This is a genomic window from Actinopolyspora mortivallis (assembly GCF_003001495.1).
Taxonomy (GTDB): Bacteria; Actinomycetota; Actinomycetes; order Mycobacteriales; family Pseudonocardiaceae; genus Actinopolyspora; species Actinopolyspora mortivallis_A.
Genome location: NZ_PVSR01000002.1, coordinates 230687 through 288357, shown reverse-complemented (window position 1 = coordinate 288357; position 57671 = coordinate 230687). Strand labels below are relative to the sequence as shown.

The following is a 57671-nucleotide window of genomic DNA, read 5'->3' as shown; positions in this document are numbered from 1 at the left end:
TGGTTGGGACACCCACCATCCCGACCGCACCAGTTCCCCGAGCAGTGAGGACGGCTTCCACCCGCCCCGAGACGGCGAGGACCCCGGCGGAAGGCCGGAGGACGCCGAGGCGAGGGGTGAGAACAAGTACTCGCACATAACTCCTCCTCCTGGATACCGGGTTCACAGCGTCAACGAAGAGGGAGTCATTACGTACGCGAGAATCGATGACGACAGTCTCCCCATGTTGAAGGAAAAGCCCAACGGTGAGGTTTTTGAACCGAGCGATTCCTTCGAAAGGAAGTGGGTGCAGGAAAAATATGACCCGATCGACATATCGGATCGGGATAATTTTGAATCGATCGAGCGGCATCTTGATCGGAACGCGCGCCCTTATGTCGAGAATATTCAAACGCCACGGACTTCCGAGAGCGACCCGGAGCCTTTCATCGGGGAGGATGAGTCGATCGGGCTTCGACATCGCTCTAAGATCAACGAACACGCCGAATTTGTGCGAGAAAAGTACCACACTGAGATAGAAAACAATCAGGGGGACAAGTCGAAGGTTTCTGATGAAGTCCGTTCCGAAATGAGTGATTGGGGTACGGCCCGTTCGAAATATGGCGAGCACTTCGGTGAAGCGGTGGCCGAGATTGTTTCGCGGGATTTCATATCGGAAAAGTTTCCTGGTGAGGACATAACTCTCAGGCCGGTGGTCGAGGCTCAGGCGAGCATGACCGGAAACGGGAATGATCGCTTCGATTTGCCGTACGAGTTGATCGATGCGTCCGGGAACAGCAAGGGATTCCTGATGGTGGAAGCGAAATCGCCCGGGGCGGATTTCACATCGCGTTGGCACAGTTCTGGTGAATACAAGGTGCAACAAGGACACCCGGGATACTTCGATACGATCGTCAACTGTATGGAGGATGACGGCCTCGATGATCTCGCGGACCGGATCCGGGCGGCTCGTGCTGAAGGCAATGTACACTACATTGGTGTGCAAGCGAGACTGAGCGAGGAGGACGGTGAGCTGCTCGTAGGGGCTCAAGTCACGGAGTTCGAACTCCCCACGGAAGAACGTGACCGATACAGGAGGGACAATAGTTGATCAGCCGTCATCCGGTGGATCGAGTGAAAGCCGAGAACCGAACCGTTCGGATTTCCGAAAGTATATCCAAGGACCTGGAACGCGCTAAGACGAACCCGATCGGTCTCAACGATGCGTTCGGCCACGCCCGAAAACTACTCGGCTTCCAGTGTGTGGTCGATCCTACGGCGCAGGAACCAGTCACATGGGAGCGGACGATACTCGTCAACCACATAGCCACTGCCGTGTTCCAAGCGGCAAAAAGTACTACAGAAAACTTTGAATGCCGTATTGGTCGGGAAGAGTATACTTTTCCCGCTTCGGGAGCGACTTACTACAGTAGTTGCTCGAATTGGCAGGTGGCTCTTTGGTGTGCCATGATCTGCCATGACAAACAGCGGATCGAGACGCTCGTCGAGATACCGAACTCGGTGTTGATGACGGAAGAAGTCGACGATTACGTGCCTTACTGGATCAACTCCCTCAAGTCGTACTGGACCACAGGGAGATCCGGTCAGTTTCCGAGGTATTTGAACGAAGCGGCACAGCGTGCCGATCCCGATCAGATCTCGCAGTCCCACCCCGATTACGTGAACTTCATTCTCGTTCCGACCATGCGTCTCATGGCCCGACTCGGAAGCGGAAACGTGGACGCTTTCAACGAAGCTCTCGAATCCGCGATAAGTATGCACAAGGAGTTCTGGTCGCACCCTGACAACATGAACAATCCGCTGGGGTTTATCGCACTGGGCCCCCTGGCCGTAGCCGCAGTCGCGCATACTGTCGGTTTTACGATTTCCGTCGAGTCGGATTACCTTCCGAAATATCTGGTCAAGGGCACCTGGATCGACTAAAATTTCTTCGTGTGGGAAGCCTTTTCGTCAACGGTCCGGAACAGTTTGTTGTCGTTTTAGCCACGTTGGGGATCGCCGATGAGGGATGTATTTTTTGTTTGCCGCACAGCGGCGGAAATGTTCCTGTTTAGCGCCGTTCGGTAATTGATTCAAGGGGTGAAATTTCTGAGGGGTGCGAGTTTTTTGGTTGGATTTGTGTCGAGTGTCCCTCGGGGTGAGATTGTTCTTTGGAGGGGCGAACAACAAAGAAGGATGTATTTCTGCTGCGTGAGGTGTGGAGCAGCGCCCTGTTCGCACGACGGTTCGTAGCGGCCCATGGTGGTTTGGGCGATGTGGACGCTGGGAGCGTCAGTCGGTACACCGAGGTGACAAGCTGATCCGAAGTGGCGGGAGACAGCGGCCGTCACAGTGAGTTCGTCCGGCTCCACGTGGTATGTCACCATCTCCGACCTCGCGACGGTGCCCCTTCCGGGATCGCCCGCCCTCTCCCGGGCGATCGTGTGGCTCCGGGCACGTCGTCACTCGACCGGTTCAACAACCGCCGCCGCGCTGTTAGGCTGTCCGCGCCAGTCAACCCGTAACGGGCCAGGGAATCCGGTGGGAATCCGGAGCTGACGCGCAGCGGTGTGAGGGACGGGCGGAGCAACGGCCACTGGGTACGTCCCGGGAAGGCGCTTCTCGCCCGGAGGATCTCGAGCCCGAAAACCTGCTGGCACCCGCCGAGACGGCGGTGGTGAACGCCCGCGAGGCTCCGCGCCCGAGCCTTCCGACGGAGAGGATCTTATGCGAAGACCGTTCCGGTCGCTGTCCCTGTGCTGTCTCACGCTGCTCACGGCCGGTCTGCTGACCGCCTGTGGCGGCGAGTCCTCCACCTCCTCGGCCGAGGACGCCGCCGCCGGATACCCGCGGACCGTCGAGAACTGCGGCAGGGAGATCACCGTCGACTCCCCACCGGAGCGAGTGGTCTCGCTCACCCAGGGAACCACCGAGATCCTGCTGTCCCTGGGGCTGGCCGACCGCATGGTGGGCACGGCCACCTGGACCGATCCGGTGCTGGAACACCTGGAGGAGGCCAACTCCCGAGTTCCGCGTCTCGCCGACCACATCCCCTCCTACGAGAGGGTGCTGGCCGAGCAGCCCGACTTCGTCACCTCCTCCTTCGAGAGCGTCATGCAGCGGGTGTCCTCGCGCGAGAAGTTCGCACGGCTGGGCGTGCCCACCTACATCTCCCCCTCCGACTGCGCCAAGAACAACGAGGGCGACGGCGACGGTGTCCGGGACGAGCCGCTGACCATGGACCTCGTCTACGAGGAGATCCGTCAGCTGGCCGAGATCTTCGACGTGGAACAACGCGGACAGCGGTTGGTGGAGGAGCTGCGCGGCAGGATCGCCGAGGCCACCGAGGGCGTCGACGCCTCCGGCGTGAGCCTGCTGTACTGGTTCGCCAACAAGGAGTCGCCCTACATGGCGGGCTGTTGCGGAGCGCCGGGCGTCATCACCGACCGGGTGGGGGCGCGCAACGTCTTCGACGACACGCACAAGGAGTGGCCCCAGATCAACTGGGAGACGGTGGCGGCCCGCGATCCGGACGTGCTCGTGCTCGGTGACCTCATCCGGGAGCAGCAGACCGCGGAGGAAGCCGCGCAGAAGATCGACTTCCTGGAGTCGAACCCGGTGACCAAGCACATGGAGGCCGTGCGCGAGGGACGCTACGTCCGGCTCAGTGGCGCGGCGATGAATCCGTCGATCCGCACCGTCGACGGGATCGAGAAGGTGACCGCCAAGCTGCGTGAGTTCGGGCTGCTCGAATGAGCGTGTCCCGAACCCGCTCCGGCGGGGTGGGCACCACGTTGCTCTGGGTGTGTGGGCTGGTGCTGCTCACCCTGTCCGTGGCGTTCACCATCACGATCGGGCCCGCCGAGATCGCGGTGGGCAACGTCTGGGCGGTGGTGGGTGAACACCTCGGTCTCGGCGACTCCGGGCTCTCCCTGATCCGAGAGGGGATCATCTGGAACCTGCGGCTGCCGCGCACGGTGCTGGCCGCCGTGTGCGGGGCCGGGCTCGGCCTGTGCGGAGTGGTGATGCAGGCCCTGCTGCGCAACCCGCTGGCCGATCCCTACGTGCTCGGGATCTCCTCCGGGGCCTCCACCGGTGCGGTGGCGGTGGTGGTGCTGGGCGTGGGCAGCGGGGTGGCCACCCTCTCGCTGGGAGCCTTCCTCGGTTCGCTGTGCTCGTTCGTCCTCGTGCTGGTGTTCGGCCACCTGGTGGGCAGCACCCCGGACCGGATGATCCTGGCCGGGGTGGCCGCCATGCAGCTGTTCTCGGCGTTGACCTCCTTCATCGTGATGTCGGCCGCCGACGCGGAGCAGACCCGCAGTGTGCTGTTCTGGTTGCTCGGTTCGCTCGGCGGAACCGGCTGGGAGGAGGTGTGGCCCTGTCTGGGCGTGCTGCTGGTGGTGCTGGCGGTGTGCCTGCTCAAGGCCCCCGCGCTGGACGCGTTCACCTTCGGGCACGACGCGGCCGCCGCGCTGGGGGTGTCGGTGACCAGGACCAGGACGTCGCTGCTGATCGCCACGGCGCTGCTCACGGCGACCCTGGTGAGTGCGGCCGGGGCCATCGGTTTCGTGGGGCTGGTGCTGCCGCACGCGGCCCGGATGCTGGTGGGACCGGGCCACCGCAGGCTGTTGCCGACCACGGTGCTGGTGGGGGCGATCTTCCTGGTGTGGATCGACACCGTCGCCCGCACGATGCTCGATCCGCAGGAGATACCGGTGGGAGTGATGACCTCGTTGATCGGTGTTCCCGCCTTCGCGGTCGTCCTCTACCGCAGCCGCAAGACACGTCGATCCTGACAGGAGCGCCAACGTGGGACTGCGTGCCGAACGGGTCAGCTGGCAGGTGGGCGGTGAGCTCATCGTCGACGGGGTCAGTCTGGAGCCGGCACAGGGCGAGACCGTGGGGTTGCTCGGGCCGAACGGCTCGGGCAAGTCCACCCTGCTGCGCCTGTTGTCCGGGGTCCGCCCCGTCTCGGCCGGGGTGGTCTCCCTCGACGACGTCCCCATCCAGCGGGTGGGGCGCAGGAACGTCGCCCGCCGGATCGGGGTCGTCGAGCAGCAGGCCGACACCGAGGTGGACATGACGGTGTTCGAGGTGGTCGGCCTCGGACGGGTCCCGCACCGGCGCCCCTGGGCGGGGGAGACGGCCGAGGACGAACGCGCGGTGCGTTCCGCGCTGGAGAGCACCGGCCTGGCGGACAAGGCGGGTCGTTGCTGGCACACCCTCTCCGGAGGGGAGCGTCAGCGGGTCCAGATCGCGCGGGCGCTGGCCCAGCAGCCCCGGGAGCTGCTGCTCGACGAGCCGACCAACCATCTGGACATCCGTCACCAGCTGGAGCTGCTGGGGCTGGTGGTCCGGCTTCCGGTCACCAGCGTGCTCGCCCTGCACGACCTGAACCTGGCCGCCATGTTCTGCGACAGGCTGCTGGTGCTGCGGCAGGGGCGCGCCGTGGTGGCGGGAACCCCGGGCGAGGTGCTCACCCCCGACCTGGTCGCCGAGGTCTACGGCGTGCGGGCCGAGGTGACCGCCGACGGCCCCGAGGGACGTCCCTCGGTCCGTTTCCTGCCGGGGGAGCCGGTGGAGCAGGGCACTGCTTCCAGGGGGTGAACGTCCCCGTGGGCTCGTTCGCACCGGGGCCGCGCTGTGGCAGCATCCGCCGCATGGACGATTCCGGCGGGGACGGTGCTTCCCGGCGCGGCGAGCTCACGGTGGGACAGCTGGCCGCCCGGAGCGGGGTGAGTGTGTCCGCGCTGCACTTCTACGAGCGGCAGAACCTGATCACCAGCAGGCGCACCCCGGGAAACCAGCGGAGGTACGCGCGGGACACGCTGCGCAGGGTGGCCATGATCCGGATCGCGCAGCGGGTGGGGATCCCGTTGGCCGAGGTCCGTTCCGTGCTGGCGTTGTTGCCCGAGGAACGCACCCCGACCAGACAGGACTGGGAGCGGATCTCGCAGTGCTGGAGGGACGAGCTGGACGGGCGGATCCACCGGCTGCGTCAGTTGCGGGACGAGTTCACCGACTGCATAGGGTGCGGCTGTCTGTCCCTGGACCGGTGCCGGATGGCGAATCCGGGCGACGAACTCGGTTCAGAGGGGGCCGGGCCGCGCAGGTTGCTCGACTCCTGAGGGGCGGCGGACCCGGCCCCGGATGCGCGGGGCCGGTGTTCGTTCGCTCAGGCGGGGTAGGGGCGTCGTTGCTTGGCCTCGGCGAGTGCCAGCGCCCACCAGTTGAGGTCCTCGAGCATCGTCTTGGCCGCCGTGGCGCTGCCCGCCTCGTCGACCGGCCTGCCGGTCTCGTCGAAGGTCTGGCCCGCACCGTGGAAGCTGACCGTGTCCCGCACGGTCGTCGCGCGCACCTCGGCGAAGACCTGACGCAGGTTCTCCACGGCGTGCAGACCGCCCGCGACGCCTCCGTAGGAGACCAGCCCGACCGGTTTGGCGTACCACTCGCTCTTGTGGTGGTCGATGGCGTTCTTCAGGGCAGCGGGGAAGCTGCGGTTGTACTCGGCGGTGACCACCACGAAGGCGTCGGCGTTGCCGAGTCGCTGCCGCAGCTCGTTGCCGGAGGCCTCGGCGGCGGGAGTCGCCCCGCCGCCCATGTCCAGCGGAAGCTCGAACTCGGCGAGGTCGATCAGGTCGACGTCGAAGTGCCCGGACTTCGCGGCCTCGCCCGCGATCCAGCGTCCGACGGTGGGGCCGAACCTGCCCTGTCGAACGCTTCCGATGATCACGGCGAGGCGCAGCGGATTCGCGGTCATGGTGCTCCTTGTCGGGGTCGCGGGCTCCTGGCCCGGCCGGTGTGTCGTGATCGACACTAGAACCTCAACCAATGTTGAGGTCAACTCCGCGAAGAGAGAAACCTCGTTCTCCTCCCGGCCGGTGTGGTGGTCCCGGGGCGCGTTCGTGCCGCCGCCCGCCCGTCGTGATCGGATGCGGCCGTGGGACCCTGGCAGGCTGAGCCCTGTGGACGGGGGACGGTTGTGCAGGTGAGGCCCGGGAGCGCGCCGGGCGACTACCAGGAGTGAACGAGTGGCGGACTTCTTCGGCTTCATCCTCTACCCGGTGTCGATCATCCTGTGGTTCTGGCACGCGGTCTTCGGCACGCTGTTCGGGAAGGACCAGGGCATCAGCTGGGTGCTCGCCGTCTTCTTCCTGGTGTTCACGCTTCGTGTTCTGCTGCTCAAGCCGGCGCTGAGCCAGATCCGGGCGGGGCGCAAGATGCAGAAGTTCGCCCCGCAGATGCAGAAGATCCGCGAGAAGTACAAGAACGACCGCCAGAAGATGATGCAGGAGATGCAGAAGCTGCAGTCCGAGCAGGGGGTGAACCCCCTCGGCGGCTGCCTTCCGGCACTCGTGCAGATCCCGGTCTTCCTGAGCCTGTTCCACGTGCTGCGGAGCTTCAGCCCCGACTCGGACAGCAACTTCTTCTTCGACAAGGAGGGCGTCCAGTCCTTCATCAACGCCGACATCTTCGGGGCCAAGCTGTCCAACACGATCATCCAGCCCGAGAGCGTGCTGGAACGGTTCGGCACCACCCGGCCGGACATGATCGCGGTCGGCATCCCGCTGATGATCGTCGCCTCGGTGGCCACCTTCTTCACCATGCGGATGTCGCTCAAGCGGCAGTCCGACGCGGCCATGGCCAACCCCCAGAGCGCGATGATGGGCAAGGTCATGATGTACCTCGCCCCGATCGGCGCGCTGATCTCCGGATGGTTCCTGCCGATCGCGGTGCTGTTCTACTGGCTGGCCAACAACGTCTGGACGCTGGGCCAGCAGCACTTCCTCACCAACAAGGTGGACCGGGAGGAACAGCGTCAGAAGGAACGTGAACTCGCGGCGAAGAAGGAGACCCCCCGTCCCAAACCGGGACAGAAGCCGGACCGCTCCGGCAGGGCCGCGTCCGGTTCGGGTGCGGGTGAGGACACCGGCGGGCAGACCGCGAACGGCGCAGAGACCTCCGCGGAACAGGGAGGTCGGTCCGAGTCCTCCGGGGCGAAGTCCGCCCCCGACGGAAAGGCCAACGGCAAGACCTCCGGAGGCGGTGGCAACAAACCCGCCGGAGGTTCCTCCAGGAGGAAACGTCCACAGCAGAAGAAGCGCTCCGGCAAGCAGGTGGCGGGCCAGCGCAGTCAGAAGAAACGCCGTTGACTCCTGTGACGTTCGGCACTTTCGCGTCGATCGGGTGAGACTGTGGGATCCTGTGGTCGAACGAGAGTAAAGTGCTTTTTACGTGAGTCGGGAACCGATCACGGATCCCGATCGTTGTAACGGGTGACGGCGTAGGCACGCCCGGGAGGATGAGTTGCGCACAAGCAGTAATCCCGCGTTCAAGAACCTGCCCAAGGGCGGGTACGCGGACTTCAACTACGGCCAGCCCGCCGGGGGCGCGTTCGGTGGTGCCCAGGCGCCCACAACCCCCAAGCAGGCCGGACGTCCGCTGACCATCGACGATGTCGTGACCAAGACGGCCATCACGCTGGCGATCACGATCGGCACGGCCGCGGCCACCTACATCATCGGCGGTCCGCAGTCCATGGCGCTGGTGCTGCCCGCGGCGATCGTCGGGTTCGTGCTGGCGCTGGTCAACGTCTTCAAGAAGAAGGTCAGCCCCGCGCTGGTCATCGCCTACGCGGCCGTCGAGGGCGTCTTCCTCGGCGGGATCAGCTACATGTTCGCCGCGTTGGTGGGTGGCTCGGGCATCATCATGCAGGCCATCGCCGGCACCATGGGCGTGTTCGCCGCGATGCTGGTGGTCTACAAGACCGGGGCCATCCGGGTGACCCCCAAGCTGACCAAGTGGGTCATCGGAGCTGCGGCGGGCGCCTTCACGCTGATGCTGGTCAACCTCGTCGCCGGTTTCTTCGTCGAGGGCGGCCTCGGCCTCCGCAGCAGCGACGGCGGCCTGCTGGCCATCGGTTTCAGCCTGCTGTGCATCGGCATCGCCGCCTTCGTCTTCCTGCTGGACTTCGACGAGGCCGACCGGGCCATCAAGAGCGGGGTGGACGCCCGGGTCTCCTGGTACATCGCCTTCAGCCTGATGGTGACGCTGATCTGGCTCTACCTGGAGATCCTGCGACTGCTGTCCTACCTGCAGAACGACTGAACGGGGCCCGCCGTGGCCGTCGGGCGGTCGCCCCGGAGGGGTGCCCCGCGACGACCGGCTCCCGGCGGGAACCTCCCGGACGGACGAGAACGGCGCCTGTCGACGTGTGAGACGTCGGCAGGCGCCGTCGTGTGTCACGACTCCGCGTGCGGGCTCAGCCGAGGCGCTCCAGGACCATGGCCATGCCCTGGCCGCCGCCGACGCACATCGTCTCCAGACCGAACCGCTTGTCGTGGAAGCTCAGCGAGTTCAGCAGGGTGGTGGTGATCCGGGCGCCGGTCATCCCGAAGGGATGCCCCACGGCGATGGCTCCACCGTTGACGTTGAGTTTCTCCAGCGGGATCCCCAGTTCCCGATAGGAGGGGATCACCTGCGCGGCGAAGGCCTCGTTGATCTCCACCAGGTCGATGTCGTCGATGCCCATGCCCGCGCGGTGCAGGGCCTGCCGGGAGGCGTCCACGGGCCCGAGTCCCATGATCTCCGGGGACAGCGCCGAGACTCCGGTGGAGACGATGCGTGCCAGCGGGGTGAGCCCGAGCTGTTCAGCCTTGCGGTCGCTCATGATGACCAGGGCGGCGGCACCGTCGTTGAGCGGACAGGCGTTCGCCGCGGTCACCCTGCCGTCCGGGCGGAACACCGGCTTGAGCCCGGCCACCGACTCCTTGGTCACACCGGCGCGCGGGCCGTCGTCGGCGCTGACGACCGTGCCCGAGGGAGTGGTCACCGGGGTGATCTCCCGCTCCCAGAAGCCGTTGGCGATGGCCTTCTCCGCCAGGTTCTGCGAACGCACCCCGAACTCGTCCATCTCCTCCCTGCTGATCCCCTTGGCCCGGGCCAGGTTCTCGGCGGTCTGCCCCATGGGGATGTAGACGTCCGGGAGTTTGTCGAACTCGCGGGGGTCGGTCCAGTGGTCGGCGCCCTGTTCCCCGGTTTCCCTGGTGCGCTGCTGGGCCTCGTCGAACAGCGGGTTGGTGGTCTCCGGCAGGGAGTCGGAGCTGCCCTTCTCGAACCGGGAGACCGTCTCCACGCCGGCGCTGACGAACACGTCACCCTCGCCGGCTCGGATGGCGTGCAGGGCCATCCTGGTGGTCTGCAGGCTGGAGGAGCAGTAGCGGGTGACCGTGGTCCCGGGCAGGTGGTCGTAGCCGAGCAGCACCGCGACCACCCGTGCCATGTTGAATCCCTGTTCCCCGCCAGGAAGCCCGCAGCCGAGCATCAGGTCGTCGATCTCGGCGGGGTCCAGTTCGGGCACCTTGTCCAGTGCGGCCCGCACCATCCGGGCGGTCAGGTCGTCCGGACGCATGTCCACCAGGGAGCCCTTGCCCGCGCGGCCGATGGGGGAACGCGCGGTCGCGACGATGACTGCTTCGGGCATGTGGGGTGACTCCTTCGCGTCGTGTTCGTGCTCTGGTGTGTCGTGTGGGCGAAAGGGTGGGGCCCACCCGGACGCTCGGAGGGCAGAGCGGCCACGGCGAGCACCGTGCGGTTCCCACACACACGGGGATGTGCTCACCCTAGGCGGTGATCCGCCGTTGTCACGGTGACCGCACTCACCCTACCCCCGTTGACCGACCGGATGGTACGCCAGCTCAAAGGTGCTTCGGTGGATCGTTCAGGAATCACCCGATTCCGTGCGCGACCCCCAGCGCAGGTTCAGCCGGGCCACGAGGCGACGGGTCGGACGACGAGCCTCGACCGCCTCCGACCGGCGGGGGGCACTGGGCACCGGCGCTCCCTGCCAGGCCCCGATCGCGTCGCACAGGGTGGGCAGCAACAGTTCGGTGGCCATCTCGTATCCGGCCGCGGAGGGGTGGAACCGATCGGGGCCGAACAGCTCCACCGGACGCGTGAGGAACTCGGGGGAGAGCAGGTCGGCGAGGGGAACGGCGTGTCCTCCGGCGCGCTCCACCGCCCGGCGTTGTTCCCTGGCCAGCAGAAGGCTGTAACGACGCGCCACGGAACGCAGCGGCTGGGGGATGGGGCGGATGGCCCCCAGGTCGGGACACGTGCCCACCACCACGGCCGTGCCCGCCCGCGTCATCTCGGCCACGGCCTCCTCCAGCAGGCGAACACTGGTGCCGATCGGCACCCTGGTGGTGACGTCGTTGACCCCGATCAGCACCAACGCCAGCCGGGGCGGCTCCCGCAGCACCGTCTCCACCTGGCGCGCCAGTTCCCTGCTGGTGGAGCCCACCACCGCGTGGGTGCGCAGCACCACCGGCCGTTCCAGCTCCTCGGCCAGGCCCTCGGCCAGCCGGACCCCGGGCAGTTCCCGGGGGAGTTCGACTCCCAGGCCGGCGGCGGAGGAGTCCCCCAGCACGGCGAAATCCAGCGCGGGCTCCGAGGAGGCGTGCGCCCGCCCCGTCGCGTCGGTGGGCAGGTACGTCCCGTCGGCGTTCGGGGGTTCCGCCGTGGGCAGGCCGATGACACGGCGCGCGTGTCTGGACTGGCCACTGAGCAGGCCGTAGAGAGCTCCGGACAGGCCGCCGACGGAGGCGGCGCCGATGGCGGCCACCCTCAACAGCCGCGCAGCGATCATCGTTGCCTCCCTGCGGTTCGTGCGGAAACCCCGCGAGCCGCTTCCCGGCATGGTCACTCCGCGCGGGTCGTTTCGCACGTGCTCGCGGCCGGGTCGCGGGGAGGGAGATCGTGGTCCCCGCCCGGAACATCGTTCGTTTCCCGCCTCCGGTTAACCCGCCACAGGGGTGTTTCGGCAAGCCGGGAACGAGCACGGTCCGCCCGTCGGGGGCACCCCGGCGCGAGCACGCGCGGGCCTATCGGGAGACTGCCAGGGAAGCAGCCGGTCCGTGTGGGGAACCGGTGACACCCAGCGCGAGGCGCCGAGTCTAGGAGGGACCGCCGTGGACTACGTCGAACACGTGGCCGATCTCGTCGGCAACACACCGTTGGTGAGGCTGAACTCGCTGACGCGGGGGCTGAGTACGCCGGTGCTGGCCAAGGTCGAGTACTTCAACCCGGGTGGCAGCGTCAAGGACCGGATCGCCGAGCGCATGATCGAAGCCGCCGAGGCCTCCGGCGAACTGCCTCCCGGGGGGACGATCGTGGAACCCACCTCGGGCAACACCGGGGTGGGGCTGGCGATGATCGCCCAGCGCAAGGGCTACCACTGTGTCTTCGTCTGCCCGGACAAGGTCAGCGAGGACAAGCGCAACGTCCTGGAGGCCTATGGGGCTGAGGTCGTGGTTTGCCCGACCGCGGTTCCCCCCGAGCACGAGGACTCCTACTACAGTGTGTCGGACCGGTTGGCCGCCCGGGAGGGGCACTGGAAGCCGAACCAGTACAACAACCTCTCCAATCCCGAGTCCCACTACCATTCCACGGGCCCGGAGATCTGGGAGCAGACCGAGGGCAGGGTGACGCACTTCGTCGCCGGTATCGGAACCGGCGGGACGATCTCGGGGGTCGGGCGCTACCTGAAGGAGGTCTCCGAGGGCAGGGTCCGCATCGTCGGGGTGGACCCGGAGGGTTCGGTGTACTCGGGCGGCAAGGGGCGCCCCTATCTGGTCGAGGGGGTGGGCGAGGACTTCTGGCCGACCACCTACGACCGGGAGATCTGTGACGAGATCGTGTCCGTGTCGGACGCGGACTCGTTCCGCACGACCCGGGAGCTGGCCCAGCGGGAGGCGCTGCTGGTCGGCGGCTCGTGCGGTATGGCCGTGCTCGGGGCGCTGCGCGTGGCGGAGCGGGCGAATCCGGACGACGTGATCGTGGTGCTGCTGCCCGACAGCGGGCGCGGATATCTGACCAAAGTGTTCAACGACTCGTGGATGGCCTCCTACGGTTTCCTCTCCCCGGACCACGGCGGCGGCTCCATCGGAGACGTGCTCAGGCGCAAGGACGGGACGCTGCCCGAACTGGTGCACGTCCATCCGAACGAGACGGTCGCCGAGGCGGTGGCCATTCTGCGCGAGTTCAGTGTTTCCCAGATGCCGGTGGTCAACGCCGAGCCCCCGATCATGGCGGCCGAGGTCGCCGGTGCCGTCAACGAGCGGGACCTGCTGGACGAGTTGTTCGCCGGAAGGGCCAATCTCGCCGACCGCGTGGAGACGCACATGTCGTCTCCGCTGCCGACCATCGGTGCGGGCGAGGACATCACCTCGGCCATGAAGGCACTGCGCAACGCGGACGGGGCGATGGTGCTCATGGACGGCAAACCCGCCGGGGTGGTCACCAGGCAGGACGTGCTCGCCTTTATCGCCGGACGGTGAGATTCTGTTACACATTGCCCGTGACGCTTCGCGCGGTCGGTTAGCGTAGGCGTGTACACGCCCAGGTTCGTGCCCAAGGGGATAGGAGAAACCCGATGAGCTCCCCGCAACCACCCGAAGGCCAGCAGCCGGACACCTCCGCGGAACAGCAGTCCGGCTCCAACGCCGAGGAGCCCACTCCCAGTTCGACGCAGATGATCTCCTCGCGCATGGATCCGTACCAGTCGCAGGATCAGGACGCGGGGCAGCGCAACGACCACAGTTCCGGTTCGGACTCCACGCAGGTGGTCGATCCGGCCGAGGCGATGCGGCAGATGGAGCAGGATTCCCGGTCGTCGTCGGGTGGTCAGGAGGGTGGTGGGGCGACCCAGGTCGTTCCGCCGTCGATGCAGCCGCCGCAGCCGATGTACGAGCAGCCCGGTTTGGGCAGTCAGCCTGGTGGGCAGTCCCAGCCGGGCATGTCCGCACAGCCGTGGGCGCAGCCTCAGCCCGGTGCGGTGGGACAGCCGTGGGCGCAGGCCCAGCCCGGGATGCCGCCTCAACCGGGGATGGCGGGGCAGCCGGGTATGGTGGGGCAGCCGGGAACCCCGAGTGGTGGTTTTCCCGCTCCCCCACCGGGACAGCCCGGTGGTTACGGCGCGCCCGCCCCACCACCCGGCCAGGTTCCGGCCGGAGGCCAGGGCGGTGGGGTGGTTCCCGCCGGCCCACCGGTGGAGTGGGGGACCCGGGCGGTGAGCTACCTCGTCGACTATCTGGCCCCGGGTGTCGTCGCGGGGATCCTGTACGGGATCGGGAGCGCGTTCCTCGGCTCCCAACCAGGCGTCAGCGCCGTTTTCTTCGTTCTGGGAGGACTCCTCCCCGGGGCTTTCGTCATCTGGAACAGCGCGTACAAGCAGGGGACCACCGGGCAGTCCCTCGGGCGTCAGGTCGCCAGGACCATGCTGATCAGTGAGCAGACCGGTCGGCCGATCGGTTTCGGCAACGCCTTCCTGCGCCAGCTCTGCCACATCGTCGACGGGGCGCCGCTCTCCATCGGCTTCCTGGCTCCGCTGTGGGAACCGAAGAAGCAGACGTGGGCGGACAAGATCATGAAGACCGTGGTCGTTCCGGCGGCTCCGGCGGGTTCCGGAGCCCCCGGCGTCCCACCGGGTCAGCCTCCGATGCCGGGTCAGCCGGTGCCCGGGCAGCCGATGCCGGGTCAGCCCGGTATGCCCGCCGGACAGCCCCCGGGGTATCCCGTGGCGGGGCAGTCGGGCCAGCCCCTGCCCGGGCATCCCCAGCCGGGCCAGCCGATGCCGGGCCAACAGCCGTTTCCCGGCCAGCCCTACGGCCAACCGCAACCGCCCTACGGTCAACCGGGCGGCTATCCCTATCCGCAGTAAGTCGTAGCAGTCACATCCACGCTCGGCATTCATCCTGAAGGGACAGGAGAAACCCGATGAGTTCCCCCCAGTCGCCCGAGGACCGGCAACCGGACCCCTCGGCAGAACAACAGAAGTCGTCGGAGCAGGGCGCTCAGCAGAGTGACCACAGTTCCGGTTCGGACTCCACGCAGGTGGTCGATCCGGCCGAGGCGATGCGGCAGATGGAGCAGGATTCCCGGTCGTCGTCGGGTGGTCAGGAGGGTGGTGGGGCGACCCAGGTCGTTCCGCCGTCGATGCAGCCGCCGCAGCCGATGTACGAGCAGCCCGGTTTGGGCAGTCAGCCTGGTGGGCAGTCCCAGCCGGGCATGTCCGCACAGCCGTGGGCGCAGGGCCAGCCCGGGATGCCGCCTCAACCGGGTATGGCGGGGCAGCCGGGAACCCCGAGTGGTGGTTTTCCCGCTCCCCCACCGGGACAGCCCGGTGGTTACGGCGCGCCCGCCCCGCCACCCGGCCAGTTTCCGGGCGGTCCGCAGCCGTCCTCTTCCGGCAAGGGGCTGGCACAGGGGGCGGCTTGGACCGGTATAGGGCTCGGGGCGCTGACCGCGATTTTCTCCCTGATGGGCATCTTCCTTTTCTTCCGTGCCCAGGAGCGTATTGCCCAGGTACAGGAAGAGCTATCCCAACTCCCCGGCGAGTACGGGCAGGAGCTGCAAAACGGTGCCCAGTCGTTTCAACAACTGCCGTCGAGCGGTCTGATCGTCACGCTCGGTGTCCTGCAGATCGTCGGCGCGTTGGCGGTGATCCTCGCCGGAATCCTCATCCTGCAGCGCAAGCAGTTTGCTCCGTTCGTCATGCTCGGCGGGTCCGGGGCTCTCGCGCTCGGTGTGGTGATCGGTTGGTTCGTCTACAGGTTCACCGCGAACGGGATAGTCTCCATTCTGCTCGTCGCGGTTCCCGCCGTGCTGGCCATGCTGCCTGCCACCCGGTCCTACCTGAGCGGGACGGCGGTTCCCGCCGCTCCCGGCGGCTATGGTCAGCCTCCGATGCCGGGCCAGCCGATGCCGGGTCAGCCCGGTATGCCCACCGGGCAGCCCCCGGGGTATCCCCTGGCGGGGCAGCAGGGCCAGCCGATGCCGGGCCAGCAGCCGTTTCCCGGCCAGCCTTACGGCCAGCCCTACGGCCAACCGCAGCCGCCCTACGGTCAACCGGGCGGCTACCCGCAGCAACCCGGCCAGCAGCCGCCGCAGTGGTGACGGGTGGCGCGGCCGTTCGTGCTCACGCGGTGACCCGGCCTCGTGACGGCGAAACCCGGTCGGGCAGGAAATCGGGAGGGGAGCGTGCATCCGCCACATCCTTCGGGCGGGCAGTACCAGGCACCGCCCTGGCCCCACCACGGCTCCGGGGCGTACGGGACGGGGCGGCCGGGAAATCCACCGGTCCAGCCGGAACAGGAGCCCAGCGGTGTCACCGCCTGGGCGGCGGCGCTGCTCGGTTGTGTCGTGGCCTTCGGGATTCCGGCGGGACTCACGTTCGGGCTGACCATGGGGTCGCTCTGGTCGGCCCGTGCTCTTGGCGGTCTCCTCCTGGTGGTGGTCACGCTCTCGTTACCCGTCTTGGTGGGAGCGGTCGGGATCCTCTCCCGCAGGCCGTTCGGCAGGTGGGTGCTGACAGCGGGCCTGGTGCTGCCCATGTGCGGCTTCGGCTTCGTGCTGGCGAACGGGGTGCTGCTCTGGTCCCTCTGCGGTTTCGTGCTCTCCGCCGCGACGGTGGTGCTCGCGCTCTCGCCGACCACCGGGGCCTATTTGCGGACGGACGGCGGAACCCACCAGGTGGCCGTCCCCCAGGGAGCTCCGGTTCCTCCCGGTGGCGTTCCGCCGGGATCCGCTCCGGGGTGGGGACAGCCGTCCGGGCCACCGCGCGGCGGGCCACGTTGAGCGGAGACGGGGCGGAAGCGCACCGAGACGTCGAGGCCCTGTGGTGGAACGTGCGGAAACGCTCCTTCCGGGGACACGGGCCTCCGGAAGGAGCGAAAGCGGGTGGCTTCGGAGGAGCCCGCGACGAGTAGAGTTCCCGGCATGACCGACGGTTTCGCGACGCGCGCCATCCACGCAGGACAGCAGCCCGACAGCGCGACGGGGTCGGTGATCCCGCCGATCCACGCGACCTCCACCTACGCCCAGGATGGGGTGGGGAACCAGCGTGCCGGATACGAGTACTCCCGGACGGGGAACCCGACCCGCACGGCGCTGGAGGAGTGCCTGGCCGCCCTGGAGTCCGGCGAGTACGGGCTCGCGTTCTCCTCGGGGATGGCGGCCACCGACGCGTTGCTGCGTTCGTTGGTGCGGCCCGGCGACCACCTGATCATTCCCGACGACGCCTACGGCGGGACGTTCCGGCTGATCGACAAGGTGCTGACCGAGTGGGGAGTGGAGTACACCCCGGCCCCCGTCTCTGATCCCGACGCCATCCGGGCGGCCGTCCGCCCGAACACCAGGGTGCTGTGGGTCGAGACCCCGACCAACCCGCTGTTGAACATCGCCGACCTCGCCGGTCTGGCCCAGCTCGCCGCCGAGACCTCCACCAGGTTGGTCGTGGACAACACCTTCGCCTCGTCGTACCTGCAACAGCCACTGACCCTCGGGGCCGACGTGGTGGTGCACTCGACCACCAAATACATGGGGGGACACTCCGATGTGGTCGGAGGGGCGGTGGTGACCTCCGACGAGCGCATCGCCACCGACGTGGCGTTCCTCCAGAACACCGCGGGAGCGGTTCCCGGCCCCTTCGACGCCTGGCTGACCCTGCGCGGGGTGAAGACGCTGGCGGCCCGGATGGAGCAGCACAGCGCCAACGCGGCCCGGATCGCGGAGGCGCTGCGGGAGCATCCGAAGGTGAGCAGGGTGCTCTACCCCGGCCTGCCCGACCATCCGGGCCACGAGATCGCCGCCGCGCAGATGCGTCGCTTCGGTGGCATCGTCTCGTTCCTCCACGCCGACGGGGAGGAGGCCGCCGTCGACGTGTGCGCGCGTACTCGGCTGTTCACCCTGGCCGAGTCCCTCGGCGGGGTGGAGTCGCTGATCGAGCACCCCGGCAGGATGACCCACGCCAGCGTCGCCGGTTCCCAGCTGCAGGTGCCCTCCGAGCTGGTGCGGGTGTCGGTGGGGATCGAGGACGTCGACGACCTGCTGGAGGACCTGCTCACGGCACTGGGGTGAACGTTCCGGGCGAAGACGTTCCTGAAGGACTCGGACGGGGTCCGGGACCGCCGCCTCCGGTCGACCGGCGGCCCCGGTCGACCGGCGGCCCCGGACACCGGATCCGGGGCGGAGCCGGATCAGAGGTTCCCGCGCAGCGCCTGTTCCCGTTCGATGGCCTCGAAGAGTGCCTTGAAGTTGCCGATCCCGAACCCGAGGGAACCGTGCCTCTCGATGAGTTCGAAGAACATGGTCGGGCGGTCCCCGATGGGCTTGGTGAATATCTGGAGCAGGTAGCCGTCCTCGTCGCGGTCCACGAGGATCCCGTGCTCCTTGAGGGTCTCGATGGGGAAGCGCACCTGCCCGATCCTGGCCCGCAGCTCGGGGTCGTCGTAGTAGGAGTCGGGGACGTCGAGGAACTCGACACCGGCGGCGCGCATCGCCGAGACACTGCTGATGATGTCGTTGGTGGCCAGGGCGATGTGCTGGCAGCCGGCCTGGCCGTAGAACTCCAGGAACTCGTCGATCTGCGACTTCTTCCTGCCCACGGCGGGTTCGTTCAGCGGGAACTTGACCCGGTGGTTGCCGTTGGCCACCACCTTGCTCATCAGCGCCGAGTACTCGGTGGCGATGTCGTCGCCGACGAACTCCGTCATGTTCACGAAGCCCATGACCCGGTTGTAGAAGGCGACCCACTGGTCCATCTCGCCCATGGGCACGTTGCCCACGCAGTGGTCGATCGCCTGGAAGACCCGTTTCGGAGCTCCCTCGGGTTTGCGGTGTCCGCTGGTCTTGGGAACGTATCCGGGGAAGTAGGGGCCCGAGTAGCGCGAGCGGTCGACGAGACTGTGCCTGGTCTCGCCGTAGGTCGCGAGGGCGGCCACCCGCACCGTCCCGTACTCGTCGGAGACGTCGTGCGGTTCCTCCAGGACGGTGGCCCCCTGCGTGCGCGCGTGTTCGACGCAGCGGTCCACATCGGCCACTTCGAGGGACAGGTCGGTCACCCCGTCGCCGTGGGCGCGGTGGTGGTCGGCCAGGGGGCTGTCCGGGTCGACGGCTCCCTTGAGCACGAACCGGGCCGATCCGGACTCCAGCACGTAGGCCCTGTGGTCGCGGACGCCGGTCTCCGGACCCCGGTAGGCGACCAGTCGCATCCCGAGAGCGTTCTGGTAGAAGATCGCGCTCTGCGTGGCGTTGCCCGCGACGAACTCCACCGCGTCCATGGACTTGACGGGGAAGGGGTCCTTGGTCGGGTCGTGCTGGACCAGCCCGACGAGCTGCTTCATCTGCTCGAAGGTCACGTCGTCGCGTTCGGCGGTGGTGCTCGGATTCGTGACGTCGGTCATGACGACCTCCCGGTCCGCGGAGACTTGGTGTCATCTCAGCGTGCGAGCACGAGGCATCCTGTGCAACAGGCGGTTTCACCGCTGTACAAAATGCTCAACTCGTGCTCTGCTTGCCCGGGAGTGACTGTTCATCCTGTATCGCCGACGAGTGCGGGGAGTGTGTCATGTCAGCCACGGCGGGTGAGCAAGCTCTGGACGAGCTGGACGCCAGGCTGCTGCTTCTGCTGTCCGACGAGCCCCGACTGGGGGTGTTGGAGTGCTCGCGAAGGCTGGGGGTGGCGCGTGGGACGGTCCAGGCGCGCATGGACCGCATGACGCGTCGGGGGATACTGCGCGGTTTCCCTCCGGAGCTGGACCTGGCGGCCGTCGGCTACGGGCTGACCGCCTTCGCGGTGTTGGAGATCGCCCAGGGGCGGCGTGCCTCGGTCGCCGAGCAGCTGTCCGCCATCGACGAGGTCTGCGAGGTGCACGCCACCACCGGGCAGGGCGACCTGTTCGTGCGCATGGTGGCGCGCTCCAACGACGACCTACAGCGCGTCATAGACCGCGTGGTGGCCGTGGAGGGGGTGCGCCGCACCTCCACGGCCATAGCGCTGTCCACGCCGGTGCCACCCAGGGTGCGCCCGTTGCTGGAACGCATGGCACAGGGTCGGTGACCCAACCCCGCCGCGCCGCCGTCCGGGGTTCGTTCGGCGAACACCCCGGACGGCCCTGTCGGAAACGCCGCGACGGGACCGGCGACCGCCACGTCGTCCCCTCCGGGGAGGGAACGCGTGCGGACGCGCGCGGAAAGCCGCCCGAACACACGAGTGCCCGTGGTCAACCGCGTTCCTGGGTCGGTCGTACGAAAAAGGAGCCCGGAGCACCGGGCGAGAGCTGCCTCAGCCCTGGAACGGCTCGGCCTTGATCAGGGTCACCTGCATCATGCCGCCGTTGGGCAGCTCGTACTCACGAACATCGCCCTCGCGGGCGTCGAGCAGGGCCTGTCCGAGGGGGGAGTTCGGCGAGTAGACCTCCAGGTCCCCGTGCGCCCCCTCCTCGCGGTTGGCGAGCAGGAACTTCTCCTCCTCGTTCTCGCCCTCGAAACGGACGGTCAGTACCGAGCCGGGGCGTGCCACGCCCGATTCGGTCGGTACGTCACCGACCTTCGCGTTGCGCAGCAGTTCCTGCAGCTGGCGGATGCGTCCCTCCAGCTGTCCCTGCTCCTCACGGGCGGCGTGGTAGCCGCCGTTCTCCTTCAGGTCGCCCTCTTCACGAGCTTCGTTGATCTTCGCGGCGATCGCCGGGCGCTCGGCCACGAGCTCGTCCAGCTCGTTCTTGAGCCGGTCGTAAGCGTCTTGGGTAAGCCAGGTCGCCTGGGTATCGCTCACGGTCACCACTCCTCGTCGACTGCGGCTCCGCGCTCCGCGGGCCGATATCCTCCGCACCCCGAAGAGCTCGGAATGGAAAAACACGGCCCGTGCGGGGCCGTGCTGGTAGCGACAATAACACGAGACGGGGTGGGCTGTGGGTGATTTCGTCAGTCCGACAGGCGCGGGAAGGTCAACTTCACCCGGATGGCCGCCCCCGCGACTCCAAATAGCTCGGGACGTCGTAGGAGCAGCCGAACACCTCACCGGTGACCGGAGGGGCCGAGGTGGTCAGCTCGGTCCGATGGTAGGTGGTGGGCTGACCCGGTGGTATGTAGACCTCGCCACGTCCGACCTCGCGCCCGGAGCGGGCACGGGCGCGCACCACGCACTCCGCCGCCTTGGCCGGATCGTCCCTGCGCACCTCCAGAGTGATCCGCACCGAGTCCTGGCCGACCTCGAAGGAGGAGGCCTTGCCCTCGATCGGGGCGCTGCCGAGGTTCCGGTAGGCGAGCACCGCGACCAGTACTCCCGCCAGCAGCACCAGTACGGCCGACAACCGGGCGGGCCAGCGCCGGTGGTCGCCGCGCCGGGGTCCGTACCTGCCCTCGGGGGCTCTTCTGATCGTTTCGGGGGAATTCGTCACGGCCTCTCGCCTCCCGACGTCCTGACGGATCGCCCGGTGATCCCCGGACCTGCCTCCCGAGGGCTGCGTCGTTCGGGAACAATGGAGGAACACCTGCGGTTGAGTATCCCTGGGGTGTACCGCCCGTACTCGGTGGGGGCGGTACAGGTGTCGACGTCCACCAGACGGAAGGATTCCGGAGCCATGGCGGAGAAGCTTCGCCTGATGACCGTGCACGCTCATCCGGACGACGAGTCCAGCAAGGGGGCGGCCAGCACGGCGCGCTATGTCGCAGAGGGAAACGACGTGATGGTCGTCACCTGCACCGGAGGTGAGGCCGGCAGCATTCTGAACCCGGCCATGGACCGACCGGGGGTGAGCGAGAACATGCCCGAGGTCCGGCGCGAGGAGATGGCCCGCGCGGCCGAGATCCTCGGGGTCCGGCACCGTTGGCTGGGTTTCGTGGACTCGGGACTTCCCGAGGGCGACCCACCGCCGCCGCTGCCGGAAGGGTGCTTCGCCCGGCAGCCGATCGAGGTGCCCACGGCGGAGCTGGTGCGGGTGATGCGGGAGTTCCGCCCGCACGTGGTGGTCACCTACGACGAGAACGGGGGCTATCCGCATCCGGACCACGTGCGGTGCCACGAGATCTCCATGGCCGCCTTCGACGCCTCCGGCGACCCCGACCGCTTCCCGGAGCAGGGGCAGCCGTGGCAGCCGCTGAAGCTGTACTATTGCCACGGTTTCTCCCGCAAGCGTATGCAGCTGTTCCACGACGCCCTGCTGGAGCGGGGACTGGAGTCCCCCTACGGGGAGTGGCTGAGAAAGTGGGACGAGTCACAACGTCCCGATCCGTACGAGCGGGTGACCACGCAGGTGGAGTGCGCGGACTACTTCGAGGTCCGTGACGAGGCGCTGCGGGCCCACGCGACGCAGATCGACCCGAACAGTCGCTGGTTCGCGGTGCCGTTGGACATCCAGCGTGCCGTCTGGCCCACGGAGGACTACGAGCTGGTGCGGTCGCTGGTGGACACGACGTTGCCGGAGGACGACCTGTTCTCCGGAGTGCAGGAGCGAGTGCACGCATGACGGTGTTTGGCTACCCGGCGGTGCTCGCGGGGGAGGTTCCGGTGGTCTCCGTACTGGCCCAGGACTCCGGCCCCGGCGTGCAGAGCGAGGGCACCGGCAAGGCGACTCCGCTGGCGCTGTTCGTGATCCTGCTGTTGTTGATCGCCGTGGTGCTGCTGGGGCGTTCGTTGAGTCGCAGGATCGGCAGCCTGGGGCAGCGTTTCGACGAGGAGCGCGCCGAGCGGGCGGCCCCGAAGCGCGTCCGACGTGCCGAGGCCGCCCGGGCGGCCTTGGCGGAGGCGCCGGGCGCCGGGAGCGAGGGCTCCCCCTCGTCGCAGAGCGCCGGTGGCGACCAGCGGGACGATCCCGGGGGCGGGGTCGAGACGGACCGGTGAGCGGGTGGCCGGCGTGCGCGGTACGCCGTTTCGTCACTCGGTAGGAGCGAGTGCTTCCGAGTGGGGGTGCGTCTGGTAACGCTGCCGTGCCGCCACCGACTCCGTGGTGTACTCCGGGTAGCGCACCGCGCTCAACCAGCCTCCGAAGACGCATCCCGTGTCCAGGCACAGGGTTCGGTTCACCCATTCGAGCGAGGACACGGGAGTGTGTCCGTACAGCACGACGGCCCGCCCCCGGTAGTCCCGCGCCCACGGGTGGCGCACCGGCAGCCCGGCCTCGTCCCTCTCGCCGGTGGGGGCTCCGTACAGCGCGAAGGAGCGCACCCGCCCGGAGTCCCTGCCGTGGTAGTGCTGCGGAAGACCCGCGTGGGCCACGACCAGGTCACCCCCGGCCAGCACGTAGTGGTGGGGCAGACCGGAGCAGAACTCCAGCACGCGGTGTTCGAACTCCTCCCCCCACGAGGAGAGCTCCTCCAGCGTCCGGGCCAACCCGGCCGAGGGACGACCGCGTCCCCGCAGCGCCCTGACCAGCTTGTGCTCGTGGTTTCCCGGGACGGCCAGCGCGTTCCCGGACGCGACCATCCCCATGGCCAGACGGAGTGACCCCGCACTGTCCGGCCCCCGGTCCACCAGGTCCCCGAGCAGCACGACCCGCCGCCCCTCGGGGTGGTCGGCGTCGACGGCTCGTCCGGACCCGTCGTGGTGGAGCCGGTAGCCCAGCCGCCGCAGCAGTTCCTCCCACTCCCGACGGCAACCGTGCACGTCCCCGATCACGTCGAAGGGGCCGTGGTCGTGCGCCCGGTCCACGGCTAGCCCGTGTGGCCGGACCGTCGCGGAGTCCACCTCTCCGGTGCCGCGCAGCACGTGGACCCGGCGGAACCGTTCGTTCTCCACCTTCCCCAGCGCCTTGTGCAGTTCCGCGTGCTGCTGGCGTGTCACCGCCGGATCCGGTTTGTCCCGCCTGCCCGCGTTGCGGGCCACACACTCCTCGGCCGGGACGTCGAGAACCACGGCCGTGGCGGGCAGGTCGTGCTGCTTGGCCAGCCGCAGCAGGCCCTGTCTGTCGTGCTCCCGCACGTTGGTGGCGTCGACCACGGTGAGCCGTTTGTTCCTCAGCCGGACGTCGACGAGGTGATGCAGTACCGCGAACGCGTCACCGGTGGCCCGCTGGTCCGCCGGGTCGTCGGAGACCAGCGCGCGGCAGTGGTCACTGGAGACCACCTGGGTGGGGGCGAAGTTCCGGGCGGCGAAGGTGGACTTGCCCGCCCCGGAGGGGCCGATGAGCACCACCAGGCCGGGGGAGGGCAGGTCGAGGGGCCGGTCGTTCGTCACGACTTCCGCCCCGTGGCGAGGGAACGCCTCCGACCGGGACGGCACCCGCGAGGGCCGTACTCCCGGAACACACTCGGATGCATGGTCACCAGGATGCCCGCCCGCGGGACCGCCACGCACGCGGGATCCGCGCGGACCCCGCGGCTGACCCCGTCACGGACACCCCCGTGGAACGCCCGAGACCGGGATGCCACGATTCCCGACAACAGTCGCGAATCCGATTTTTCGTGTTGGTCCGAATGCTCCTCGGATGTCTCCGTTTCGGATCTCGGAAAAGAAAGAAATCAGCGTGTTGCGCGGGGGATAATTTTTCTCGTACGTCGGGGAAAAATCGGGTTGACGACGGGTCGTGATTCGGCCGCGCCCGCACCGGGGCGTTCGGAACGGGTATGTTTTTCCTGTTCGAAGCAGGGTCAGTGACCGGAAAGACGGTGCTCCCGGGGTGTTCACTTTCCGTGTCCGAGCGCGCTCGCTGTGTTTCACGTCATTTTTGGAATTGTTGTGCGAACCGTCCGAATTTGCGAGAGTGCTTTCCGTCGAGATCCTGGGGATGGACAGGCCGGTCACGAAGTCGGATGACGTGGATCCGCACGTCCTCCTCCGGTCGTCGAACATCCGTTTCGGAATCGGAGGAACTGTTGCCGAACACCGCCACGAGCACGGCCGAGCCGCCGGTCACCTCCGAAGAACGGCAGGTGTTGTGGCGTGGCGCGCTGGCCCTGGCCGCGGCGATGGGGGTCGGACGTTTCGCCTACACACCGATCCTGCCGCTGATGGAGCGACAGGCAGGGCTGGGTGCCGACACCGGCGCGCAGATCGCCACCGCCAACTACGTGGGCTACCTCGTGGGAGCGCTGCTGCTCAGCTTCCGTTCCTCCCTGGCCGTGTCCCGGGCGTTCACCCGGGGTTGGTTCGTCGTGCTGGTCGGCACGACCGCCCTGATGCCCCTGACCACCAGCCCGCCGGTGTGGATGCTCCTGCGGCTGCTGACCGGTGTGGCCAGCGCGGTGATCTTCATCGTGTCGGCGCAGGCGGTGCTGCGCACCCTGCGGAGCAACCCGCACCTGTCCGGTTGGGCCTACGGCGGCGTCGGGCTGGGAATCGCCGTTTCCGGAACCACGGTGCTGCTGCTGGGCACGACCGCATCCTGGTCGACCTCCTGGTGGCTGTGCGCGGCCCTGGCCCTGCTGCTCGGTTTTCCCGTGTGGACGTTGCTGGACCGCGCGGCGTCGCCGCGGGAGCGGACCGCCCGGGACGGAACCGGCCGGGAGGGCCGAGGAAGGGCGTTCGGGCTGTTGCTGACGGGCTACTTCCTGGAGGGCGTCGGCTACATCATCGCGGCGACGTTCCTGGTGGCAGCCCTCAGTGATGCCGAGCTGGCCTGGTTGGGGAACGGAGCCTGGGTGCTGGTCGGTCTGGCCGCCGTGCCCTCCTGCGTGCTGTGGGCGCGTTTCTCACGCGGAATCGCCGCGCCGAGCCTGCTGGTGGCGGCGCTGCTGCTGCAGGCCGTCGCCGTGGCCCTGCCGGGGTTGACGAGCGCACCGACGTTGGTGGCCGTCTCGGCCGTCGCCTTCGGGGGCACGTTCATGGGTATCACGACGCTGGCGCTGGCCAGCGGAGCGCAACTCGGCGTCCCCGGATCGGCCGCGGCACTGACCGCCGCCTACGGCCTCGGCCAGATCGTGGGGCCGCTGGTGGTGCAGCCGACCCTCGGGGCGGGGTACCAGCCCGCTCTGCTCATCGGCGGGGCCGTGCTGCTGGCCGGTGCGGTGACGATGCTGCTGCTGCGTCTGACGGCGTGGCCCGGGGTCACCTCCTCGCACACCGCCGACAGAGAGTCCCGGAACAACACCTCCTGAACCCCGAAAACCACCCCCGAACCCGCACCACACGTCGACGAACCAACGACGCGTGTCGAACGCGTCGTGCCCGAGAAGAACCCGTTCACACGACCGATCACACTGCCCACCCTGCGAGGGAGACAAGCGTGGTCAAGGACATCGCCATCGTCGGCCTCGGACCCCGAGGACTGTCCGTGTTGGAGAGAATCGTCGAGAACTCCCGACTCCGTCCGAACCGGCGGGTCGCTGTGCACGCGATCGACTCCGCCTCACCCGGAGCGGGTGCGGTCTGGCGCCCGAGCCAGTCCCGGCACCTGCTGATGAACACCGTAGCCTCCCAGGTCACCCTGTTCACCGACCCCAGCGTGCGGTGTGTCGGTCCCATCGTCGACGGGCCGAGCCTGTACGAGTGGATCCGGCGGGGCGGAGCCGAGGAGATCGACGACGCCGAACTCCGCTCGGAGGCCCGCTCGCTCGCCGCCGACGAGTACCCCAGCCGCGCGCTGTACGGCAGGTACCTGCACTGGGTGCTGGACCATGTCCGGTCCCACCTGCCTGAGCACGTCGAGCTGCACGTCCACACCGACCGGGTCCAGGCCGTCACCGTCGTGGAGTCCGGACGGTACGCGGTGGTGCTGTCCCACCACCACAGGGCGATCAACGTGGACAAGGTCGTGCTCGCCCTCGGCCACCTGCCCGCCGGTCTGGGGGAGCGGGAACGACGGCTGCGGGCGTTCGCGATCACCCACGGTCTGCACTATCTCCCACCGGCCAACCCGGCCGACGTGCCCCTCGACGAGGTGACCGGTGAGCACACCGTGCTGGTGAACGGTCTCGGGCTGAACTTCTTCGACTACCTGTGTCTGCTGACCAGTGCCCGTGGGGGACGTTTCGTGGAGACCGAACACGGGCTGAGGTACCACCCCTCCGGGGACGAGCCCAGGATCGTCGCCGGTTCCCGGCGCGGAGTGCCGTACCACGCCCGAGGGGCGAACCAGAAGGGCGTGACCGGACGGCACACCCCCCGCTTCCTCGATCCCGACACCATCGAACGGCTGCGGGCACGGGCCCGGCGAAGCGGCGGACTCGACTTCCACGAGGACGTCTGGCCGCTGATCACCAACGAGGTCGCCTACGTCTACTACGGAGCCCTGGCGCGGCAGCGCCTCTCCGGGAGCGAGCACGAGTCGTTCGTCGCCGAGCTGGAGACCGTCCTCCGGGGCCGTCCGGACCGATTACGCCCGCTGTTACGGGCACACGGAATCGGGGCCGACGAGGAATGGGACTGGGACCGCATCGCGCGGCCGACCGGCGAGCGTGACTTCGCCTCACCCGCCGAGTTCACCGGCTGGCTGCTGGACTACCTGCGCCAGGACCTGCGCAACGCGTACGGCGGCAATGTGGACAATCCGCTCAAGGCCGCCCTGGACGCCATGCGCGACCTGCGCAACGAGGTTCGCCAGGTCGTCGACCACGGTCAGGTGGCGGCGGCCTCCTACCGCGAGCACGTCTCGCGGTTCTACACCCCGCTCAACGCTTTCGTCTCCATCGGGCCGCCACCACGCCGGATCGCGGAACTGATCGCGCTCATCGAGGCGGGCGTGGTGACCATCGCCGGACCCGGTTTCACGGCGACCAGCGACCCGCGCGGCTGCTTCACCGGCAGCTCACCGTCGGTGGCCGGTGCCGAGTACACCGGCGACGTCCTCATCGACGCCCGACTTCCGGATCCGGGCGTGGTCGGCTCCGACGACCTGCTCGTGCGCCATCTGCTGGCCACGGGAACGGGCCGCAGGCACACGCTGAGCACGGGCGGGACCGACCACGTCACGGGGGCTCTGGAGGTCACCGACCGCCCCTACCGGCTGGTGGACGTCTCCGGGCAGGCCAATCCCGGGATACACGCCTTCGGCGTTCCCACCGAGGGGGTGCACTGGGCCACCGCCGCGGGCGTTCGCCCCGGCCTGGACTCGGTGACTCTCGGCGACGCCGACTCGATCGCCCGTTCCGTGCTCGGACTCGACGAGTCCCCGGACGAGCACGACACCAGGGCACCGGGCGACCAACCCCGTCCGGTGCTGGCCGCCGACTGACCGAGAGGGAGGAACGAACAATGACCACACCGGACGAGGGACACGTCGGTGAGGACCGCCACGCCACGGGAGACCGCATCCGCAGGCAGGTGCTCGGTGACCGGTACGTGAACACGATGCTGCGCGGTTGGGATCCCGCCAAGCCCCTGCTCGAACTGATCACGGAGTTCTCCTGGGGAACCGTCTGGTCCCGTGAGGGGCTGGACATGAGGACCAGGAGTCTGCTCAACGTCGGTATGCTCGCCGCGCTCAACCGTCCGGCCGAACTGCGGCTGCACGTCGGCGGAGCACTGCGCAACGGGTGCACCGTGGAGGAGTTGGCCGAGGTCGCCCTGCAGAGCGCGGTCTACGCCGGTGTGCCGGTGGGGATCGACACCATGAAGACGATCAAGGAGGTCGCCGACGCCGTCGAGGCCGAGGAGACCACCGGGGACGGGAACGGGACCTGACCCCACACCGGAGCCCGCACGAGAGCATCGACCCCGAAGGGAAGGCGGATGAGTCGGTTCGCACGCCTGGCGTTCACCGAGACGGTACGACTGCTCCAGCAGGAGGAGGGAACGCGCCCGCGGCAGTACCGGGACCTCGGTGAGGCGGTGGGGCGCCACCCCGATCCGCTCGGTGAGCGCGAGACCGAGTTCATCGCCAACCGGGACGGTTTCTACCTCGCCAGCGTCGGCGAGACCGGCTGGCCCTACGTGCAGTTCCGGGGTGGGCCGCCCGGCTTCGTGCACGTGCTCGACGAGCACACCCTCGGCTACGCCGACGTGCGGGGCAACCGGGAGTACATCACCAACGGCAACCTCCGGGCCGACGGGCGGGTGGCCCTGTTCTTCATGGACTACCCTCGCCGTACCCGGCTCAAGCTGTTCGGGCACGCCGCGACGCACGGCCTGCAGGAGGATCCCGAGCTGGCCGAGAGGCTGTGCGCGCCCCGCACCGACGGGCGGGTCGAACGGACGGTGCTCATCAGCGTGGAGGGCTACGACTGGAACTGCCCCAAGCACATCCCGCGCCGCTACACCGAGGAGGAGCTGGCCCCGCTCCACGAGCGGATCCGGCGGCTCGAGGCGGAGAACGCCGAGCTCCGCGCGCGGCTCGGCGGATCCGGCGGTTGAGCGTTCCCCGCCCCGCCGGTGGTTGACGCACCCGCGGGGCGGGCGCCCCGGGGCCGTGCGGCCGGGTCGTGAGGTTGCCGGGCACCGTGGTCCCGGCCGGGTCGTGCACGCCTCCCCTTTCGTGGGTACCCGGTGGGCACGGGCCCGTGGGGCCTGCGGGAGGGCGACGCTTTCGCACGTGGGAGGCTGCGGGTATGGCACAGCGGCTAGCGCAGGCGACCAGTCCGTACTTGCTCCAGCACGCCGACAACCCGGTCGACTGGTGGCCGTGGTGTCCCGAGGCGTTCGAGGAGGCCCGCCGGCGGGACGTGCCGGTGCTGCTGTCGGTCGGTTACGCGGCCTGCCACTGGTGTCACGTGATGGCGCACGAGTCGTTCGAGGACCCGGACACTGCCGCGGTCATGAACGAGCACTTCGTCAACATCAAGGTGGACCGGGAGGAACGTCCGGACATCGACGCGGTCTACATCCAGGCGACCCAGGCGATGACCGGTCAGGCCGGTTGGCCGATGACCTGCTTTCTCACCCCGGAAGGGGAGCCGTTCCACTGCGGCACCTACTATCCGGCGGCCCCGATGCGGGGGATGCCGTCGTTCCGGCAACTGCTCGACGCGGTGGTCAGCGCCTGGAACGAACGCACCGAGGAGATCCGGCAGAGCGCGACCCGGGTGGTGGAACACCTGGAGAGCCAGCGCGCGGCACTTCCCGAGTCCCCTGTGGACGAAGAGGCCTTGTCCGGGGCGGTGACCGGTTTGGCTGAGGAGTTCGACGCGGACAACGGCGGCTTCGGCGACTCACCCAAGTTCCCGCCGTCCATGGTGCTGGAATTCCTGCTGCGCCACCACGAACGGCTCGGCGAGGAGGGCACGGGGCGCCGCGCCGGGGAGATGGCGGAGAGCGTCTGTTCGGCCATGGCCCGGGGCGGGATTTACGACCAGCTCGCCGGGGGGTTCTCCCGCTACAGCGTGGACGCCCACTGGACGGTGCCGCACTTCGAGAAGATGCTCTACGACAACGCGCTGTTGCTGCGTGTCTACGCCCACCTCACCCGACGCGCCGCCGCCGGAGCGGAGGTGCGGGAACCCGAGCTCGCCGAACGCGTGACCGTGGAGACCGCCGAGTTCCTGCTGCGTGACCTCGGCACCGAGCAGGGAGGGTTCGCCGCCTCGCTGGACGCCGACACCGACGGGGAGGAAGGGGCCACCTACGTGTGGACCCCCGAACAGCTGCGCGAGGTGCTCGGGGAGGAGGACGGCGCCTGGGCCGCCGAGGTCTTCGGTGTCACCGAACAGGGCACCTTCGAACGCGGAACCTCCACCCTCCGACTGTCACGCGATCCCGAGGACACTTCCCGGTGGAACCGGGTGCGGGCGGAGCTGTTCGCGGCACGTCGCCGCCGCCGACAGCCGGCCCGCGACGACAAGGTGGTCACCGCCTGGAACGGGCTGGCGATCACGGCGCTGGTGGAGGCCGCCACCGCGCTGGATCGCCCCGAGTGGCTGCGCGCTGCGGAGAACGCCGCCCGGCTGCTGACCGAGGAGCACCTGCGCGACGGCAGGCTGGTGCGCAACTCCCGGGCCGGGGTGGCGGGCACCGCCGAGGCGGTGCTGGAGGACTACGGCTGCCTCGCGGAGGGACTGCTCGCGGTGCACCAGGCCACGGCCCGGCCGCACTGGCTGGAGCTGGCGTGCGGCATGTTGGACACGGCGCTGGAGCTGTTCTCCGACGAGCAGCACCCCGGGGCCTTCCACGACACGGCCTCCGACGCCGAAAGGCTGGTCAACCGTCCGGCCGACCCGACGGACAACGCTAGCCCCTCGGGGGCCGCGGCGGTGACCTCGGCGCTGGTGACGGCCTCCGCGCTCACCGGCCCCGAGCGGTCGCAGCGCTACCGCACGGCCGCCGATCAGGCGCTGAACCGGGCCGGACTGCTCGCCCGGCGCGCGCCGAGGTTCGCCGGTCACTGGTTGTCGGCGGCCGAGGCGACGCGTCACGGACCGTTGCAGGTGGCCGTGGTGGGGCCGGAAGGTCGACAGCGCGCGGAGCTGGCCGAGGTCGCGCGGGAGAACGCGCCCGGTGGGGCCGTCACCGTGGTGGGAGACCCCGGGAGCACGGGAACCCCGCTGTTGGAGGACCGTGGAACCCTGGACGGCTCTCCGGCGGTGCACGTCTGCCGGGGCTTCGTCTGCGAGCGGCCGGTGGGAACCGCCGAGGAGGTCCGGGCGGCGCTGCGCGGGTGACCGCCGCACCGGGGCCGCCCGCGGGGACGGGTGGCCCCGGCGCTCCACCGGAGGAGAGGTCCCTCAGGAGTACAGGGCCAGCCAGATGGCCACGTGGTGGCAGATCGCCGCGGCCGAGACCGCCGCGTGGAAGAACTCGTGGTAGCCGAACACCTCCGGCCACGGGTCGGGGCGACGGGTGGCGTAGCAGACGGCCCCTCCGGTGTAGAGCACTCCGCCGACCACGAGCAGCACCAGCACGGCGAGCCCCGCGTTGCTGAGCAGTTCGGGCAGCACGAACAGCGCGACCCAGCCGAGAGCCACGTAGACCGGCACCCCCACCCAGCGGGGCGCGTGCGGCCACGCGAGTTTCAGCACCACTCCGCCGAGCGCCCCGCCCCAGACCACGGCGAGCACCACGGTTCCGACGGTGGGGCGCAGCGCGAGCATCGCCAGCGGGGTGTAGGTGCCCGCGATGAACAGGAAGATCATGGAGTGGTCCAGGCGCCGCATCCAGGTTCTGGCGCCCAGCGTGCGCCAGGTCCGGCGGTGGTAGAGAGCGCTGACCCCGAACAGTCCCAGCACGGTCACCACGTAGACGGTGGTTCCCAGGGCGGCCCGGGCGGAGACCGTCGCGGCGGCCAGGGCGACGAGCACGGCCCCGGAGGCCAGCGCGACCATCGTGGACCAGAGATGGATCCACCCGCGCAGCCGCGGCTTCACGGGTGGAGTGGGGTGTCCGGAGGAACTCGCGGTAGTCACGGTCCGAGCCTACGACACGGAGACCCCGGGCACGGGGGAGTAGGTGGGCGTGCTCACGGGGAGAGGGACACCCCGTCCGGTCACGGTGCGCGCCCTCGGGGCGGTGGCCGCGTGGTCACCTGACGGGGCGGTCCGTTGTCCGCGTAGGCTTTGGGGACGTGGCGCTCAAGGTTCGGCTACGGGAACTCATCTACGACCTCTACGAGTGGCGGTTGCGGCGTCAGCTGGAGGGAGCCCAGCGTCCCAGACACGTCGGCGTGATCCTGGACGGCAACCGCCGTTGGGCCAGAGAGGCCGGTTTCGACGCGGACTACGGCCATCGGGCCGGGGCCCGTAAGATCTCGGACTTCCTCGGCTGGTGCCGGGAGAGCGGGGTGGAGGTCGTCACGCTGTGGTTGTTGTCCACCGACAACCTCAGACGCTCCAGCAGGGAGGTCGACTCGCTGCTGGAGATCATAGCCGGTGTCGTCGAGGAGATCACCCAGCCGGGAACACCGTGGCGGGTACGCATCGTGGGGGCGATGGACCTGCTTCCCACCGAGGTCGCCGAGCGTATCTCGGCGGCGGCCCGCCGTACCGAGGACCGCGCCGGGATGCAGGTCAACGTGGCCGTGGGCTACGGCGGTCGACAGGAGATCGCCGACGCCGTGCGCAAGTTGTTACAGCAGCACGCCGAGGCGGGGACCACCATCGAGGAACTCGCCGAGGTCCTCGACGTGGACCACATCGCCGAGCACCTCTACACCTCGGGACAGCCCGATCCCGAGCTGCTGATCAGGACCTCCGGGGAGCAACGGCTCTCCGGGTTCATGCTGTGGCAGTCGGCGCACTCGGAGTTCTGGTTCTGCGAAACCTACTGGCCGGCCTTCCGCCGGGTGGACTTCCTGCGGGCGCTGCGCAACTTCTCGGCCCGACAACGCCGCTTCGGCGGCTGATCTTCGCCTTCCGGGGAAGCCGTTTCCCGTCGGGTTTTCCGGCTCCGGACACGACGAAGGGCGGGGCGGAACACTGTGTCCGACCCCGCCCCTGCTCCGGAGTCACCGGTACTTCGGCGCGACCGAAGGGTGGTTTCCGGTGCTCAGTGGGCCTTGGCGTGGTCGACGATCGGGGCGTTGACGCACTTGGCCTTCTCCGGGGAGAGCAGCTCGACGACCGCACCGAGCACGGCGATGTCGTTGTTGCACAGCTGGACCGGCAACACGCTCAGGTTGTTGTCGTTGAGGATGTTGATGCCGTCGTTGTCCTTGGAGTCGGCGCTGGCCATGGGGGCCATCGCGAGCATTCCGGCCGCGGCGACACCAACTGTGGCGGTTGCCTTCTTCAGCACTTGAGGTCACTCTCCTTCTGCGTCGAACAAGTCGGTTTTCACGAATCACCGCATGCCGGATGGATCACTCGGAGCGGTGAAAGTACTGGTTTCCGAAACCGCTGGTTCTGCCGTCGCTCGCCTGGGGCGGAACGTTCCGTGACGTTGTCGCTCAGCGGTTCGGGGAGCTCGGAGCCGGACCTCCCCGTTCTCCGGGGGCCGGCTCCGACTGCTCTGGCCGTGGGACGGCTCGGACTCAGTGGGCCTTGGCGTGGTCGACGATCGGGGCGTTGACGCACTTGGCTCCGCTCGGGGAGAGGATCGGCACGACCGCACCGAGCACGGCGACGTCGTTGTTGCACAGCTGGATCGGCACCGCGCTGATGTTGTTGTCGTTGAGGAGGTTGATGCCGTCGTTGTCCTTGGAGTCGGCGCTGGCGATGGGGGCCATCGCGAGCATTCCGGCTGCGGCGACGCCCACGGCGGCAGTTGCCTTCTTCAGCACTTGTTCGCTCCTTGTCGGTACACGGATGATCCGAGCACGACCACCACGGTGGAACCCCAGCAATTCCCCAGTGGCCGTGCACACGCAGAAAAGCTATCGAGTGTTCGATCACGAGAAAAGCTGCGTAACACTATTGTGTATAACTGATCTTTCTTCTCTCAAGTTGTTCCGGTTCTCATTGATCTATTTACGAGGAGATTTCGTAGAAGTCGAGTCGGTTTTCCCGGAGGCGAGGTTCCGTCGCACGAAGCACACCGGTTCGCCTACCCTTCCGGTGTGGACGAGCGGACCACGGTGACCGAGTACCTCAGGCTCGGAGTGCGTTTCGGCAGGCTGGCCCCCCGGCTCCTGCACGGCTACACCGGCGACGGGCGGCTGCTGTCCGAGGTGTACTCCGAACCACCGCCCGCCCCGCGCGAGCTGGCCGCCCAGGCACGGCGGCTGCGTGGTCTGGTGCGTTCCGGCGATCTGCCCGCTCGACGCGGGGAGTTCCTGCTCGGCCAGCTCACGGCACTGGACTGTCTGGGCCGGATGCTGGCCGGAGCACGACCGTCCTTCGGCGCTCGGCTGCGGGCGTGCTTCCAGCTCGACGCGGTCGTGGGTGAGCCGGAGCCGTACGAACGGGCACACGCCGAACTCGACACGATCCTTCCCGGGACGGGACCACTGTCCCGTCGCATGGCTGCCTTCCGGGAACGCGACCGCGTTCCCCCGCGGGTGCTTCCGGCGTGCGTGCGAGCCCTCTCCACCGCCCTGCGGGAACGCACGAGCGAGGTGCTGGGGCTGCCCGGGGGCGAGTCGGTGGACTACCGCTTCGTCACGGACCCACGGGTCAGCGGGCTGCACCACTACCTCGGTCACGGGCGCTCTCGGGTGTCGGTCGGGCTCGCCGCCCCGCACCGGACGGCAAGCCTGCCCCGGTTGATCGCGCACGAGAGCTATCCCGGTCACCACGTCCAGTACTGCCGACGGCGTTCCCCGTGCCGCGCACCGGAACAGGCCGTCGTTCTCGCGCAGACCCCCGAGTGCGTCGTGGCGGAAGGACTGGCCGAACGGGGATTGGACACGGTGGTCGGTCCCGGCTGGGGCGAGTGGGCACGACGGGTGCTGAGCGGGGTCCTGCGGTTCCCGCACGCCGAGCTGGCCGAGCGGGTGGACCGGGCGCTGCGGAAGCTCTCGGGGGTACGCGGGGACGCGGCCGTCATGCTGCACGAGCACGGGTGTTCCCGTGAACGGGTGTGCGCCTATCTGCGGCACTGGCTGCTGTTGGACGAGACCAGGGCCACGGCGTTGGTGGACCTGCTGTCGGACCCCACCCCGGCGGCCCACGCGGTGGTGTGCTCGGAAGGGGAACGGCTGATGGTCTCCCGGACCGCCCAGGACGAGGTTGTCGGAACCGCGCGCGACTACCTGCGGTTGCTGGAGGAACCGCACGTCCCGCGCACGGTGCGGGCCGCTCTCGTCGCCCCCACCGGGGATCACACTGTCGAGTGAAATCGTGCGGGCTTCGGCAGGCACGGCGGACCCCGGCGGCGTCACTGCGCACCGCCTCCGGCGTTGCGCCGGCCGGGTGTGTGGATTCTGGCTTTCGGGTGACGATCCGTTGAATCACCTGTGTGGCTGCCTGCCAACCCCCGTCCAGCCGGGGTAGCGTCCGCTGTGACGGGCCGTGTCAGTGCGGCCCGTCCGGGGAGGCCCTCCACCGTGGCGCAGGCCGCCAGCGGGCTCCACCCGGTTGGTGCCCGGGCCACGTCTTCGGTGCAGGGCGGCCCGGCCCGCCGACGAACGGGTGTGCGAGGTCCGCACCCGTTAGGGAGTAGCCGTGATGACACGACGTTCCCAGCAAGCGGAGTCCCTGCCCGACTCCGGCTCCGCACAGTCCCCCACGCCGAACCGGCCCACCCCGGGTGCGTCCGAGGAGGTGGAGGTGCGCAGCTACGTGCTGGACACCTCGGTGCTGTTGTCGGACCCGTGGGCGATCACCAAGTTCGCCGAGCACAACGTCGTCCTCCCGCTGGTGGTGATCAGCGAACTGGAGGGCAAGCGGTACCACCCCGAACTCGGATGGTTCGCGCGGGAGGCACTGCGGGGGCTCGACGACCTGCGCGTGCGGTACGGCCGGTTGGACGAGCCGGTCCCGGTGGGTGAGTCGGGTGGTCACCTGCACGTGGAGCTGAACCACTCGGACCCGGAGGTGTTGCCGCCGGGCTTTCGCACCGACTCCAACGACGCCCGTATCCTCGCCTGCGCGCTCAACCTCGCCGCTGACGGGAATCCGGTGACCCTGATCAGCAAGGACATGCCGCTGCGGGTCAAGGCGGCCTCGGTGGCGTTGGACGCGGACGAGTACCGGGCCCAGGACGTGGTCTCCACGGGATGGTCCGGAATGGCCGATCTGGACGTGGCCCCGGGCACGGTGGACGCGCTGTTCAAGGACGGTTCCGTCGAGGTGGCCGAGGCCGGGGAGATGCCGGCCAACACCGGACTCCGACTGCTCGCGGGAACGAAGAACGCGCTGGGACGGGTCACCGAGGACAAGACGGTGCGCCTGGTGCGCGGGGAACGCGAGGCCTTCGGGCTGCACGGCCGTTCGGCCGAGCAGCGGGTCGCGCTGGACATCCTGCTGGATCCCGAGGTCGGTATCGTCTCGCTCGGCGGGCGAGCCGGAACCGGCAAGTCGGCGCTGGCGCTGTGCGCCGGGCTGGACGCGGTGATGGAGCAGCAGCGGCACCGCAAGGTGATGGTGTTCCGCCCGCTGTACGCGGTGGGCGGCCAGCAGCTCGGCTACCTGCCGGGCAGCGAGGGCGACAAGATGCAGCCCTGGGGTCAGGCGGTCTACGACACGCTCGGCGCGTTGGCCGGGCAGGACGTGATCGACGAGGTCATGGACCGCGACATGCTCGAAGTGCTGCCGTTGACCCACATCAGGGGGCGTTCGCTGCACGACTCGTTCGTCATCGTGGACGAGGCCCAGTCGTTGGAGCGCAACGTGCTGCTGACCGTGCTGTCCCGGTTGGGCTCCAACTCACGGGTGGTGCTCACCCACGACGTCGCCCAGCGGGACAACCTGCGGGTGGGTCGGCACGACGGCGTGGCCGCCGTGATCGAGAAGCTCAAGGGGCATCCGCTGTTCGCCCACGTCACCCTGACCCGTTCCGAGCGCTCCCCGGTGGCCGCCCTGGTCACGGAGATGCTGGAGGGCGAGTTCGTGTCCTGACGCCGTAGCCGCCGTGGTGGCCCGATTTTGCCTAAAATCGGGCCACCACGGGGCCTCCACCGTCGGTCCAGGTCCCCGGCTTTGGTGGCGGCCAGGAAGGAGCGCCAGGTGCCGGTGGGGAAGGTGTGTACGACTCCGGTGGGGTTCCTGGAGTCGCGGACTCCGACCTCGGTGTCGGTTGGCGCACCTCCACGCGGTTGTCGCTGGCAGCGGCGTTGTAGGAGCTCTTGATCCAGCCGGTGTCGAGCATCAGGTCTCCTTGAGAGTGTGTTCGAGGAATCCTCGGGACCGAGCGCGAGCTCGCACATCCTCTCGAAGAGTACTGACCGTCGGTCTTACTTTGAGGATGACGGTGGTCGTCCCGTCACACACGGTTCCTCGTATCCACAGGGAAACGGGCCCGGATCATGAGTCTTCCGTCGTGCGGGCGAGGTGTCAGTGGAGTCCTAGGTGGAGATGGAGCCGGGTGTGGCCGCCCGCTGCGAGGTGGACCGGCTCAACGAGCAGGCGAGCCTGGCCTTCGGCGGTCGGGAGAGCTTCGTGCTCGGCCTGGACCGGACGACGCTGGAACAACTGGTCACGATGGAAAGACGTGCCGTGGCCGAGTTGGACACCGAGGGCGCGGACCTGACCGTGCTGTGAGACCCCGTGACCCGCTTGGTGAGCCGGAATCGGCTCCTCCCGACCGTGCCCGTGACCGGGAGGAGCCCGCGAACCGTCCGGTCACCACCCAGTGGGAAGCGGCCGTCCCTCGGCGAACCCGGCGGCGGACTGGATCCCCACCACGGCACGGTCGTGGAACTCGGTCAGGTTCCGCGCCCCCGCGTAGGTGCAGGAGGAACGCAGCCCGGAACTGATGCTGTCGAGCAGGTCCTCCACCCCCGGCGCGGCCGGGTCGAGCTTCATGCGGGAACTGGAGATCCCCTCCTCGAACAGCGCCTTGCGGGCCTGGTCGAAACCGCTGTCCGAGCGGGTCCGCGCGGTGACCGCGCGTTTGGAGGCCATCCCGAAGGACTCCTTGTAGGCGTTGCCGTGCTCGTCGCGTTGCAGGTCGCCCGGGGACTCGTAGGTCCCGGCGAACCAGGAGCCCACCATCACCGAGGAGGCTCCGGCCGCCAGCGCCAGCGCCACGTCGCGCGGGTGGCGGATCCCGCCGTCCGCCCAGATCCGTTTCCCGAGCCCCCGCGCGGTCTCGGCGCACTCGGCCACGGCGGAGAACTGGGGGCGCCCGACCCCGGTCATCATCCGGGTGGTGCACATCGCCCCGGGGCCGACGCCGACCTTGACCACATCGGCACCGGCCTCGACGAGGTCCCGCACCCCCTCGGCGGTGACCACGTTGCCGGCCACCACCGGTACGGAGGGCTCGATCGAGCGGATCGCCCGCAACGCGGAGATCATTTTCTCCTGGTGCCCGTGGGCGGTGTCGGCCACCAGCAGGTCGACCCCGGCCTCCAGCAGCGCCGAGGCCTTGCCCGCCACGTCGCCGCTGACCCCCACGGCGGCGGCCACCCGCAGCCTCCCGGAGGAGTCCACGGCCGGGGTGTAGATCTCGGAGCGCAGCGCCCCGCGCCGGGTCATGATCCCGGCCAGCCCGCCGTCGGAGTCCACGGCCAGGGCGACCTCCCGGCCCTGCTGGTGCAGCTTGTCGAACACCTCGCGCGGTTTGGTCTCCAGCGGCAGCACCACGGGCTCGCGGTCGGCCACCTCTCCGAGGCGGGCGAACCGGTCCACGCCGGTGCAGCACCGCTCGTCGACCGTCCCCAACGGCCGGTCCCGGTCGTCGACGACCACGACCGCGCCGTGCGCACGTTTCGGCAGCAGGTTCAACGCGTCGGCCACCGCGTCGCCCTCGTGCAGCACCAGCGGGGTGTCCCACGTGGTGTGCCGGGACTTCACCCAGGAGACGATCTCGGCCACGGCCTCGGGAGCCACGTCCTGCGGCAGCACCACGAGCCCGCCGCGACGGGCGACCGTCTCCGCCATCCGGCGCCCCGCCACGGCGGTCATGTTGGCGACCACCAGCGGCAGGGTCGTCCCGGAGCCGTCGTCGGTCGCCAGGTCGACGTCGAAACGTGACTCCACCCCGGAACGCGCCGGGGCGAGGAACACGTCGTCGTAGGTCAGGTCAGTGGTGGGCTGTTGCCCGTTCAAGAACCGCACAACCCTCCAGCTTACCCGGCGGCCGGTTCCGCCCGAAACCGGCGAAAGGGGCGGGGCGGCCCTAGAGCTCCTCGCCGCCCAGTGTCGGCTCGAAGGAGCTGTACTGCGTGTAGTTCCGGAAGAACCTGCTGTAGAGCTCGGAGCCGTCGTCGAAGGTGGCGTCCTCGATGCGCCGGACCTCCACGACGTGTTTGAGTTTCCAGGTGACCAGCTGCTGGTCCTCGTTGTAGTAGCTGACCTCCTGCTGCTTGCCGTACTCCCTGGCCTTCTCCGCGGCCTCCTCGTCGGAGGAGGCCGTCACCAGGACGAACGACTCCTCGTACAGCGGCCGGAAATCCGCGGAGTCGGAGGTCGACTCCGTGACCAGCACCGCCACGTAGGGCTCCGGTTCCGCGTCGCCGAACACCGAGCCGCGCTCGGCGCCCACCGCCGCCGGGCCCCCGATGCTGATCGAGCGGTTGTCGTCCTCGAGCAGTTCCTCGGGAAGCTCCACCGGAGGTGGCATGTCGCGGGTCCGGTCGGCTTCCGGTTCGCTGCCGCGGTTGCTCATGCCTCCAGTCTGTCACCGCCGTGTTCGCCCGGGCGGAGTAGGGCCTCCGAGCGGTGGCGGGGTGCTACACCGAACCGGCCAGTCGCCCCTTGCCGCTGAGCATCGCCTGGTCGGCGGCCTCCAGGGTCGCCGACAGCCGCAGAGGTTCGCTCAGCTCGGCCCAGCCGATGGTGACCGACACCGGTGTTCCCGTCACGAGCGCCTCCCAGTCCCCGTCGGCGACCGCACGGGCCAACCGGTTCCCGATGTGCCGGGCCTCCTCCATCCCGGTGTGCGGGAGCACCGCGACGAACTCGTCCCCGCCGTAGCGCGCGACGAAGTCGCCCTTGCGCAGGGTGCGGGCGAGGATGGCCGCGACCCGTTGCAGCACCAGGTCACCGGAGAGGTGTCCGTAGACCGTGTTGACGGCCTTGAAGCCGTCCAGGTCGATGACCCCCACGGCGGCGTGGATCCCGCTCTCGGCGAGGCGGGTGACGTACCTGTCGAAGTGCCTGCGGTTGGGCAGTCCGGTCAGGGAATCGGTGAGCGCCTCCGAGGCGTACTGCTCCACCGTCCGGCGCAGCGCCTCGTGATCGAGCTGGGCCCTGGTCCCGTCCACCAGCCCGTCCCTGAGCTGGCCCTGGTCCCGGGTGGCGATCCTGGTGGCCTCCCGGTCGGCCGTGCGGGCGGCGCGGTGGTCGTTCAGGGCGGCGTGGGCCAGTGCCCGGATGCGGGCGGACTCGGCCGCGCCGAGCGTGTACGGGTTGGGGGATCGGTGTTCGATCCGCTTCAGCGCCCGCGCCGGGTCCCCCTCGGAGATGTCCCGGCACGCCGCCGCCAACAGCCGCAGGTCGGCGACCTCCCAGCCGTGTTCCTCGGCGGTGAACAGGACGGGGTCGAGCTCGGCGGGCTCGCCCAGGGCCCGCAGTCGCACGGCCGCGTAGCCGTAGTAGTACTGCTCGGCGGGCCAGAGTTCGCGCGGGTGGGCGCGCTCGGCCCAGGTCTCCAGCACCCGGCGCAGCATGGTGACGCAGGACTCGGTGTCGCCGTGGTGGTCCAGGGACACGGCCCAGCGGACCGCGACCTCGGGGAGCGCGTGGTCGCCGCTGGGCAGCCCGAGGAGCTGCCCGTCCTGGTAGCAGCGTTCGGCGATGGGCACCGCCTGGGCGTGGAAGCCCACGTAGGAGTAGGTCACGGCCAGGTCGTGGTGGGCGACCACCGTCTCCTCGGTGGGGCCCTGTTCCAGGTCGATCTCGCGTCCCGCCTGCACCAGGTGGCGCACGCAGCGTTCCAGCGAGTCGCCGGCGGCGATGATTCCGGCCAGGGCGTGCAGGTGTCCGCGCAGCACGGGGGCGTGTCCACCCTCGACGCTCTCGAAGGCCCGGTCCAGCACAGGCGGGCACTCCTCGGTGCGGCCGAGGTTGAACAACCTGCCGAGTTTGAGCACCAGGGCTCGGCACGTGACGAGGGGATCCTCGGATTCGGCGACGACGCTGTCGGCCACCTCGATGGCCCCCGCGTTGTCCCCGTTGCGGCTCAGCTCACGGATCCGCTCGAAGCGGTCCGTGAAATCCGATGCGGAGTCGACGTCCGTTCCCGGAACCTGCATCACCTGTCCCCGCAGTGTTCAACCGGCGGCAACCGGCTGCTGTTGTCGCGTCACGATAGTGCCATGCGCATGTGAAGGCAGTCACCAGCAGCTGTGCGGTCCGCGCCGGTGTTCTTCCCCCGGTCCCCCGGTGGTTACCTCGAAGGACGGAGCGCCACACTCCCCCGGCCCGCCCGGGCGGACCGGGCCGCGGATCCCGCGGGACCCACGACAGTGTCGCCGCCCGCGGGAGGGCGTGCTCCCGGTCCGCCGTCGGGGAACCCGGCCGGATGGTGAGCTGATCCGGGTCCGCCGCGAGGGGTTTTCAGCGCTCGGCGCGGGCCATGCTCAGCACGTCCAGGGCCGTGTCGAGCTGCTCCCTGGTCAGCTTGCCCGCCTCGACGTAGCCGCGTTCCAGCACCACGTCCCGGATGGTCCTGCGTTCCTTCAGCGCCTGCTTGGCCACGGAGGCGGCCTCCTCGTAGCCGATGTAGCGGTTGAGCGGGGTGACGATGGAGGGGGAGCCCTCGGCGTACTCCCGGGTGCGCTCGGTGTTGACCTCGACCCCGGCGAACACCTTCTCCGCGAGCAGCCTGGAGACGGCCGCCAGCAGCCGGGCGGATTCGAGCACGTTCCTGGCGATCACGGGCAGGTTCACGTTCAACTGGAAGTTGCCCTGGGCGCCGGCGAAGGAGACGGCCGCGTCGTTGCCGACCACCTGGGCGACGACCTGCAGGGTGGCCTCGGGGATCACCGGGTTGACCTTGCCCGGCATGATCGAGGAGCCGGGTTGCAGGTCGGGCAGGGCGAGCTCGGCCAGACCCGTGCGCGGACCGGAACCGAGCCAGCGCAGGTCGTTGGCGATCTTGTTGAGGCTCACGGCCACGGTGCGCAGGTTTCCGGAGGTCTCCACCACGCCGTCCTGGCTGGCCTGCGCCTCGAAGTGGTCGCGTGCCTCGGTCAGCGGCAGTTCGGTGACCCGGGCGAGCTCGGCCGAGACCGCCGCTCCGAACCCGACGGGGGCGTTGAGTCCCGAGCCCACGGCGGTGCCGCCGATGGGCAGTTCGCCGAGACGGTCGAGCCCGGAACGCAGGCGCTCCACCCCGTAGCGCACCTGGGAGGCCCAGGCTCCGGCCTCCTGGCCGAGAGTGATCGGCACCGCGTCCATCAGGTGGGTGCGTCCCGACTTGACGGTCTCGCTCCACTCGGCGGCCCGACGCTCGATGGTCGCGGCCAACTGCTCCAGCGCTGGGATGGTGTCGGTGAGCACCGCCTCGGTGGCGGCCACGTGGATGGTGGTGGGGAAGGTGTCGTTGGAGGACTGGGAGGCGTTCACGTGGTCGTTCGGGTGAACCTCCCGTCCGAGGGAGCGGGTGGCGAGGGTGGCGATGACCTCGTTGGCGTTCATGTTCGACGAGGTCCCGGAGCCGGTCTGGAACACGTCGATGGGGAAGTGCTCGTCGTGATGACCGGCGGCCACCTCGTCGGCGGCGGTGGCGATGGCCTCGGCCATGTCCCGGTCCAGGACGCCGAACTCGCCGTTCACGCGGGCGGCGGCGGCCTTCAGCAGTCCCAGCGCCCGGATCTGGGCCCGCTCCAGCCCGTGGCCGGAGACGGGGAAGTTCTCCACGGCCCGCTGGGTCTGCGCGCGGTAGAGCGCTTCGGCGGGCACCCGGACCTCGCCCATCGTGTCGTGCTCGACGCGGTATTGCTGTTCACTCATGCTCAGAGTGTGAACCGTGCCGGTGGAGCAGGTCAGTATGGGTTCGGCCACGTCGTCTCCGGCGGGTCTCGCGGGCTCGCGGGAGGGCACGCACCGAGCCGCGACGGGTCGCTGTGGACGGTTCCGCCCGGTGCGTGCTCCTGGAGCGGCCTCAGCTGTTCGTGTGTGACAGCACCCACTCGCGGTAGGCGGTGGCGTCGGTGTAGATCGAGGGAGCGGTTCCGCAGACGGGCAGCGGGCTGCCGAGCCTGCTGGTGACCCCGATCAGTTTCCAGTCGCCGGGTTCTCCCCGCAGTTGCGGACCGCCCGAGTCCCCGAAGCACGCGTTGGACAGCATCCTCTCGCTGCCCGTGCACAACTCGGTGGAGCCGTCGATGAATCCGAGGGTGCACTGGAGATCACTGACCAGGTTGGTCTCCAGTTGTTGCAGCTGTTCCGGCGGTTGACCGCAGCCCCGGGTGCGGCAGGTGAGTCCCCAGCCGATGATGCGTGTGGAGGTTCCCGTGGCGCCGGGCTGGTCGGCTATCTCGACCGGCTGCCGGTCGACGGCGCGGTCCAGACCGACCAGTGCGATGTCGCCCCGGGGCGAGTCCGTGGCGTAGTCCGGGTGCTGCTCGACGCTGTCCACGCCGACGACGGTCCCGCCGCTGGTGTGGTCGGAACTGCCGATGCGTAACCGGAGTTCGTCGGCGGCGACCCCCTCGACGCAGTGGGCGGCGGTGAGCGCCCACCGTTCGTCCACGAGGGAGGCTCCGCAGCGGTGGTTGCCGTTCTGCTGTAGCGAGGCCATCCACTCGTAGGACTCGGTGGCCCGGTCACCGCCCACGATCATCGTGTTCCGGTCGTCGGGCAGAGGATCGGCGGTGGCGGCCGGTGTCACGCCCAGGGCCATCGCCAGGGCGGCGAACCCACCCACCAGCATGGCGGTTTTTCGCACGGTGCTCTCCGTTTCGCTGCCGGTGATCGATTTCACGGCAACGTAGGATCATTGTTACTCGCGAGGTACCGCCGTACGCCGCATGGCATTAGCCCGTTCGGAGTAGTGTCGTTTCGGCGCACGGGGGATCACCTCGACGTGGTTACGCACCGTGGGGAAGCGGTATAGGGTGTGGGGAGATGTCCCTCGCGCCTCGTGGAGGGGTGTGGATGACTGCCGACGCGGCAACGCAGGAACAGGACCCGGTCGAGGTCGACGTGCTGATCGTCGGGGCGGGCCCCACCGGCCTCTACGCCGCCTACTACGCCGGATTCCGCGGGTTGTCCTCCGCCCTGGTGGACTCGCTGCCCGAACCGGGCGGTCAGGTGACGGCGATGTACCCGGAGAAGCGGATCTTCGACGTGGCCGGTTTCCCCGAGGTGCGCGGGCGGGACCTGATCGCGGGACTGGTGGAGCAGGCCGCCTACTACGAGCCGCGCTACCTGTTGGGGCGTTACGCCACCGGGTTGACCGAGCGGGAGGAGGGGCTGCTGGTCGAACTCGGGGACGGGACCACGGTGCACGCGGGGGCGATGCTGATCACGGCGGGGATCGGGGAGTTCACCCCGCGCCCGCTGCCCGCCGCCGACGGGTGGCTCGACCGGGGGGTGGTGCACTTCATCCCCGAACTGGACGACCACAGTGGACACGACGTGGTCGTGGTCGGCGGCGGTGACTCCGCCTTCGACTGGGCGCTCGCCCTGCATCCGGTGGCCAACAGCGTCACCCTGGTGCACCGCAGGGCGCGTTTCCGGGCCCAGGAGGGCCTCGTCCGCGAGGTGGAACGACTCGGCGTTCCGATGATCACCGAGGCCGAGGTGGCCGAGATCCGTGGTGACCAGTACAGGGTGCGGGAGGTGGACGTCGAGACGGCGCAGGGACGGAGGACGCTGCCGGCCCAGACGGTGGTGGCCGCTCTCGGCTTCACCGCCGATCTGGGGCCGATCGAGCACTGGGGACTCGAACTGGACAAGCGTTCGATCGTGGTGGACACCACGATGCGTACGGCGCGGCAACGGGTCTACGCCGCCGGCGACATCGTCTCCTATCCGGGCAAGGTCAAGCTCATCTCCACCGGCTTCGGCGAGGCGGCCACCGCCGTGAACAACATCGCGGTGGAACTGGACCCCCGGGCGAGGCTGTTCCCCGGACACTCCACGAACCTCGGTTGAGTATCTCTTTTGGACGGTGTGTTCGGCCGAACCCACGAGGAACCGGTGTGGCCGCCGGGCACGGCGACCACACCGGTGGGGTGTGCGAGCTCGGGGCCTCACCAGGGCCAGGGCCAGCCGCCGCCGTCGTCCGAGCCGGAGGTCTGCTGCTCGATCCAGTCGGAGTGGGCGGTGACGTCGGTGTAGATGGAGGGGGCCGTGGCGCACAGCGGGCTGTCGTTACCGGCACGGCTGGTCGCGCCGATCAGCTTCCAGTCCCCGCGGGACCCCTTGATCTGCGGTCCTCCCGAGTCGCCGTAGCAGGCGCCGGAGTCGTTTCCGGGGTTGTTCGTGCAGATCTCGTTGGCACCGTCGATCCCGGCGCACTCCCGGTCGGGCACGATCGAGGTGTCCAGTTCCTGGAGGGTGCGCGGGGCGCCGCAGCCACCGCGCTCGGGGCAGGTCTGCCCCCAGCCGATGATGCGGGTGCTGGTGCCCACCGCCCCGGCCTCGGAGGCGATGTCGATCGGCTGGGAGTTCACCTGCCTGCCGAGACGCAGCACGGCGAGGTCACTGCTCGGGTGGGGGATCACTTCGGTGACGGTGGCCTGTTCCCCGCCGCTGGCGCGGTCGTTGCTGCCGATCCGCACCGAGTAGTTGCCGCCGCTCCGGACGCAGTGAGCGGCGGTGACCACCCAGTCCGATTCGATCAGTGAGGCACCGCAGAGGTGGCTGCCGCCCGACTGTAAGGAGGCCATGAACGAGTACTGCTGGGTCGCGTCGTGGCCACCGACGATCATCGGTTCCGGTTCGTCGGCGGCGTTCGCCGGCGCGGTCATGCCGAGCGCGGCGAAGAAGGCGGTGAACACACCCATCACACAGGAGCGTTTGCGCATGTCGTGGTCCCTTCCGTTCCTTCCGGTTTCGTGAGCCGGTTGGGAGCGGAAGGTAGGGATGGGTGCGCGGGGTCCGGTACCGGCGAACGGCGGGACACGGATCGAACGAAAGTATGTTTCACGTTTTTCCCGGGGGTGGCAGCAGTCACGAGACCCCGCCGACGCCGGGGGCGGGAGTCGACGCCTCACCGGCGACGGCGGCACACCCGATTCACCCGCCCGAACGGCCCGGCCCGCGCGGGACCGGGCGCCCGAGCCGACACGGCACCCGGAAAGAGCCTCAGGGCAGCAGACCGTACCGGCTGGTCGGGGCGTCGCCCGTGAAGTCCAGGTCCGCGTACTCGCTGAGCTTGCCGAGCTTGTGCGCCCCCTCGATGGAGCGGACCGTTCCCGACTTCGACCGCATCATCAGCGAGTGCGTGGTGCACCTGTTCGCCCGGTAGTGCACCCCGCGCAGCAACGCCCCGTCGGTGATCCCCGTGGCGCAGAAGAACACGTTCTCCCCGCTCACCAGATCCGAGGTCGTCAGTACCCGGTCCGGGTCGTGACCGGCGTCGCGGACCTTCTGCCGCTCGGCGTCGTCCTTCGGCCACAACCGGGCCTGCAACTCACCGTCCATGCACTTCAGGGCGCAGGCGGTGATGATCCCCTCCGGGGTGCCGCCGATGCCCATCAGCATGTCCACGCCACTGTCCGGCCTGGCCGCGGCGATCGCACCGGCCACGTCCCCGTCCGAGATGAACTGCACCCGGGCCCCGGCCTCCCGGATCTCGGAGACCAGCTGCTCGTGCCGGGAACGGTCCAGCACACAGACGGTGACGTCGGAGACCTCGACCTGCTTGGCCTTGGCCACACGACGGATGTTCTCCGCGACCGGGGCGGTGATGTCGACCACCCCGGCGGACTCCGGCCCCACGGCGAGCTTGTCCATGTAGAACACGGCCGAGGGGTCGAACATGGCGTGGCGCTCGGCCACGGCCAGCACCGCCAACGAGTTCGGCATCCCCTTGCTCAACAGCGTGGTCCCGTCGATCGGGTCCACCGCGACGTCGCACTCGGGACCGTGGTGGTTGCCGACCTCCTCGCCGTTGTACAGCATGGGGGCCTCGTCCTTCTCGCCCTCACCGATCACGACCACACCGCGCATCGCCACGGTGCTGATCAGTTTGCGCATGGCCTCCACGGCGGCGGCGTCGCCGGAGTTCTTGTCTCCGCGTCCCACCCAGCGTCCGGCCGCCATGGCGGCGGCCTCGGTCACGCGCACCAGGTCCATGGCGAGGTTGCGGTCGGGAGCCTCGGGGCCGCGAGCGCCCTCGTGGATGTCGGTCTCGGATGCGTTCATGGTGCCTCCCGTAGCGCGATACTGGCTCGCCGGCTCGTTCGTGTCCGAATGCTCCGGTCGTGGTGGGCGAGGACCCGGTACGGCACACAACCGCACACCACGTCCGTGACGTGCGGATCTTCGCAGATCCGAATCCTTTCGGTTTCCACGAAGTGGCGCAGCCCACTGGGGTGCGGACCGAACCGGGTGCGTCGTTCCTCCGCAGGGACAGGTGAGAGCATGCGAGGCGTGGCTGAACAGCGCAACCAGGGGGCGGCGGACGAGGGGTCGGACCGTTCCACCGGGGCGGCCCCGCGCAGTGTTCGGGCCATGCTGTTCGCGATGCTGCCGCTGGTGCTCGTCGTGCTCGGCATCGCGGGACTGACCGGTCGGTGCTCGCTCAGCCCGGTCGGCCCTCCGGTGAACGACCCGGAAACGGCTCCCACCGTGAACGTCTCCGTCGAACTCGACGCGGCTGCCTCCGACGTGGGGTTCCCCGTGGTACGACCCCGGCCGCCGGAGGGATGGCGGGCCAACTCGGCCGACGTCGCCCGAGTGACGGAACAGCACAGGGCCGTGCGCGTCGGATGGCTGACCCCGCGCACGCACTACCTCCGGCTGTCGCAGTCCGCCGCGAACGAGGCCGACCTGGTGGCCTTCGAGACCGAGCGGCCACCCCGCGCACGCGGCACGGTGCACGCGGCAGGAACCCGGTGGGTGGTCTACGACAGCATCCGCTCCGAGGTCGCCTGGGTGACCGACCACGACGGGGTCCGGATGCTGATCACCGGCAACGGCACCGAGCAGGAGTTCCGCGTGCTGGCCGAGGCCGCCCTGCGGGCGGACCCGGTCCGTCCCGAGTGAGGCCCCTCGTCAGTGTGTGGCACCCACCGGGCGGGCAGAAGACCACCGGTGGGCCCGTTCGCGCTCCCGGGAGGACGCGGGGGGCGGACTCACTCCTGCTCGGAGTTCTCCCGCTGCTCCACCGAGGCCAGCGCGCGGTCCACCCGCTCACGCGCCCCCGCCAGCCTGCGTTCGCACACCGCGGCCAGCGCCTCACCCCGTTCCCAGAGCGCCAGCGACTCCTCCAGCGAGAGACCGCCCGCCTCCAGTCTGCGTACCACCTCGGCCAGTTCGTCCCGGGCCCGCTCGTAGCCGAGGTCGGCGACGTCGGGGTGGTCCGCCTCGGGGTCGACGCCCTCCTCCGCTTCCGTCCTGGGGGTGCTGTCCTCGGGTTGTTCGCTGCTCACTGTCCGGCCGCCTTCATCGGGGAGAACTTTCCGGCTCGCGTCGTACGGACACCACGGCGGTGGCGACGGCCTGGTCGTAGCCGACGAACGCCTCGGCGAACTCCGCGCCGTCACCCTCCCGCACCGCGTCGTTGATCCGTAGCTGCGCCTCGGCAACCCTACGCCGGTATCCGTTTCCCTGTTCGGTCCACCAACCGTTGCCCACGTATCGCGCGGTCGCCTCGGCGAGGGCGCTGAGCTGCCTCGGCAGCGCGCGCCGCTCCGGAGGATGACACCCGCCGAGCAGGGCGGCCCAGCACCCCGCCGCCGCCGTGTCGGCCTCCTCCGCCCTGCGACGTACCAGGCGGGCCCCGTCGTCGGAGGTCCCCGATCCGGTGCTCGCCGAGACGGTCACGGCGACGGTGAGCGGGAGGAAGGTGGGCTGTCGCCCGTGATTCAGCACCGCACACCTCCTTGGGAGCTCGATTCGCCCGGGCGCCGTCGCCGGTCGCGCCGCGCCACGACGTGACCCGTTCGTGCCCGCTGCCACGACGGGCGGGCCGCCGGGCGCGAACGGTGGGTTACTCGTCGTCGGTGACGACGGCGTGCACGGTTCCGTCCGTGAGGCGGATCCGCAGTCGTGTGCCCCGGGAGACCTGTTCCGTGGAACGCAGAACGGACGAACCGGAGTCCTCGACGCGTTGCACGATCGCGTAACCGCGAGACAGCGTGGCTGCCGGTCCCAGCGCCGTCAAGCGTGACCTCATCGTCGCGAGCTCGTGACGCTGCTCGGTCAGCACCGCGAGCACGGCCCTTCTGCACCGCTGCCCCAGCATCCCGACCTCCTCGGAACGCCGCCGCAGCGGAGTGTGCGGATCGGCCAACGCCGGCCTCGTGCGCAGCGAGTCCAGCAGTCCCTGCTCCCGGTCGACCCAGCCCCGCAACGCGCGTCTGGCCCGTTGCCTGAGCTGGTCCACGTACTGGCTCTGCTCGACGACGTCGGGGACCACCCGTTTGCCCGCGGCGGTGGGTGTGGAGCTGCGCACATCGGCGACGTGGTCCAGCAGGGGGGAGTCCGGTTCGTGACCGATCGCACTCACCACGGGGGTCCGGCAGGCGGCGACCGCCCGGCACAGCGTCTCGTCCGAGAACGGAAGCAGGTCCTCCACGCTCCCCCCGCCCCGGGCGATCACGATCACGTCGACGTTCGGGTCCCGGTCCAGCTCCTCCAACGCCTCCAGCAGCTGCGGCACGGCCGTGGACCCCTGGACGACCACGTTGCGCACCTCGAACCGCACGGCGGGCCAGCGCAGCCGGGCGTTGGTCAGCACGTCGTGCTCGGCGGCGGAGTCCCGTCCCGTGATCAGCCCGATGCGTTCGGGCAGGAACGGCAGCGGGCGTTTCCGTTCCGGTTCGAACAGCCCCTCGGCCCGGAGCAGCTTGCGGAGCCGTTCGATGCGTGCCAGCAGCTCGCCGATCCCCACCGTTCTGATCTCGTCGACCCGCAGGCTCAGCGTCCCCCGGCCGACGTAGAAGGAGGGCTTGCCGTGCACCACCACCCGGGTTCCGTCGGTCAGCTGGGGGTCGTTGTCCCGCAGCAGTTTCGCCGGGCAGGTCAACGTCAGCGACACGTCGGCCGAGGGGTCACGCAGCGTGAGAAAAGCGGTGGAGGCACCCTGACGGGCGGAGATCTGGGTGAGCTGTCCCTCCACCCACACGGTGCCGAGCCGGTTGATCCAGTCGGCGATCTTGCGGGCGACCGTGCGCACCGGCCAGGGGGACTCGGCGGTCGTGGGGGGAGAACTCAGCGGACTCACTCCTTCGGGGCGGTCGCGGAACGTGTGACGGGCAGGGACCGACCCGTCGTGCCGGCGGGGCCCCGGAGCCCAACCGCCCGGCCGGACGGCTCACACCGGAGGGCCCCGGAGATGCGGACTCACTCGTCCGTGGTGGTCGAGGCGCCCAGGTTGTCGATCCTGTTGGACAGCATCTTCAGGAAGTCCGGGCGCCGCGCGTGCGCGCGCTCGTGGCGCAGCAGGCGATGCAGCTCCGGCAGACTCAGCCGCCGTAACCTGCCGCGCAGCTGCGGCAGCGTCATCTCCTCGTAGCCGGGCAGCAGGTCCGAGACGTCGTCCTCCGGGGCGTCTCGTGAGGGGCGTTCGGAGGAGTCCGTGTGGGCGGAGGTCGCCTGACCCTCGGAGGGAGGACGTACCGGGGGATGCGGTTGTTCGTCGGCCGGTTCGTCCTCGTCGAACCTGGCCCACTCCGGCTGTTGTTCCGGCCGACTCAGTCCCGCCAGCAGGTCGTCGCCCTTGATGGCCAGTTCGGTGATCTGCTGCTGCATCCGCATGGACAGTTGCAGCGCCTGGCTGGTCATCGTCACGGGCAACCCGATCAGGCATTCCGGCAGTCGCCGGGTCCGTTCGACGGCCGTGCCCGCCAGTCCCGCGGCCACCCGGATCGGCAGAGGAAACGATCGCATACCGTCAAGCTTGCCCCACGTGCGTGTCCGCCGTCATCTCGGTGGGGCGTTCCCGCCGGGGAGGGGGAACCGGCGCGGGACGTCACCCGGTGGGGGAGGCGCTGCCTGCTGACCGGTCCCGCCGAGGAACGTACCCTGGGCGGTATGAGCAGCTCGCCGCAGGCTTCCGAGTTCACCGAGAACACAGCCGCCGACACCGCGCACAAGCGGGTCCTGTTGGCCAAACCCCGCGGATACTGCGCGGGTGTCGACCGCGCCGTGGACACGGTGGAGCGAGTGCTGGACAAGTACGGCCCTCCCGTGTACGTGCGCAAGGAGATCGTGCACAACCAGCACGTGGTGGGGAACCTGCGGGAGCGCGGGGTGGTCTTCGTCGAGGACACCGAGGAGGTTCCCGAGGGCTCACTGCTGGTGTTCTCCGCACACGGGGTGTCCCCCGCCGTGCGGGAGGCGGCCGAACGGCGCAACCTGCGCACCATCGACGCCACCTGCCCCCTGGTGACCAAGGTGCACAAGGAGGTCAACCGCTTCGCCCGGCAGGACTACGACATCCTGCTGATCGGCCACGAGGGCCACGAGGAGGTGGAGGGAACCTCCGGAGAGGCCCCGGAGCGGGTCCAGCTGGTGGACAAGCCCGAGGACGTGGACGACGTCGAGGTGCGCGACCCGTCCAAGGTGGTCTGGCTGTCCCAGACCACGCTGAGCGTGGACGAGACGATGGAGCGGGTCGAACAGCTCCAACAGCGTTTCCCCGACCTGCAGGCCCCGCCCAGCGACGACATCTGCTACGCGACCTCGAACCGCCAGGTCGCGGTCAAGGCCATGGCCGCCGAGTGCGACCTGGTGCTGGTGGTCGGCTCGCAGAACTCCTCGAACTCGAAACGACTGGTGGAGGTGGCGTTGCAGTCCGGCGCCGGGGCAGCCCACCTGATCGACTACGCCAGCGACATCGACGAGAACTGGCTCGACGGGGTGCGCACGGTGGGAGTGACCAGTGGTGCCTCCGTGCCGGACGTGTTGGTGTTCCAGGTGCTGGACCGGCTGCGTGAGTACGGCTGGGAGGACGTCGAGGAGGTCACCACCGCCAACGAGAAGGTCTCCTTCGCGCTGCCCAGGGAGCTGCGCAAGGACCTCGACGAGAACCCCGGGCGCCCCCAGGGAGTGCGCTGATCCCGTAGCGGCCGCCGTGCCGCCCCACCACGTCCGGGCGAGGCGGTCTGGTTGGGTGGTCCGTGGCCCGCCGTGGCCGTCAGCGGTCCCCGCGACGCGGTCGGCGCGGACGTCCGGGAGGTTCGGAACGTCCGGTCTGCTGTGCCGGTTTCCCCGGGGAACCGGGTGCGGACCTTCCCGGGGGAGCCGCACGTTTCTCCCCCGGCCGCCCCCCGCGCGGTGCCTCCGGGGAACCACGGCCGGAGGAGGGGGGTTGCGCGCCGGGTTCCGTGCGGCCACCGGTTGTCCCGGTTCCGCCACGGGTGCGCGGTGTGTCCTCTCCGGAGCGCGTGGCACCCCGCGTTGTCCCCCGGCCGGGGCGTGCCTTCCCGCGTTCGCCGGATTCCCGCTTCGCGGTGCCGTCCGTGTTCCGTGCGGAGGTCCCGTCGCGACCGGGTCGCCGTTCGCCTGCCCCACCGGCGGCCGTGCCGCGTTTCCGCGTGCCCGTGGAGTCGCGCCGTTCGGAGCTTGTCGAGGTCCCCGTCGAACGCGTGCCCGTGGCCGTCGACGTCTTCGCACCGCCGGGTTCGAGCACCCGTATCCGCAGCACACCGACGACCAGCACCAGCACGGTGGTCGTGGCCATCGCCGGGAAGCTGTTGATCAGCGGCGTGGCGACGGCGAGCAGGATGTTGCGTTTGCCGCCTCCCCAGTCGAAACCGGTTCCGGTCAGCAGCACCAGCAGCGGAAGGGTGACCGCGGCGATCAGCGGGGGCTGGACCATGGGACCGAAGAGGTTCCCCCGCCGGACCAGCACGACCGCCAGCAGGCAGCCGAGGAAGTAGCCCGCGACGAAGAACATGCCTGCCCCGGCCCCTCTCAGCAGGTCGACCAGGACGCAGAGAGCCGTCAACACGAAGGGGAGTACGCCGGCTGCCCACCACGAGATGCCGCGTCTGGCGCCCAGGGCGGAGCGTTCCGACCAGCGGACCGGCTCCTGCCCGGGGGTGTGGATCTTGTGCTCGGATGTCGCGGTCACGGTTTTCACCGTAACTGCCCCGTGGCGGAAGGAACGACACGTCCATGGCCGGAACCTCCCTCGTGGGAGACGACGGGCGGGGCACGAGGGCCGGTCACGCTCCGCCGTCCGCGGACGGGAACCGTTTCCGCCTTGGGCGGGTGTGACGCTCGACACCGACACCGATCGGTTCATCCCGCGTCTTCCCGGGCGAGGATCGTCCCCGAACGGACGACGGCGATGTCGGTGCGCACTCCGTGGTCCGCGTAGGACAATCCCCGTCGTGGGGACGCGGTCCGGTGGGTCGTGTCGGGAGCGTGGAGATCCTTCCCGGGAGGCGAGCACGATGGTGACGGGGTCGACGGTGACGGCACGTTCCCGTTCCCACCTCCGGGGCAGGACCACGACGGCGTTGGCGCTGGTCGCCGCCACGGTCGCCGCCACGGCGGCTGCCGTCGGCGCGCCCCCGCGCCCGGCGCGCGCCGCTACGCACCCCGACACCGCGACGTCGGTCGGGAAAGGACCGGTGGGGTGGCAGACCTACCGCCGACTGGACCGGCTGGGCGAACCGCGTTCGGCCCAACACAGTGCCCAGTTCTCCAGTTTCTCCCGCAGCGGGAGCAACGACGACGGTTTCGAGGGCACCTACTCCTGCCTGCGCACCACCGAGCGGGGATGCGTCATCGCCGAGCACACCGGTCCCGGGGAGATCACCTCGCTCTGGTTCACCCGGCAGCCGTGGGGCGACGTCAGCGCCACGGGAGACATCCGGATCGACCTCGACGGACGAACCGTGCTCGAGGCCCCGTTGTCCGATGTGGTCTCCGGAGAGCTCGGGGCGCCCTTCGTGTGGCCGCTGGTGGGGGACGCCCGGGACACCGCCGGGGGAGCGGTGATCAAGGTTCCCATGCCCTACCGCGAGTCCATGCGCGTCACGGTGGACCACAATCCACGCTTCTACCACGTGGGATACCGTTCCTTCGCCGACGCGCAGGGGGTGCGCACCTTCGATCCCTCCGATCCGGCCCGGGACGTGATCCGTCGACTCCGGCGTTTCGGGGTGGCCGATCCGAAACCCGCCGCTGCCGAGGAGGAGCGCAGACAGCGGACCTTCGCGTTGCGGCCGGGCGAGAGCGTTCGGTTGTCCCCCTTCCGCGGACCAGCCTCGATCGACGAGCTGCGGCTGCGGATTCCGCAGGTGACCGCCGCACCCCGGGTCGTCGACGACGGAAGGGCCTTCGGCCCTGGCGGGGGCAGCTCGTTCACCGCGCGGATCTCCCCCGACAACGAGGGGGTGCGCATCACCCGCCGCTACGACGCCGGCGTGGGAGAGCAGGTCGCGGAACTGCTGGTGGACGGCACCCCGGTGGGAACGTGGCGCAGTGGTGCCGCCCGTCCGGGCGAGTGGGGGCGACAGAGCATCGAGGTGGACGGGACGCTGACCGCCGGACGTGAGCGGTTGCGGATCTCCAACCGGTTCCGTTCGGCGGCGGTGGACGTCAACGAGTTCCGCTACGAGGTCCACAGCAAAGTGGACGGACGGTGGACACGCACCGACGTGCTGGACCTGGGACCCGCCCATCCCGGGGAGGAACGGGCCCACGACTACCGCGTCGACAACGAGGTGTTCACCCGGGACCGCCTGCTGGCCCGGTTCCCCGTGGACGAACGGGAGGTCGCCGCCTCCGACGAGATCCTCGCCGACACCCGACTGCGCGTCAGCTTCGACGGCCGCACCACGGTGGACGCGCCGATCGGGGAGTTCTTCGGCACCGGCCTGGGCGAGTACGACGTACGCAGGCTGATGAGTTCGGTGGACGCCGGGCGTGGGTGGTACGTCTCCTGGTGGCCGATGCCGTTCCGCGCCGAGGCGGAGATCGAACTGGTCAACAACGGATCGGTGCCCATCCGCACGGCCACGCTCGAAGCCACCACCTCCGCGCGGAAGGCGGCGGGCACGGCGCGTGAGGGATACTTCCACGCCACGCACCGCGCCGGGCACACCCGACCCGGATCCGACTGGACGTTCCTCGACGTGGAGGGCAGCGGAACCTTCCACGGGGTCACCCACACCATGCGCGGGCGGATCCCGCCGGGGACGCGGGCGCGGGCGGAACGCCCCCGCTCGCTGCCGTCCCCCCGGGCGAACCAGCGCAACTATCTGGAGGGGGACGAGCGGTTCCACGTCGACGGCTCGGCCACCCCCTCGTGGCACGGCACGGGTACCGAGGACTTCTACGAGTCCGGCTGGTACTTCCGGGGCGGCACCACCTTCACCATGCCCCTGGCGGGCAGCCCGGCCTACGAGCGCTCCGGGGACGGGTGCCGCTACGACTGCACCGGGGCCTACCGGCTGCTGCTGCCCGACGCCGTCCCGTTCCGCAAGCACCTGTTGGCGGGCATCGAACACGGCCCGGCCAACAACGAGCCGGGAGTGTACAGCTCCACCGCGTACTGGTACGGCGACTCGACCCCCAGCACGAGTGTCACCGACCGGGTGGAGACCGCCGACCGGCTGAACCGTCTGGTGCACCACTACCGGGCCGAGGGCGAGTCGGTGCGGAAGCTGACCGCCACCTTCGAGGGTGATGTGGACCCGGGTCCGCACCGCCACTCCACCACCTCGACCACCGGCGGGATCGAGTTCCGGGTCCGGATCGACCCGGAGAACACCGGGGTGCGGCTGCGTCGCCTCAGCGACCAGTTCCACAGTGGCCAGCGGGCCGTGGTGCGGGTCGACGGCCGGACGGTGGGGACCTGGTCCCAGCCGCTCGGGAACAGGAGCCACCGTTGGTTGCAGGACGTCTTCGACGTGCCCGCCGAGTTCACGGCGGGGAAGACCTCGCTGCGCGTGAGACTGACCCCGGCCGAGGACGCGCCGCCGTGGTCGGCCGCGCGGTACACGGTGTTCTCCCACGGCACCGACTGACCGTCCCCGCCGAGGCCCCGGAGAGCGGATCAGCCGGGGTGGCTGCTGGCTCGGGCGATCAGTCGCGCGGAGAGGGTGGTGGTCGTGTTCCCGCGCCGACGCTCCCCGATGCGGTCGAGCAGCAGCTGGGCACCCACCGTCCCGATGTCGTAGGCGGGCTGGGCCACCACGGACAGCGGTGGGTCCAACAGTCCAGCCCAGGGGGCGTCGTCGAACGCCACCATTCCCACGTCGTCGCCGGCGCGCAGCCCCTTCTCCGCGAGTGTCTCCATCACTCCCAGGGCCATGACGTTGTTGGCGACCAGCAGCGAGTCCGGAGGGTGCTCGGTGTCCAGCAGCTCCTGCGCCGCCCGTCGCGCACCCGCCGCCCGGAACTCGCACCTGCGGACCAGCCGTTCCGAGTCGTGCTGTCCCACGGCCCGCAGCCCGCGCAGGTAGCCGTCGAGGCGTTCCTCGGCGGTGGGCACTCCCCGTGGGCCGGTGATGCACCCGGGGCGGCGGTACCCGCGTTCGACGAGGTGGCGGGTGGCCTGCTCGGCGGCCGACCTGGTGTCCACCAGCACCGTGTCCCCGCCCGCGTCGGGAAGCGGACGGTCCAGTGCCACGAAGGGAATGCGGGAGCCGCTGAGCAACTCGGAGCCGGAGGTCCGTCCGGTGGGCGACAACAGGATTCCCGCCACTCTCTCCTGCAACGCCACGGACACGTAGGAGCGTTCCTTGTCCGGGTCGTCGTCGGAGTTGCACAGCACCACCGAGTAGCCGGCGGAGTGGGCCACGTCCTCCACGCCCCGGGAGATGGCGGTGAAGAACGGGTTCTCCACGTCGGAGATGATCAGGGCCAGCACGGGCGTCTTCTGCCTCCGCAGGTTCCGCGCGGGTCCGTTGGGGCGGTAACCGAGTTCCTCGGCGGCGGTGAGCACCCGTGCAACCAGTTCGGAGTCCACCGTGTCCTTGCCGTTCAGCACGCGGGAGACGGTGGCGGTGGACACCCCGGCCCGCTCGGCCACCTCGTTGATGGTCGTCACAGTCGTCGCTCCTTCCGCGAGCCGTGTTGACACCCGCCCGGAACGAGAATAACTTCCGAGAAAACGATTACCAGGACACGTGGGCCGTTCGGAAACGGAATCGTTTCGTGCCCCGAGGGGGGACGGCCGTCGTCTCCGACCGGGGTTTGGGGTTGCCGTGGCTCGTATCGGCGTGCTCAGCGTTTCGGACGGCAGGGATCACGTACACGCCAGGAACGCGGACTTCGTCCGGCGCAAGCAGTCCGAACTGGTCGCCTCCCTGCGGTCGGCCGGACACGAGGTTCTCGAGGTGGCCGAGCCGCTGTCCTCCGGGCCGGAGGCCACGGGCGCGGCGCGCCGCGTGGCCGCCGCCGGGGCGGATCTCACCGTGCTGTACTACGCGGTGTGGGCCTTTCCCCGGTTCACCATGCTCGCGGCCGGGGAACTGGATACCCCGTTGGCG

At 69.4% G+C, this 57671-nt stretch carries 53 protein-coding genes, 1 pseudogene and 1 riboswitch (2 of these 55 running past the window's edge); of the genes and pseudogenes, 30 read left to right on the top strand and 24 right to left on the bottom strand.

The genetic code is table 11. The features are described from left to right. The 6 genes from CEP50_RS03765 to soxR form a co-directional block, all read left to right on the top strand. On the top strand, positions 1-1090 hold the 3' portion of the coding sequence (locus tag CEP50_RS03765) for a hypothetical protein (RefSeq protein WP_106112499.1). It extends 629 nt beyond the left edge of the window; 1090 of the gene's 1719 nt are visible here — the last part of the coding sequence; its start codon lies off the left edge, out of view; it ends in the stop codon at positions 1088-1090. Positions 1091-1113: 23 nt separating this feature from the next. Beyond that, a complete protein-coding gene (locus CEP50_RS03760) occupies positions 1114-1923 on the top strand; it encodes an immunity 49 family protein (RefSeq protein WP_181188193.1) in 810 nt (269 codons plus the stop codon). 550 nt (positions 1924-2473) lie between these two features. After that, positions 2474-2651: riboswitch (cobalamin riboswitch) on the top strand. Between the two features lie 55 nt (positions 2652-2706). Further along, entirely contained in the window at positions 2707-3735 is a 1029-nt protein-coding gene (locus CEP50_RS03755) for an ABC transporter substrate-binding protein (RefSeq protein ID WP_106112497.1), read from the top strand. Next, complete coding sequence (locus CEP50_RS03750; RefSeq protein WP_106112496.1) at positions 3732-4775, top strand: FecCD family ABC transporter permease; 1044 nt, start codon at positions 3732-3734, stop codon at positions 4773-4775. Before CEP50_RS03755 ends, CEP50_RS03750 begins: the two co-directional genes overlap by 4 nt. A 13-nt stretch (positions 4776-4788) precedes the next feature. Continuing rightward, entirely contained in the window at positions 4789-5586 is a 798-nt protein-coding gene (locus CEP50_RS03745) for an ABC transporter ATP-binding protein (RefSeq protein WP_106112495.1), read from the top strand. A 53-nt stretch (positions 5587-5639) separates the two neighbouring features. After that, complete coding sequence (soxR, locus tag CEP50_RS03740) at positions 5640-6107, top strand: redox-sensitive transcriptional activator SoxR (RefSeq protein ID WP_106112532.1); 468 nt, start codon at positions 5640-5642, stop codon at positions 6105-6107. A 47-nt stretch (positions 6108-6154) separates the two neighbouring features. On the opposite strand, the gene CEP50_RS03735 is transcribed toward soxR, so the two are convergent. Beyond that, positions 6155-6739 (bottom strand): NADPH-dependent FMN reductase, encoded by a 585-nt coding sequence (locus CEP50_RS03735; RefSeq protein ID WP_106112494.1) that lies wholly within the window; start codon positions 6737-6739, stop codon positions 6155-6157. 271 nt (positions 6740-7010) lie between these two features. On the opposite strand from CEP50_RS03735, the gene yidC reads away from it, so the two are divergent. Then, positions 7011-8132, top strand: coding sequence for a membrane protein insertase YidC (yidC, locus tag CEP50_RS03730; RefSeq protein WP_106112493.1), 1122 nt, complete (start codon positions 7011-7013; stop codon positions 8130-8132). 154 nt (positions 8133-8286) lie between these two features. Further along, positions 8287-9087 carry a Bax inhibitor-1/YccA family protein gene (locus CEP50_RS03725; protein WP_106112492.1) on the top strand — a complete coding sequence of 267 codons (801 nt, stop codon included), beginning with the start codon at positions 8287-8289 and terminating at the stop codon, positions 9085-9087. A 154-nt stretch (positions 9088-9241) separates the two neighbouring features. Here the strand turns inward: CEP50_RS03725 and CEP50_RS03720 are convergent, their stop codons facing one another. Beyond that, entirely contained in the window at positions 9242-10462 is a 1221-nt protein-coding gene (locus CEP50_RS03720; protein WP_106112491.1) for an acetyl-CoA C-acetyltransferase, read from the bottom strand. 237 nt (positions 10463-10699) lie between these two features. Then, complete coding sequence (locus tag CEP50_RS03715) at positions 10700-11626, bottom strand: SGNH/GDSL hydrolase family protein (protein WP_106112490.1); 927 nt, start codon at positions 11624-11626, stop codon at positions 10700-10702. A 322-nt stretch (positions 11627-11948) separates the two neighbouring features. Here CEP50_RS03715 and CEP50_RS03710 point away from each other — a divergent pair, with 322 nt between their 5' ends. The 5 genes from CEP50_RS03710 to CEP50_RS03690 all read left to right on the top strand — a co-directional run bounded on the left by CEP50_RS03710 (position 11949) and on the right by CEP50_RS03690 (position 17895). Continuing rightward, positions 11949-13316: a cystathionine beta-synthase gene (locus CEP50_RS03710; RefSeq protein ID WP_106112489.1), complete on the top strand. Its 1368-nt coding sequence runs from the start codon at positions 11949-11951 to the stop codon at positions 13314-13316. A gap of 95 nt (positions 13317-13411) precedes the next feature. Beyond that, positions 13412-14698 carry an RDD family protein gene (locus CEP50_RS20735; RefSeq protein WP_106112488.1) on the top strand — a complete coding sequence of 429 codons (1287 nt, stop codon included), beginning with the start codon at positions 13412-13414 and terminating at the stop codon, positions 14696-14698. 56 nt (positions 14699-14754) lie between these two features. Beyond that, positions 14755-15933 (top strand): hypothetical protein, encoded by a 1179-nt coding sequence (locus tag CEP50_RS03700; protein ID WP_106112487.1) that lies wholly within the window; start codon positions 14755-14757, stop codon positions 15931-15933. An 84-nt stretch (positions 15934-16017) separates the two neighbouring features. Further along, a complete protein-coding gene (locus CEP50_RS03695) occupies positions 16018-16614 on the top strand; it encodes a hypothetical protein (protein WP_106112486.1) in 597 nt (198 codons plus the stop codon). Positions 16615-16755: 141 nt separating this feature from the next. Next, positions 16756-17895: a cystathionine gamma-synthase gene (locus CEP50_RS03690; protein WP_106112485.1), complete on the top strand. Its 1140-nt coding sequence runs from the start codon at positions 16756-16758 to the stop codon at positions 17893-17895. A gap of 119 nt (positions 17896-18014) precedes the next feature. On the opposite strand, the gene hppD is transcribed toward CEP50_RS03690, so the two are convergent. Further along, the gene (hppD, locus tag CEP50_RS03685; RefSeq protein ID WP_106112484.1) at positions 18015-19220 is read right to left on the bottom strand and encodes a 4-hydroxyphenylpyruvate dioxygenase; all 1206 of its coding nucleotides are present in this window, start codon (positions 19218-19220) and stop codon (positions 18015-18017) included. A 164-nt stretch (positions 19221-19384) separates the two neighbouring features. Between hppD and CEP50_RS03680 the strand changes: the two genes are divergently transcribed. Continuing rightward, a complete protein-coding gene (locus CEP50_RS03680; RefSeq protein ID WP_106112483.1) occupies positions 19385-19876 on the top strand; it encodes an Lrp/AsnC family transcriptional regulator in 492 nt (163 codons plus the stop codon). A gap of 225 nt (positions 19877-20101) precedes the next feature. On the opposite strand, the gene greA is transcribed toward CEP50_RS03680, so the two are convergent. Together greA and CEP50_RS03670 are read right to left on the bottom strand one after the other, a co-directional pair. Next, on the bottom strand, positions 20102-20590 hold the full coding sequence (gene greA, locus CEP50_RS03675; protein WP_181188192.1) for a transcription elongation factor GreA: 489 nt from the start codon (positions 20588-20590) through the stop codon (positions 20102-20104). Between the two features lie 178 nt (positions 20591-20768). Further along, positions 20769-21215 (bottom strand): DUF4307 domain-containing protein, encoded by a 447-nt coding sequence (locus tag CEP50_RS03670; protein WP_106112481.1) that lies wholly within the window; start codon positions 21213-21215, stop codon positions 20769-20771. A 183-nt stretch (positions 21216-21398) separates the two neighbouring features. On the opposite strand from CEP50_RS03670, the gene mca reads away from it, so the two are divergent. Then, positions 21399-22283 (top strand): mycothiol conjugate amidase Mca, encoded by an 885-nt coding sequence (mca, locus tag CEP50_RS03665; RefSeq protein WP_106112531.1) that lies wholly within the window; start codon positions 21399-21401, stop codon positions 22281-22283. Then, positions 22280-22657, top strand: coding sequence for a hypothetical protein (locus CEP50_RS03660; RefSeq protein WP_106112480.1), 378 nt, complete (start codon positions 22280-22282; stop codon positions 22655-22657). The genes mca and CEP50_RS03660 overlap by 4 nt, the downstream gene beginning before the upstream one ends. Positions 22658-22690: 33 nt before the next feature. Here the strand turns inward: CEP50_RS03660 and CEP50_RS03655 are convergent, their stop codons facing one another. Further along, positions 22691-23989: an AAA family ATPase gene (locus CEP50_RS03655; RefSeq protein WP_106112479.1), complete on the bottom strand. Its 1299-nt coding sequence runs from the start codon at positions 23987-23989 to the stop codon at positions 22691-22693. A 638-nt stretch (positions 23990-24627) separates the two neighbouring features. On the opposite strand from CEP50_RS03655, the gene CEP50_RS03650 reads away from it, so the two are divergent. The 5 genes from CEP50_RS03650 to CEP50_RS03630 all read left to right on the top strand — a co-directional run bounded on the left by CEP50_RS03650 (position 24628) and on the right by CEP50_RS03630 (position 31281). Beyond that, positions 24628-25848, top strand: a complete 1221-nt coding sequence (locus CEP50_RS03650) for a YbfB/YjiJ family MFS transporter (protein ID WP_258174793.1) — start codon at positions 24628-24630, stop codon at positions 25846-25848. A gap of 128 nt (positions 25849-25976) precedes the next feature. Continuing rightward, positions 25977-27923 carry an FAD/NAD(P)-binding protein gene (locus tag CEP50_RS03645; RefSeq protein ID WP_106112477.1) on the top strand — a complete coding sequence of 649 codons (1947 nt, stop codon included), beginning with the start codon at positions 25977-25979 and terminating at the stop codon, positions 27921-27923. A 20-nt stretch (positions 27924-27943) separates the two neighbouring features. Continuing rightward, positions 27944-28372: a carboxymuconolactone decarboxylase family protein gene (locus CEP50_RS03640; protein ID WP_106112476.1), complete on the top strand. Its 429-nt coding sequence runs from the start codon at positions 27944-27946 to the stop codon at positions 28370-28372. Between the two features lie 48 nt (positions 28373-28420). After that, positions 28421-29041, top strand: coding sequence for a pyridoxamine 5'-phosphate oxidase family protein (locus CEP50_RS03635; protein ID WP_106112475.1), 621 nt, complete (start codon positions 28421-28423; stop codon positions 29039-29041). A 194-nt stretch (positions 29042-29235) separates the two neighbouring features. After that, positions 29236-31281 (top strand): thioredoxin domain-containing protein, encoded by a 2046-nt coding sequence (locus tag CEP50_RS03630; protein WP_106112474.1) that lies wholly within the window; start codon positions 29236-29238, stop codon positions 31279-31281. A 63-nt stretch (positions 31282-31344) separates the two neighbouring features. On the opposite strand, the gene trhA is transcribed toward CEP50_RS03630, so the two are convergent. Continuing rightward, entirely contained in the window at positions 31345-32022 is a 678-nt protein-coding gene (gene trhA, locus CEP50_RS03625; RefSeq protein ID WP_106112473.1) for a PAQR family membrane homeostasis protein TrhA, read from the bottom strand. A gap of 158 nt (positions 32023-32180) precedes the next feature. Between trhA and CEP50_RS03620 the strand changes: the two genes are divergently transcribed. Further along, on the top strand, positions 32181-32957 hold the full coding sequence (locus CEP50_RS03620) for an isoprenyl transferase (protein WP_106112472.1): 777 nt from the start codon (positions 32181-32183) through the stop codon (positions 32955-32957). A 143-nt stretch (positions 32958-33100) separates the two neighbouring features. Here CEP50_RS03620 and CEP50_RS03615 read toward each other — a convergent pair whose 3' ends face one another. Next, complete coding sequence (locus tag CEP50_RS03615; protein WP_181188191.1) at positions 33101-33349, bottom strand: hypothetical protein; 249 nt, start codon at positions 33347-33349, stop codon at positions 33101-33103. A 235-nt stretch (positions 33350-33584) separates the two neighbouring features. Next, positions 33585-33833, bottom strand: coding sequence for a hypothetical protein (locus CEP50_RS03610; RefSeq protein ID WP_106112471.1), 249 nt, complete (start codon positions 33831-33833; stop codon positions 33585-33587). 276 nt (positions 33834-34109) lie between these two features. On the opposite strand from CEP50_RS03610, the gene CEP50_RS03605 reads away from it, so the two are divergent. Together CEP50_RS03605 and CEP50_RS03600 are read left to right on the top strand one after the other, a co-directional pair. Beyond that, a complete protein-coding gene (locus CEP50_RS03605; protein ID WP_106112470.1) occupies positions 34110-35327 on the top strand; it encodes a hypothetical protein in 1218 nt (405 codons plus the stop codon). A 331-nt stretch (positions 35328-35658) separates the two neighbouring features. After that, a complete protein-coding gene (locus CEP50_RS03600; RefSeq protein ID WP_106112469.1) occupies positions 35659-37050 on the top strand; it encodes a PhoH family protein in 1392 nt (463 codons plus the stop codon). 122 nt (positions 37051-37172) lie between these two features. Here the strand turns inward: CEP50_RS03600 and CEP50_RS20835 are convergent. After that, positions 37173-37358 (bottom strand): annotated as a pseudogene (locus tag CEP50_RS20835) (hypothetical protein); the annotation flags it as partial. 142 nt (positions 37359-37500) lie between these two features. Between CEP50_RS20835 and CEP50_RS03590 the strand changes: the two are divergent. Further along, positions 37501-37692 (top strand): hypothetical protein, encoded by a 192-nt coding sequence (locus tag CEP50_RS03590; RefSeq protein WP_106112468.1) that lies wholly within the window; start codon positions 37501-37503, stop codon positions 37690-37692. A gap of 81 nt (positions 37693-37773) precedes the next feature. Here the strand turns inward: CEP50_RS03590 and CEP50_RS03585 are convergent, their stop codons facing one another. The 5 genes from CEP50_RS03585 to CEP50_RS03565 form a co-directional block, all read right to left on the bottom strand. Next, positions 37774-39213 (bottom strand): GuaB1 family IMP dehydrogenase-related protein, encoded by a 1440-nt coding sequence (locus tag CEP50_RS03585; protein ID WP_106112467.1) that lies wholly within the window; start codon positions 39211-39213, stop codon positions 37774-37776. A 61-nt stretch (positions 39214-39274) separates the two neighbouring features. Further along, entirely contained in the window at positions 39275-39763 is a 489-nt protein-coding gene (locus CEP50_RS03580; RefSeq protein ID WP_106112466.1) for a DUF4288 domain-containing protein, read from the bottom strand. A 64-nt stretch (positions 39764-39827) separates the two neighbouring features. Continuing rightward, positions 39828-41351 (bottom strand): GGDEF domain-containing protein, encoded by a 1524-nt coding sequence (locus CEP50_RS03575; RefSeq protein WP_106112465.1) that lies wholly within the window; start codon positions 41349-41351, stop codon positions 39828-39830. A gap of 304 nt (positions 41352-41655) precedes the next feature. Beyond that, on the bottom strand, positions 41656-43053 hold the full coding sequence (locus CEP50_RS03570; protein ID WP_106112529.1) for a class II fumarate hydratase: 1398 nt from the start codon (positions 43051-43053) through the stop codon (positions 41656-41658). 151 nt (positions 43054-43204) lie between these two features. Continuing rightward, positions 43205-44026: a S1 family peptidase gene (locus CEP50_RS03565; RefSeq protein ID WP_106112464.1), complete on the bottom strand. Its 822-nt coding sequence runs from the start codon at positions 44024-44026 to the stop codon at positions 43205-43207. A 173-nt stretch (positions 44027-44199) separates the two neighbouring features. On the opposite strand from CEP50_RS03565, the gene CEP50_RS03560 reads away from it, so the two are divergent. Continuing rightward, positions 44200-45201, top strand: a complete 1002-nt coding sequence (locus CEP50_RS03560) for an NAD(P)/FAD-dependent oxidoreductase (RefSeq protein WP_106112463.1) — start codon at positions 44200-44202, stop codon at positions 45199-45201. Between the two features lie 98 nt (positions 45202-45299). Here the strand turns inward: CEP50_RS03560 and CEP50_RS03555 are convergent, their stop codons facing one another. Further along, positions 45300-46076 carry a S1 family peptidase gene (locus CEP50_RS03555; protein ID WP_106112462.1) on the bottom strand — a complete coding sequence of 259 codons (777 nt, stop codon included), beginning with the start codon at positions 46074-46076 and terminating at the stop codon, positions 45300-45302. Between the two features lie 280 nt (positions 46077-46356). Further along, positions 46357-47418, bottom strand: coding sequence for a class II fructose-bisphosphatase (gene glpX, locus CEP50_RS03550; RefSeq protein ID WP_106112461.1), 1062 nt, complete (start codon positions 47416-47418; stop codon positions 46357-46359). Between the two features lie 219 nt (positions 47419-47637). Here glpX and CEP50_RS03545 point away from each other — a divergent pair, with 219 nt between their 5' ends. Next, a complete protein-coding gene (locus CEP50_RS03545; RefSeq protein WP_258174791.1) occupies positions 47638-48261 on the top strand; it encodes a DUF4245 domain-containing protein in 624 nt (207 codons plus the stop codon). 89 nt (positions 48262-48350) lie between these two features. Here CEP50_RS03545 and CEP50_RS03540 read toward each other — a convergent pair whose 3' ends face one another. The 4 genes from CEP50_RS03540 to CEP50_RS03525 form a co-directional block, all read right to left on the bottom strand. Then, positions 48351-48647: an exodeoxyribonuclease VII small subunit gene (locus CEP50_RS03540; protein WP_106112460.1), complete on the bottom strand. Its 297-nt coding sequence runs from the start codon at positions 48645-48647 to the stop codon at positions 48351-48353. Positions 48648-48660: 13 nt separating this feature from the next. Next, positions 48661-49089 (bottom strand): hypothetical protein, encoded by a 429-nt coding sequence (locus tag CEP50_RS03535; RefSeq protein WP_106112459.1) that lies wholly within the window; start codon positions 49087-49089, stop codon positions 48661-48663. A 118-nt stretch (positions 49090-49207) separates the two neighbouring features. Continuing rightward, positions 49208-50443, bottom strand: coding sequence for an exodeoxyribonuclease VII large subunit (gene xseA / locus CEP50_RS03530; protein ID WP_106112458.1), 1236 nt, complete (start codon positions 50441-50443; stop codon positions 49208-49210). A gap of 119 nt (positions 50444-50562) precedes the next feature. Next, complete coding sequence (locus CEP50_RS03525; RefSeq protein ID WP_106112457.1) at positions 50563-51108, bottom strand: lipid droplet-associated protein; 546 nt, start codon at positions 51106-51108, stop codon at positions 50563-50565. A gap of 144 nt (positions 51109-51252) precedes the next feature. Here CEP50_RS03525 and CEP50_RS03520 point away from each other — a divergent pair, with 144 nt between their 5' ends. Further along, the gene (locus tag CEP50_RS03520; RefSeq protein WP_106112456.1) at positions 51253-52278 is read left to right on the top strand and encodes a 4-hydroxy-3-methylbut-2-enyl diphosphate reductase; all 1026 of its coding nucleotides are present in this window, start codon (positions 51253-51255) and stop codon (positions 52276-52278) included. 79 nt (positions 52279-52357) lie between these two features. Here CEP50_RS03520 and CEP50_RS03515 read toward each other — a convergent pair whose 3' ends face one another. Further along, complete coding sequence (locus CEP50_RS03515; RefSeq protein ID WP_106112455.1) at positions 52358-53296, bottom strand: DUF6542 domain-containing protein; 939 nt, start codon at positions 53294-53296, stop codon at positions 52358-52360. 325 nt (positions 53297-53621) lie between these two features. Between CEP50_RS03515 and CEP50_RS03510 the strand changes: the two genes are divergently transcribed. After that, positions 53622-56204, top strand: coding sequence for a glycoside hydrolase family 172 protein (locus tag CEP50_RS03510; protein WP_106112454.1), 2583 nt, complete (start codon positions 53622-53624; stop codon positions 56202-56204). A 29-nt stretch (positions 56205-56233) separates the two neighbouring features. Here the strand turns inward: CEP50_RS03510 and CEP50_RS03505 are convergent, their stop codons facing one another. Beyond that, positions 56234-57229, bottom strand: coding sequence for a LacI family DNA-binding transcriptional regulator (locus CEP50_RS03505; RefSeq protein ID WP_106112453.1), 996 nt, complete (start codon positions 57227-57229; stop codon positions 56234-56236). A gap of 157 nt (positions 57230-57386) precedes the next feature. On the opposite strand from CEP50_RS03505, the gene CEP50_RS03500 reads away from it, so the two are divergent. Further along, positions 57387-57671 carry the beginning of an L-fucose/L-arabinose isomerase family protein gene (locus CEP50_RS03500; protein WP_106112452.1) on the top strand. It continues 1131 nt past the right edge of the window, so the window shows 285 of its 1416 coding nt (coding positions 1-285); the start codon lies at positions 57387-57389; its stop codon lies off the right edge, out of view.

Bases quoted from the DNA above. Each gene is read 5' to 3' on its own strand.
- soxR (WP_106112532.1), top strand. From the start codon at position 5,640: ATGGACGATTCCGGCGGGGACGGTGCTTCCCGGCGCGGCGAGCTCACG.
- CEP50_RS20735 (WP_106112488.1), top strand. From the start codon at position 13,412: ATGAGCTCCCCGCAACCACCCGAAGGCCAGCAGCCGGACACCTCCGCG.
- mca (WP_106112531.1), top strand. From the start codon at position 21,399: ATGGCGGAGAAGCTTCGCCTGATGACCGTGCACGCTCATCCGGACGAC.
- CEP50_RS03720 (WP_106112491.1), bottom strand. From the start codon at position 10,462: ATGCCCGAAGCAGTCATCGTCGCGACCGCGCGTTCCCCCATCGGCCGC.
- CEP50_RS03750 (WP_106112496.1), top strand. From the start codon at position 3,732: ATGAGCGTGTCCCGAACCCGCTCCGGCGGGGTGGGCACCACGTTGCTC.
- CEP50_RS03635 (WP_106112475.1), top strand. From the start codon at position 28,421: ATGAGTCGGTTCGCACGCCTGGCGTTCACCGAGACGGTACGACTGCTC.
- CEP50_RS03580 (WP_106112466.1), bottom strand. From the start codon at position 39,763: ATGAGCAACCGCGGCAGCGAACCGGAAGCCGACCGGACCCGCGACATG.
- glpX (WP_106112461.1), bottom strand. From the start codon at position 47,418: ATGAACGCATCCGAGACCGACATCCACGAGGGCGCTCGCGGCCCCGAG.
- CEP50_RS03600 (WP_106112469.1), top strand. From the start codon at position 35,659: ATGACACGACGTTCCCAGCAAGCGGAGTCCCTGCCCGACTCCGGCTCC.
- CEP50_RS03555 (WP_106112462.1), bottom strand. From the start codon at position 46,076: ATGCGCAAACGCTCCTGTGTGATGGGTGTGTTCACCGCCTTCTTCGCC.
- CEP50_RS03545 (WP_258174791.1), top strand. From the start codon at position 47,638: ATGCGAGGCGTGGCTGAACAGCGCAACCAGGGGGCGGCGGACGAGGGG.
- CEP50_RS03630 (WP_106112474.1), top strand. From the start codon at position 29,236: ATGGCACAGCGGCTAGCGCAGGCGACCAGTCCGTACTTGCTCCAGCAC.
- CEP50_RS03700 (WP_106112487.1), top strand. From the start codon at position 14,755: ATGAGTTCCCCCCAGTCGCCCGAGGACCGGCAACCGGACCCCTCGGCA.
- CEP50_RS03680 (WP_106112483.1), top strand. From the start codon at position 19,385: ATGTCAGCCACGGCGGGTGAGCAAGCTCTGGACGAGCTGGACGCCAGG.
- CEP50_RS03735 (WP_106112494.1), bottom strand. From the start codon at position 6,739: ATGACCGCGAATCCGCTGCGCCTCGCCGTGATCATCGGAAGCGTTCGA.
- CEP50_RS03570 (WP_106112529.1), bottom strand. From the start codon at position 43,053: ATGAGTGAACAGCAATACCGCGTCGAGCACGACACGATGGGCGAGGTC.
- CEP50_RS03520 (WP_106112456.1), top strand. From the start codon at position 51,253: ATGAGCAGCTCGCCGCAGGCTTCCGAGTTCACCGAGAACACAGCCGCC.
- CEP50_RS03560 (WP_106112463.1), top strand. From the start codon at position 44,200: ATGACTGCCGACGCGGCAACGCAGGAACAGGACCCGGTCGAGGTCGAC.
- CEP50_RS03575 (WP_106112465.1), bottom strand. From the start codon at position 41,351: ATGCAGGTTCCGGGAACGGACGTCGACTCCGCATCGGATTTCACGGAC.
- CEP50_RS03715 (WP_106112490.1), bottom strand. From the start codon at position 11,626: ATGATCGCTGCGCGGCTGTTGAGGGTGGCCGCCATCGGCGCCGCCTCC.
- CEP50_RS03510 (WP_106112454.1), top strand. From the start codon at position 53,622: ATGGTGACGGGGTCGACGGTGACGGCACGTTCCCGTTCCCACCTCCGG.
- CEP50_RS03660 (WP_106112480.1), top strand. From the start codon at position 22,280: ATGACGGTGTTTGGCTACCCGGCGGTGCTCGCGGGGGAGGTTCCGGTG.
- CEP50_RS03755 (WP_106112497.1), top strand. From the start codon at position 2,707: ATGCGAAGACCGTTCCGGTCGCTGTCCCTGTGCTGTCTCACGCTGCTC.
- CEP50_RS03525 (WP_106112457.1), bottom strand. From the start codon at position 51,108: ATGCGATCGTTTCCTCTGCCGATCCGGGTGGCCGCGGGACTGGCGGGC.
- CEP50_RS03640 (WP_106112476.1), top strand. From the start codon at position 27,944: ATGACCACACCGGACGAGGGACACGTCGGTGAGGACCGCCACGCCACG.
- CEP50_RS03690 (WP_106112485.1), top strand. From the start codon at position 16,756: ATGACCGACGGTTTCGCGACGCGCGCCATCCACGCAGGACAGCAGCCC.
- hppD (WP_106112484.1), bottom strand. From the start codon at position 19,220: ATGACCGACGTCACGAATCCGAGCACCACCGCCGAACGCGACGACGTG.